The organism is Corynebacterium sp. (assembly GCF_022712275.1).
Classification (GTDB): domain Bacteria; phylum Actinomycetota; class Actinomycetes; order Mycobacteriales; family Mycobacteriaceae; genus Corynebacterium.
Window position 1 is genome coordinate 1 of record NZ_JALAGU010000037.1, and the last position, 57,671, is coordinate 57,671.

General features: G+C 68.8%; 46 protein-coding genes, 2 tRNA genes and 1 other RNA gene (1 of these 49 running past the window's edge). 35 read left to right on the top strand and 14 right to left on the bottom strand.

Annotated elements, in window-relative coordinates; genetic code table 11:
• Positions 1 to 76 precede the first annotated feature (76 nt).
• Positions 77 to 766 carry a response regulator transcription factor gene (locus Q0A27_RS08550; protein ID WP_291474636.1) on the bottom strand — a complete coding sequence of 230 codons (690 nt, stop codon included), beginning with the start codon at positions 764 to 766 and terminating at the stop codon, positions 77 to 79.
• 32 nt (positions 767 to 798) lie between these two features.
• Positions 799 to 2,010, bottom strand: coding sequence for a histidine kinase (locus tag Q0A27_RS08555; protein WP_291474637.1), 1,212 nt, complete (start codon positions 2,008 to 2,010; stop codon positions 799 to 801).
• Between the two features lie 123 nt (positions 2,011 to 2,133).
• On the opposite strand from Q0A27_RS08555, the gene Q0A27_RS08560 reads away from it, so the two are divergent.
• From Q0A27_RS08560 to Q0A27_RS08580, 5 genes are read left to right on the top strand one after another with little or no spacing between them, the layout of a single operon-like run.
• Entirely contained in the window at positions 2,134 to 2,805 is a 672-nt protein-coding gene (locus tag Q0A27_RS08560; protein ID WP_291474638.1) for a hypothetical protein, read from the top strand.
• A gap of 46 nt (positions 2,806 to 2,851) precedes the next feature.
• Positions 2,852 to 3,853, top strand: a complete 1,002-nt coding sequence (locus Q0A27_RS08565) for a hypothetical protein (RefSeq protein ID WP_291474639.1) — start codon at positions 2,852 to 2,854, stop codon at positions 3,851 to 3,853.
• Positions 3,854 to 3,908: 55 nt separating this feature from the next.
• Entirely contained in the window at positions 3,909 to 4,733 is an 825-nt protein-coding gene (locus Q0A27_RS08570) for a hypothetical protein (RefSeq protein ID WP_291474640.1), read from the top strand.
• A complete protein-coding gene (locus Q0A27_RS08575) occupies positions 4,717 to 5,658 on the top strand; it encodes a hypothetical protein (RefSeq protein ID WP_291474641.1) in 942 nt (313 codons plus the stop codon). Before Q0A27_RS08570 ends, Q0A27_RS08575 begins: the two co-directional genes overlap by 17 nt.
• 55 nt (positions 5,659 to 5,713) lie before the next feature.
• Positions 5,714 to 6,706, top strand: coding sequence for a hypothetical protein (locus Q0A27_RS08580; protein ID WP_291474642.1), 993 nt, complete (start codon positions 5,714 to 5,716; stop codon positions 6,704 to 6,706).
• Between the two features lie 19 nt (positions 6,707 to 6,725).
• Here Q0A27_RS08580 and Q0A27_RS08585 read toward each other — a convergent pair whose 3' ends face one another.
• Positions 6,726 to 7,709 (bottom strand): prephenate dehydrogenase, encoded by a 984-nt coding sequence (locus Q0A27_RS08585; protein ID WP_291474727.1) that lies wholly within the window; start codon positions 7,707 to 7,709, stop codon positions 6,726 to 6,728.
• A gap of 125 nt (positions 7,710 to 7,834) precedes the next feature.
• Between Q0A27_RS08585 and Q0A27_RS08590 the strand changes: the two genes are divergently transcribed.
• The 7 genes from Q0A27_RS08590 (at position 7,835) to Q0A27_RS08620 (ending at position 14,818) form a co-directional block, all read left to right on the top strand.
• Positions 7,835 to 8,371 carry a tRNA adenosine deaminase-associated protein gene (locus tag Q0A27_RS08590; RefSeq protein ID WP_291474643.1) on the top strand — a complete coding sequence of 179 codons (537 nt, stop codon included), beginning with the start codon at positions 7,835 to 7,837 and terminating at the stop codon, positions 8,369 to 8,371.
• 58 nt (positions 8,372 to 8,429) lie between these two features.
• A complete protein-coding gene (locus Q0A27_RS08595; protein ID WP_291474729.1) occupies positions 8,430 to 8,858 on the top strand; it encodes a nucleoside deaminase in 429 nt (142 codons plus the stop codon).
• 78 nt (positions 8,859 to 8,936) lie between these two features.
• Positions 8,937 to 9,113, top strand: a complete 177-nt coding sequence (locus Q0A27_RS08600) for a hypothetical protein (protein WP_291474644.1) — start codon at positions 8,937 to 8,939, stop codon at positions 9,111 to 9,113.
• 37 nt (positions 9,114 to 9,150) lie between these two features.
• Positions 9,151 to 9,237 (top strand) — tRNA-Ser (locus Q0A27_RS08605).
• Positions 9,238 to 9,445: 208 nt separating this feature from the next.
• Positions 9,446 to 11,458 (top strand): acyltransferase family protein, encoded by a 2,013-nt coding sequence (locus Q0A27_RS08610; RefSeq protein ID WP_291474645.1) that lies wholly within the window; start codon positions 9,446 to 9,448, stop codon positions 11,456 to 11,458.
• A 64-nt stretch (positions 11,459 to 11,522) separates the two neighbouring features.
• On the top strand, positions 11,523 to 14,039 hold the full coding sequence (locus Q0A27_RS08615) for an MMPL family transporter (RefSeq protein ID WP_291474646.1): 2,517 nt from the start codon (positions 11,523 to 11,525) through the stop codon (positions 14,037 to 14,039).
• An 83-nt stretch (positions 14,040 to 14,122) separates the two neighbouring features.
• Entirely contained in the window at positions 14,123 to 14,818 is a 696-nt protein-coding gene (locus Q0A27_RS08620; protein ID WP_291474647.1) for an SDR family oxidoreductase, read from the top strand.
• A gap of 12 nt (positions 14,819 to 14,830) precedes the next feature.
• Here the strand turns inward: Q0A27_RS08620 and tgt are convergent, their stop codons facing one another.
• A complete protein-coding gene (tgt, locus tag Q0A27_RS08625; protein WP_291474648.1) occupies positions 14,831 to 16,171 on the bottom strand; it encodes a tRNA guanosine(34) transglycosylase Tgt in 1,341 nt (446 codons plus the stop codon).
• Between the two features lie 259 nt (positions 16,172 to 16,430).
• Between tgt and Q0A27_RS08630 the strand changes: the two genes are divergently transcribed.
• Positions 16,431 to 17,456, top strand: a complete 1,026-nt coding sequence (locus tag Q0A27_RS08630) for an NADP-dependent oxidoreductase (RefSeq protein WP_291474649.1) — start codon at positions 16,431 to 16,433, stop codon at positions 17,454 to 17,456.
• A 5-nt stretch (positions 17,457 to 17,461) separates the two neighbouring features.
• Positions 17,462 to 18,424 (top strand): MOSC domain-containing protein, encoded by a 963-nt coding sequence (locus Q0A27_RS08635; RefSeq protein WP_291474650.1) that lies wholly within the window; start codon positions 17,462 to 17,464, stop codon positions 18,422 to 18,424.
• Here the strand turns inward: Q0A27_RS08635 and Q0A27_RS08640 are convergent.
• Both Q0A27_RS08640 and Q0A27_RS08645 read right to left on the bottom strand, forming a co-directional pair.
• Positions 18,417 to 20,153 (bottom strand): AarF/UbiB family protein, encoded by a 1,737-nt coding sequence (locus Q0A27_RS08640; RefSeq protein WP_291474651.1) that lies wholly within the window; start codon positions 20,151 to 20,153, stop codon positions 18,417 to 18,419. The two genes, Q0A27_RS08635 and Q0A27_RS08640, sit on opposite strands and share 8 nt — an antisense overlap.
• Positions 20,150 to 20,785, bottom strand: a complete 636-nt coding sequence (locus Q0A27_RS08645; protein ID WP_291474652.1) for a PadR family transcriptional regulator — start codon at positions 20,783 to 20,785, stop codon at positions 20,150 to 20,152. The genes Q0A27_RS08640 and Q0A27_RS08645 overlap by 4 nt, the downstream gene beginning before the upstream one ends.
• A gap of 90 nt (positions 20,786 to 20,875) precedes the next feature.
• On the opposite strand from Q0A27_RS08645, the gene gluQRS reads away from it, so the two are divergent.
• Positions 20,876 to 21,787, top strand: a complete 912-nt coding sequence (gene gluQRS / locus Q0A27_RS08650; RefSeq protein WP_291474653.1) for a tRNA glutamyl-Q(34) synthetase GluQRS — start codon at positions 20,876 to 20,878, stop codon at positions 21,785 to 21,787.
• Here gluQRS and Q0A27_RS08655 read toward each other — a convergent pair whose 3' ends face one another.
• The 3 genes from Q0A27_RS08655 to Q0A27_RS08665 form a co-directional block, all read right to left on the bottom strand.
• A complete protein-coding gene (locus Q0A27_RS08655) occupies positions 21,788 to 22,630 on the bottom strand; it encodes a crotonase/enoyl-CoA hydratase family protein (protein ID WP_291474654.1) in 843 nt (280 codons plus the stop codon). It abuts the gene before it with no gap.
• Between the two features lie 81 nt (positions 22,631 to 22,711).
• Positions 22,712 to 23,320: a TetR/AcrR family transcriptional regulator gene (locus Q0A27_RS08660; RefSeq protein WP_291474655.1), complete on the bottom strand. Its 609-nt coding sequence runs from the start codon at positions 23,318 to 23,320 to the stop codon at positions 22,712 to 22,714.
• A gap of 41 nt (positions 23,321 to 23,361) precedes the next feature.
• The gene (locus Q0A27_RS08665) at positions 23,362 to 24,387 is read right to left on the bottom strand and encodes an ABC transporter substrate-binding protein (RefSeq protein ID WP_291474656.1); all 1,026 of its coding nucleotides are present in this window, start codon (positions 24,385 to 24,387) and stop codon (positions 23,362 to 23,364) included.
• A 110-nt stretch (positions 24,388 to 24,497) separates the two neighbouring features.
• Between Q0A27_RS08665 and Q0A27_RS08670 the strand changes: the two genes are divergently transcribed.
• The 6 genes from Q0A27_RS08670 to Q0A27_RS08695 all read left to right on the top strand — a co-directional run bounded on the left by Q0A27_RS08670 (position 24,498) and on the right by Q0A27_RS08695 (position 30,061).
• A complete protein-coding gene (locus Q0A27_RS08670) occupies positions 24,498 to 25,277 on the top strand; it encodes an AraC family transcriptional regulator (RefSeq protein ID WP_291474657.1) in 780 nt (259 codons plus the stop codon).
• A gap of 106 nt (positions 25,278 to 25,383) precedes the next feature.
• Entirely contained in the window at positions 25,384 to 26,409 is a 1,026-nt protein-coding gene (locus tag Q0A27_RS08675) for an iron-siderophore ABC transporter substrate-binding protein (RefSeq protein WP_291474658.1), read from the top strand.
• Positions 26,410 to 26,439: 30 nt separating this feature from the next.
• Positions 26,440 to 27,513: an iron ABC transporter permease gene (locus Q0A27_RS08680; protein ID WP_291474659.1), complete on the top strand. Its 1,074-nt coding sequence runs from the start codon at positions 26,440 to 26,442 to the stop codon at positions 27,511 to 27,513.
• Positions 27,514 to 27,539: 26 nt separating this feature from the next.
• Positions 27,540 to 28,547, top strand: coding sequence for an iron chelate uptake ABC transporter family permease subunit (locus Q0A27_RS08685; protein WP_291474730.1), 1,008 nt, complete (start codon positions 27,540 to 27,542; stop codon positions 28,545 to 28,547).
• Complete coding sequence (locus tag Q0A27_RS08690; RefSeq protein ID WP_291474660.1) at positions 28,544 to 29,344, top strand: ABC transporter ATP-binding protein; 801 nt, start codon at positions 28,544 to 28,546, stop codon at positions 29,342 to 29,344. The genes Q0A27_RS08685 and Q0A27_RS08690 overlap by 4 nt, the downstream gene beginning before the upstream one ends.
• Before the next feature lie 174 nt (positions 29,345 to 29,518).
• Positions 29,519 to 30,061, top strand: coding sequence for a cyclase family protein (locus Q0A27_RS08695; protein WP_291474661.1), 543 nt, complete (start codon positions 29,519 to 29,521; stop codon positions 30,059 to 30,061).
• 31 nt (positions 30,062 to 30,092) lie between these two features.
• Here the strand turns inward: Q0A27_RS08695 and Q0A27_RS08700 are convergent, their stop codons facing one another.
• Together Q0A27_RS08700 and Q0A27_RS08705 are read right to left on the bottom strand one after the other, a co-directional pair.
• Complete coding sequence (locus Q0A27_RS08700) at positions 30,093 to 31,202, bottom strand: LLM class flavin-dependent oxidoreductase (protein ID WP_291474662.1); 1,110 nt, start codon at positions 31,200 to 31,202, stop codon at positions 30,093 to 30,095.
• A gap of 63 nt (positions 31,203 to 31,265) precedes the next feature.
• Positions 31,266 to 31,964, bottom strand: coding sequence for an NAD(P)-binding domain-containing protein (locus tag Q0A27_RS08705; RefSeq protein WP_291474663.1), 699 nt, complete (start codon positions 31,962 to 31,964; stop codon positions 31,266 to 31,268).
• Positions 31,965 to 32,166: 202 nt separating this feature from the next.
• On the opposite strand from Q0A27_RS08705, the gene Q0A27_RS08710 reads away from it, so the two are divergent.
• Entirely contained in the window at positions 32,167 to 34,233 is a 2,067-nt protein-coding gene (locus tag Q0A27_RS08710; RefSeq protein ID WP_291474664.1) for an NAD(+) synthase, read from the top strand.
• 39 nt (positions 34,234 to 34,272) lie between these two features.
• Here Q0A27_RS08710 and Q0A27_RS08715 read toward each other — a convergent pair whose 3' ends face one another.
• Together Q0A27_RS08715 and Q0A27_RS08720 are read right to left on the bottom strand one after the other, a co-directional pair.
• Positions 34,273 to 35,076: an SGNH/GDSL hydrolase family protein gene (locus tag Q0A27_RS08715; protein WP_291474665.1), complete on the bottom strand. Its 804-nt coding sequence runs from the start codon at positions 35,074 to 35,076 to the stop codon at positions 34,273 to 34,275.
• Positions 35,077 to 35,305: 229 nt separating this feature from the next.
• Positions 35,306 to 35,394: transfer RNA gene (locus Q0A27_RS08720), tRNA-Ser, on the bottom strand.
• Between the two features lie 135 nt (positions 35,395 to 35,529).
• Between Q0A27_RS08720 and ffs the strand changes: the two genes are divergently transcribed.
• The 13 genes from ffs to Q0A27_RS08785 all read left to right on the top strand — a co-directional run bounded on the left by ffs (position 35,530) and on the right by Q0A27_RS08785 (position 57,395).
• Positions 35,530 to 35,626: signal recognition particle sRNA small type (ffs, locus tag Q0A27_RS08725), an RNA gene on the top strand.
• 183 nt (positions 35,627 to 35,809) lie between these two features.
• Positions 35,810 to 37,108: an aminotransferase class I/II-fold pyridoxal phosphate-dependent enzyme gene (locus Q0A27_RS08730; protein ID WP_291474666.1), complete on the top strand. Its 1,299-nt coding sequence runs from the start codon at positions 35,810 to 35,812 to the stop codon at positions 37,106 to 37,108.
• A 6-nt stretch (positions 37,109 to 37,114) separates the two neighbouring features.
• Positions 37,115 to 37,753 (top strand): hypothetical protein, encoded by a 639-nt coding sequence (locus Q0A27_RS08735; RefSeq protein WP_291474667.1) that lies wholly within the window; start codon positions 37,115 to 37,117, stop codon positions 37,751 to 37,753.
• Between the two features lie 76 nt (positions 37,754 to 37,829).
• Positions 37,830 to 40,694: a DNA polymerase III subunit gamma and tau gene (locus Q0A27_RS08740; RefSeq protein WP_291474668.1), complete on the top strand. Its 2,865-nt coding sequence runs from the start codon at positions 37,830 to 37,832 to the stop codon at positions 40,692 to 40,694.
• Between the two features lie 61 nt (positions 40,695 to 40,755).
• Positions 40,756 to 41,070 (top strand): YbaB/EbfC family nucleoid-associated protein, encoded by a 315-nt coding sequence (locus Q0A27_RS08745; protein WP_291474669.1) that lies wholly within the window; start codon positions 40,756 to 40,758, stop codon positions 41,068 to 41,070.
• 18 nt (positions 41,071 to 41,088) lie between these two features.
• Entirely contained in the window at positions 41,089 to 41,733 is a 645-nt protein-coding gene (recR, locus tag Q0A27_RS08750) for a recombination mediator RecR (RefSeq protein ID WP_291474670.1), read from the top strand.
• Positions 41,734 to 41,796: 63 nt separating this feature from the next.
• The gene (locus Q0A27_RS08755) at positions 41,797 to 42,357 is read left to right on the top strand and encodes a HutD family protein (RefSeq protein ID WP_291474671.1); all 561 of its coding nucleotides are present in this window, start codon (positions 41,797 to 41,799) and stop codon (positions 42,355 to 42,357) included.
• Positions 42,354 to 42,758, top strand: a complete 405-nt coding sequence (locus Q0A27_RS08760) for a hypothetical protein (RefSeq protein ID WP_291474672.1) — start codon at positions 42,354 to 42,356, stop codon at positions 42,756 to 42,758. Before Q0A27_RS08755 ends, Q0A27_RS08760 begins: the two co-directional genes overlap by 4 nt.
• A 252-nt stretch (positions 42,759 to 43,010) precedes the next feature.
• On the top strand, positions 43,011 to 43,649 hold the full coding sequence (locus Q0A27_RS08765; protein WP_291474673.1) for a hypothetical protein: 639 nt from the start codon (positions 43,011 to 43,013) through the stop codon (positions 43,647 to 43,649).
• Between the two features lie 281 nt (positions 43,650 to 43,930).
• Entirely contained in the window at positions 43,931 to 45,886 is a 1,956-nt protein-coding gene (locus tag Q0A27_RS08770; protein WP_291474674.1) for a biotin carboxylase N-terminal domain-containing protein, read from the top strand.
• Complete coding sequence (locus tag Q0A27_RS08775; RefSeq protein WP_291474675.1) at positions 45,887 to 47,434, top strand: acyl-CoA carboxylase subunit beta; 1,548 nt, start codon at positions 45,887 to 45,889, stop codon at positions 47,432 to 47,434. It abuts the gene before it with no gap.
• A gap of 65 nt (positions 47,435 to 47,499) precedes the next feature.
• Positions 47,500 to 56,877, top strand: coding sequence for a type I polyketide synthase (locus tag Q0A27_RS08780; protein ID WP_291474676.1), 9,378 nt, complete (start codon positions 47,500 to 47,502; stop codon positions 56,875 to 56,877).
• Positions 56,874 to 57,395, top strand: coding sequence for a holo-ACP synthase (locus Q0A27_RS08785; RefSeq protein WP_291474677.1), 522 nt, complete (start codon positions 56,874 to 56,876; stop codon positions 57,393 to 57,395). The genes Q0A27_RS08780 and Q0A27_RS08785 overlap by 4 nt, the downstream gene beginning before the upstream one ends.
• A gap of 69 nt (positions 57,396 to 57,464) precedes the next feature.
• On the opposite strand, the gene Q0A27_RS08790 is transcribed toward Q0A27_RS08785, so the two are convergent.
• Positions 57,465 to 57,671 carry the 3' portion of a hypothetical protein gene (locus Q0A27_RS08790; RefSeq protein WP_291474678.1) on the bottom strand. 159 nt of this gene lie beyond the right edge of the window, so the window shows 207 of its 366 coding nt (coding positions 160–366); its start codon lies beyond the right edge, outside the window; its stop codon occupies positions 57,465 to 57,467.

The following is a 57,671-nucleotide window of genomic DNA, read 5'->3' on the forward strand; positions in this document are numbered from 1 at the left end:
TCAGGTCACCGGCCGGATCCCCGTGACGGGGGATTCGTGGCTCACCCTTCAGAGGGAGGGGCCAGAGGGAGGGGCCTCAGGCCACGCCGTTCTCGTAGGCGAAGACCACGGCCTGCACCCGGTCACGCAGGGACAGCTTCTGCAGCACCTTGCGCACGTGCGTCTTCACCGTCTCCTCGGAGATGAACAGGGTCTCGGCGATCTCCTGGTTGGACCGGCCGGTGGCGATCTGTTCCAGGATCTCGTGCTCGCGGGGCGTCAACGTCTTCAGCGCCCGCAGCGCCGCCTGCCCGGCGGCGTTCCCGTCACCGGGTCGGGTGCGTCCGGCAGGACGCTTCGCCACGGCGTCCTCGATGAGGCGTTTCGTCACCGACGGGGCGAGCAGTGCCTCCCCGGTCACGGCGAGGCGGACAGCCCGGAGGAGTTCGTCGGCCGGGGCGTCTTTAAGCAGGAATCCGGAACAGCCCATCTGCAGTGCCTCGAAGACATAGTCGTCGAGGTCGAAGGTGGTGAGCATGACGATCTTCGGTGCCGGGTCCAGCCCGGTGGACAGGATGCGGCGGGCGGCCTCCAGGCCGTCCATCACCGGCATCCGGACATCCATGAACACCACGTCCGGGTGTAGCCGGGTGACCTGCTCGACAGCCTGGGCACCGTCGGCGGCGTCCCCCACGACGGTGATGTCCGGCTGGGCACCGAGCAGGGCGGCGAAACCCTGCCGGACCATGGCCTGGTCGTCGACGACGGTGACGGTGATATCTCCCATGGACACCGAACCTACCTGTCGTTCACCCGTGCTCACCGGGAGACCGGGACAACGGCACGGACGCTGAACCCGCCGTCGGCGGCGGGCAGGGCGGTGAACGATCCGCCGACTGCCTGCACCCGGGCGGCCATGCCCGGGATCCCCGCCCCGCCACTGTGTTCCGGGGGGACGATCTCCCCGGGAGCGGCCGGACCGTTGTCGACGGTCAGGTCCGCGTCGCGGCGTCCGTCCTTCTCTGTGACAGTCAGGTTGACCAGGACCTTCCCGCCCGGCGCGTGGCGGGAGGCGTTCGACAGGGATTCCTGCAGGACGCGTTGCAGCACCACCCCGACCGTGTCGTCGAGGGAGTCGACGGAATTGTCGAGGGTCCAGGTGAGGTCCATGCCGGCGCGCCGGGCGGTGGTGAGTACCGGTTCGATCTGGTCGGCGCCGACCGGGGTGGTGGCCCCGGATTCGGCGTCCGAGCGCAGCACCCCGAGCAGTTCGCGGACCTGGTTGAGAGCCTCACGGGCGGTACCGGCGATGGAGTCGAACTCGGCGTGGACTGCCGGGGTGACGTCCTGGAGCCGGTAGGGCGCGGACTGTGACTGCACCACGATCATCGACATCTGGTGGGCGACCACGTCATGCAGGTCACGGACCAGCCGGTTGCGCTCCTCGGCCATCACCCGCAGCTGGGACTGCTCGGTCGCGCGGGTGGTCTCCGTCTTCACCTGGCGTCGGGAGGCGAGCAGCCAGCGCAGCAGCAGGAAGAACACGGGCCACACCAGTGCGCCGACGAGCCAGCCGACGATGACCTCCGTCGGGTTGGTCAGCATCAGCAGGGCGGTGCCGGTGACGGCGAAGGCCACGTCACGGGCCGGTCCGCGCAGGACGACGACCGCCAGGGTGAACGCCAGGGCGAGGTGGAAGGCGACCGGCCAGCCCAGGGCGAAGTCGGGGTTGTCGTGCAGCGGACGGCTGATCAGGCAGGCGGCCGCGACGACCGACCAGGACACCACCGGCCAGCGCACGGCGGTGATCACCGGCCACGTGCCGGCGGCGGCGAGCAGCGGCACGATCGCCGCGTGCAGGGAGTGGGTGAGATGGAAGGTGGGCCAGGCGACGGCGAAGAGGATGCCCGCGAACAGGACCACCAGCGCCGGGGCGCCGTACTGCCGCACCTGCGGGTTCGTCCGCAAGGTGGACAACGGTCGGGTGGACCGCTGACGGGTGAACCGGGGACGATGCAGGGTGGGGCTCATGGTTTCTGACACTAGAGCGCGACGTGGGACAGGACATCCCTCTCCAGGGTGATTCGGGTGGCGGGGAAGATCACTGCCGTGAGGGATCCGGGCGGTGGACGGCGCTCCATAGCGTTCACGGTCATGACACGCCTCTCTACCCGCACCCTGCTGACCCGTCCCCGCTACCTCCTCACCTCCCGCATCGCCGCGACGCTGGTGCTCGCCCTCGGCGGGTCGACGGCGGCGGCCGTACCGGTGGACGCGGCACGGGTCGAGAACAGCGCAGACACTGCAGTCGTCAGGGATGCTGCTGACGCCGCGGACACTGCGCCGGCGCTGCCCGGGTCCGCCGTCGCGGCCGCGCAGGACCTCGCCGCGGTGGGTGTCGACGGTGATCAGGACGACGTGTCCGCTGTGACTGACGCGGAGGCCTGGATCGCGGCCCTGCCTGAGGAGATCACCGGGGAACTGGGGTATCAGCCGGTGGTCGTCGACGGTGTCCCCTCGGATCCGGAGGGGGACTGCTCCTCCCCGGTTCCGCTGCCGGCGTCCTTCATCCCGGCCTGCCTCACCCACGACCTGGGCTATGACCTGCTGCGCGTCGCCGACGCCACCGGTGAGGACATCCCGCGTGGGGTACGTCCGGCGCTGGACCGGCAGTTGGCGTCCCGGATGACTGGGTCCTGTACGGACGCCGGGCTGCGAGGGGCAGGATGTCGGGCGATGGCCAATGTCGCCGATGCCGCGGTGACGGCCAACAGCTGGCGGCAGAACGACGGGGCGCCGGTGAAGGAATCCTGGCCGTGGTCCTGACTCTCCGACTCCTGGCCCGTCAGGTCCGTGATCTACAGTCACTCCCATGACCGATACCCGACCTGATCAGAGGACGCGACGCCCCGGCCGGTGGATCATCGGCCCGGTACTCCTCGTGATACTCGCCGTGGTCGTCACCGTCCTCATCGTCACCGGCAGGGACGACGGCGGCACGGAGGAGCAGGAGGCGCAGGAGGCGCAGGCTGACAGCCGGGACACCCTGGACACCCTGGACTCCGAGCGGATCCCCGACGAGATCGACCGGATCGTCGAGGAGGTCTCCCGGAGCTACGACGCGTCCCTCGGTGTGAGCCTGAAGTCCGACGGTGAGGTGCTGCATGCCGGTGAGCTGCAGGAGGTCCGCGCCTGGTCGACGACGAAGGTCCCGGTGGCGATCGCCGCACAGCAGCACGCCGAGGACAACGGCACCACCGGGTACATCGCCGACGACATCACCGCCGCGATGACCATGTCCGACAATGACGCCGCGATGCGCCTGTTCACCAGCCTCGGCAGTTGGCAGCAGGGGTCGGCCGCGCTGACGGAGGTCCTCAAGGAGACCGGGGACCCCACCGACGCGGTCGCCGCGGAGAGCGAGCCGGACTACACCGGTTTCGGTGACATCCACTGGACCCTCGACGACCAGGTGACCTTCGCCGACCGCATGGCCTGCCTGGACGGGTCGGAACCGGTCCTCGACGAAATGGGGCAGGTCATCGCGGTCCACCGGATGGGCCTCGGTGTGCTGCCCGGTGCCCGCTTCAAGGGCGGGTGGGGTCCGGAGAACGACGGAACCTATGTGCTGCGTGAGTTCGGACTGGTGGGGGAGAAGGCCCGTCAGGTCCCTGTCGCCATCGCCGTGGTCCCCGATGACGGTCTGGACTCCACCGCCCGGGAGGCCGCACAGGCCCTGGCTGAGGCGCTGGGGCCGGTGCTCGAGGCTGCGGCGGACAACGGTGGCACGGCCGAATGCCAGGTCCCGGCCAGCGTGCCGGACGCCTCCGATGAGGAGCCGGTGTCCGCCGAGGAGTACATGATGATGCAGTGACGCACGCTGGCATACACTGAAGCCTGACTCAGGAAAATGTACGGAAGGAAACACAATGACCCAGGGCTGGGGTTACACACCCCCGGAAGGATCCGGGAGTGGCGTACCGGGTGGTTCCGGTGGCGGCGAGGATGACGCCACCCGCATCTTCCCTCCGGTGACCCCGGGACAGGCCGGTGCGGCAGGTGCTGCGGGGGCAGCCGGCGCCGGCGGCTACCAGCACAATCCCTTCCAGTCCGGCCAGTGGGGCCCGCAGGGTCAGCAGGGCCAGAACCAGCCTCAGGGGTATCTGCCGGACCCGCAGCAACCCCAGGGGCCCCAGGGGCCGCAGTACCGACAGGACCAGCAGGGCAACGGTGGCGGCAACGGCACGAAGATCGCCCTGGTCATCGTGGTGATCCTGCTGGTCATCGCCCTCGGCGTCCTGCTGGCCACCCAGTGGAACAACCTCTTCGGCTCGGACGACTCCGACAACGGTGCGTCCTCCCCGGCGACCACCACGGTTGTCGTGCCGCCGGACGCCGGGGACACCGGGGGCACCGGGAACAGCGATGACTCCGCCCCGAGCACCACCGCCTCCCAGGCCCGGCCCACCAGCGCCGACCTGCCCGGTGGCGTCACCCCGGTGAATGCGGCGGCGTCGAACGGTGAGCCCACCGGAAACTTCAACTCCATCTGGCTGTCCGGCCCGACCACCCCGGGCTTCGCCGAGAACGTGCGCAACGCCTATGTCGAGGCCTACCGCGTCGACCGGAAGACCGACCAGACCGTCACCGCATCCAGCCCGACCACCGGCCGGACCTACACGATGAGCTGCTCGGACCAGGGGAGCTACATCCACTGCACCGGAGGCAACGACGCCCATGTCTACATCGCCTGACCGGCGTCCCGCACCGCTCATCCCCGCGGTCGTCCCCGCGGTCGTCACCGCACTCCTCACCACCGTCACACTCAGCGGCTGCGTCATCGGCACCGTCGACGATGAGGACGCCGACGCCGGGCAGACCGTCGTCACCGTCACCGACGACGGAGCGCCGGACCCCACCGGTCCTGCCACGTCCACTACTGCCGCACCGGCCACCGGTTCCGCCGACGGCGCGGAGGTGGACGTCGACGTCCCCTACTCGCTGGCCTACCTCGACAACGGTACGGTCGTCACCGCCGGTGACCTGGAGACCACCGCCGCCTGGTCGACGAGCAAGGTCCCGGTCGCCGTCGCCGCACTGCGCGCCGTCGACGACGGCAGCTCCCTGTCGGACGCCGCGACAGTCCAGAGCAACGTCACCTCCGCGATCACCGCGTCCGACAATGACGCCGCCCAGGCACTCTGGGATTCCCTCGGGGACCCCGCCACCGCCGGTACGAAGGTCGAGGAGGTGCTGCGTGACGGCGGTGACGAATCCACCACCGTGCAGACCCGGGTTGTCCGCGACGGGTTCACCTCCTTCGGTCAGACCCTGTGGTCCACCGCCGACCAGGTGCGGTTCGCCGACGGACTCTCCTGCCTCACCGGGGCGCAGCCGGTGCTCAACGCCATGGGGCAGATCTCCGCCGGGCAGGACTACGGTCTCGGCCGGATCCCCGATGCGCGCTACAAGGGTGGCTGGGGCCCCGACGCCTCCGGCAGCTACCAGGTCCGCCAGTTCGGGCTGGTGCCCGGTGCCGACGGCACCCTGGTCCCGGTGGCTGTTGCCGTGACCTCCCCGGACGGCAGTTACGAGTCCGGTTCCGCGGCCCTCAGTGAGATCGTCGACCAGCTCGGCGGCACCCTCGGCAGCGCCCACGGCGTGGAATCGATCTGCTGAACAGTACGTTCCGTCTCCTGCGCCCATCCACAGGTTGATGCTCTATGGTCGTGGGGTGGTTGATTGGAACGAAGACGGAAGAGACGGGCAGAGCCGGGGAGGCACCGCGGGTCTGTGGACCCTCGGCGCCATCCTGCTGCTGATTCTCAGCGTCACTGTCGTCGTCACGGCCCTGAATTCCGGGTCCTCCTCCGAGAGCTCGGCAGACCGGGAACAGTCTGCCCTGGAGAGCGCGGCGACCGAGGCGTCCCGCCCGACCGCGCAGGAGCAGGCCGAGGATGCGACCCGCCGCATCGAGGCTGTCGTCAACGACATCAGCGAACGTTTCGATGCCCAGGTGGGCATCAGTCTGCGGGCCGGGGGCGGCGTGGTCCACGCCGGTGAGTCCGGTGATCTGCACGCCTGGTCCACGGTCAAGGTCCCGATCGCCTTCGCCGCCGTCCAGAACGCGCTGGACGCAGGGCAGGACCCCACCGTCCTCGCCGACGACCTCACTCTCGCGCTGACCCGGTCGGACAATGACGCCGCCCTGCGGCTCTGGGAGTCCCTCGGCACCGAGGAGGAGTCCTCGGCCGCCGTCGACGGCGTCTTCCGGCAGGCCGGTGACCCCACCGACGCCGAGGGGGACCGTGACCGGGAGGACTACGAGGGCTTCGGAGACATCTACTGGACCCTCGACAACCAGGTCATCTTCGCCAACCGCATGGCCTGCCTCCCCGGCGCGGAGCAGATCCTCGACCAGATGGGGCATGTCGTCGACGAGCACCGGGACGGTCTCGGTCAGCTGCCGGGCGCCCGGTTCAAGGGCGGCTGGGGTGACGAGAACGACGGCACCTACCTGTTCCGCGAGTTCGGGCTCGTCGGCGAAGCCGACCACCAGGTCCCCGTCGCCTTCACGATCGTGCCCGGTGACGCCACCGACGCCACCGCCCGGGAGGCCTCCGCCGCTCTGGCCGAGGCGCTCGCCCCGGTGATCACCGACCTCGGCAGCGAGGGTGGTGTGGCGGAGTGCCAGGTCCCGGACTCCGTCCCTCCCGCCGAGACATAGCGGGACGCCGGGTCGCCGGTCAGACCTCCAGCAGCCCGATCTGCGCGCCGATGCTCTCGGCGTAGTGCAGCTGGTCCAGCCAGCCGGCGGCGCCGGGACGCAGCTGGATGTACGGCCGGTCCGTCGGCCCGCCCTTCACCCGCCCGGCCCGCGCCTCGTAGCGCAGCCGGGCGTCATGACCGGCGTCGACGAGGCCGGAGATGTCCCGTTCCGGGTCCGCCAGATTCTCCCGCGCCTCGGCCAGCAGCTCCATCGCCTCGTCGAGCGCGGTGACCAGGGCCTCCCGGTTGTTCTCGCACATCGCCCGGACCAGGTCCGGTTCGGTACCGGCGACCCGGGTGGCGTCACGGAAACTCGACGCCGCCAGGGACAGCGCCAGCGCCCCGCCCTGGTCCGCGGTCACCGCGAGCGCTTCGGCGAGGACATGGGTGAGGTGGGAGATGCGGGCGACGGCCCTGTCATGCTTCCGGGCGCGGGCCGGCACGACCACCGAACCGACCTGCACCGCCATGTCCACGACCCGGCACCAGACCTGCAGCCAGTCGGCGTCCTCGGGGGTGCCGTCCGCCGGTGCGCCGTCGGTCGTCACCACCCACACCGCCCCGTGGAACAGCCCCTCCTGGGTCGCGTCCCAGCCGGAGTCCGCGGTGCCGGCCATCGGGTGGCCACCGACGAACCGTCGGGACAGGCCGTGGTCCTCGACCAGCTGCAGCACCTCACCCTTCACCGAGGTCACATCGGTGAGCCCGCAGGACGGGGCATGGGTGGCCACCGCCTCGAGCATCGCCGGCAGTGCGGGGACCGGGACACCGAGCACGATGAGGGCGTCCTCCCGCTCGGCGCGGGTCAATGTGGCGACGAGATCGCCGGAGACGTCGAAACCGTCGGAGGATGCCGCCTCGACCGTCGCGGTCGACCGGTTCCACCCGAAGGCGGGGGTTCCCGCAGCCGCAAGATCACGCAGCAGACTGCCGCCGATCAGACCCGTTCCGAGCACGCACACCGGACCGGACCGTCCGGGGGAACGGGGGTGGGCAGCAGGCTGTCCGTCGACATGTGCGGTGGTCAGGTCGGGATTCGGAGAAGTCACCTACCAAGTGTGGCACAAAGCCGACTACCGTAGCGCCCATGAGTGGTTTCGTCGTCGCAGCACACCTCACCGACGGGGTCTGGAATCTGCGCGTGGTGCAACGGTCCGTTCCCGACGGTCTGGCCCCGCTGGTCCGTCGGCTGCGGGACATGCGTGCGGAGGGTGTCCTGCTGGGACTGGTCTCCGTCGACGATGACTGGGCTGCCCTGGTGCGCCCCGCCCCGGGCGGCGCCCGACTGCTGCTCGGTGACTCGACCGTCGCCCTTGAGGACGAGGACGATCCCGAGGTCGACGGGGTGCGGCTCGCCGCGGACATCCTCGACGAGCTCGGTCTCGACGCCCCCACCGACGAGGAGATCGAGGAGGCCGACGACCCCGACGCCCCCTGGCCCGAGGGTGACTTCGGCATCCTCACCGACCTCGGCGTCGGTGGGCAGTCCCTCTCCGTCCTCTTCGACGACGCCGAGATCTACGCCTCCGACCAGCTGCTCTCCATCGCCGGAGACCTGGGCTTCGGGGACGAGCTCGCCGACCTCTTCGACGAGGAGCTCGCTGACCTTGTCGGCGACGAATAGTCCCCTGATCGGCGACGGACTGCCGGACCCCGCGACCACGGTGCGTGACCGCGCACGGATGGCCAGGGCACTGGAGGTCGCGGCGTCCACCCCGGACGGTGATGTGCCGGTCGGTGCGGTGGTCTACGCTCCCGACGGCACCGAGCTCGCCGTGGCGACGAACCGTCGGGAGGCGGACACCGACCCCACCGCGCACGCCGAGGTCCTCGCCCTGCGGGCCGCCGCGGTCACCCACGGGGACGCCTGGCGGCTGACCGACTGCACTCTCGTGGTCACCCTGGAACCCTGCGCCATGTGTGCCGGGGCGATGGTCGGTGCCCGGGTGCGCACCGTGGTCTTCGGGGCGTGGGAGCCGCGGACCGGGGCCTGCGGCTCGGTGTTCGACGTGGCCCGCGAATCCCCGCTGCACGAACTGGAGGTCCGTGGTGGAGTGCTGCCCGACGAATGTGAGGATCTGGTCCGGGAGTTCTTCAGTTCCCGACGGTGACCGGGCCGGAGTGTGTATTGTCGGCCACACCGGCCGGGCCTCCACCCCCGGACCACCGACTCTCCGAAGGGAACCACCATGGGCATCGATGACCTGAAGAAGTACGCGGACAAGGCCAAGGGCGCCGTCTCCGACAACCGCGACAAGATCGAGGGCGCCGCCGACAGCGCGATCGACAAGGTCGCCAAGGGTGACAAGGGCGACAAGGCCAAGGGCGCCGTCCGTAGCGGCCTGGACAAGCTGGCCGGAGAGTAATTTCCGTTACCGACCCCGGTGCGTTATCCTGTTCCACGGTGGCGTGTCCGAGCGGCCGAAGGTGCTCGCCTCGAAAGCGAGTGTTGTGTAATAACAACCGGGGGTTCAAATCCCTCCGCCACCGCCGGAAAAAAGAACCCCGGTACCGGATCCCCGGTGCCGGGGTTCTGACATGTCACCTGCCACGGGGGTGGGGAGGGGTGGTCAGAAACGGGCATTCTGCGGAGTGTACGGCTCTCACCTCGCTGTGATGCGGAGTTGTCCGACCCCGTTGCTACGGTTGTCTCCGGCGGAACAAGGGTGGACCACAGCAGAAAGAAGGTCAGGGCACAGTGCCGAAGCCGGTGGACAAGGGGACGACGTATGTCCCGGGGTTGGACGGACTGCGCACACTCGCGGTCACCGTGGTGATTCTCTTCCACCTGGGTGTCGGCGGCGTCCCCGGCGGACTGCTCGGAGTGGGTGTCTTCTTCACCCTCTCCGGCTATCTCATCACCGCCAACCTCATGCGGTCCTGGGACCGGCGCGGCAACCTCGGCCTGAAGACCTTCTGGCTCCGCCGCTTCCGGCGCCTGGCCCCCGCGATGATCGTCACGGTCATCGCCGTCCTCCTGCTCACCGTCGCCCTCGACCGCGGCGCACTGACCGACCGGGCCGGTGAAGGGCTTTCGACGTTCTTCTACGTCAACAACTGGCACACGATCTTCTCCGAGGCGTCCTACTTCGACAACTTCGGCGGTCCGGGGCCGTTGGACCACATGTGGTCCCTGTCGGTGGAGGAGCAGTTCTACCTGGTCTGGCCGCTGATCCTGCTCGGGCTGCTGTTCCTGCTGCGCAGCCGCCGCACACTGGTGGCCTGGGCGACGGTCGTCCTCGCTGCGGCGTCCTTCGGGCTGATGTGGTGGCTCGCCACCGACGGTGCGGACAACACCCGTGCCTACGAGGGCACCGACACCCGTGCCGGCGGACTGCTGCTCGGCGCCGCCCTGGCCGTCTGGCTGGCGTCCCGTCGGTCCGCCGGGAAGTCGACGCAGCCCAACGGGCCCGCCGCCGCGGTCCTCGGACTGGTCGGTGTCGCCGGCATCCTCGCGATGGTCATCCTCGTCGACCAGGACGACATGTTCCTCTACCAGGGTGGCATCGCCCTGCTCAGCGTCGCCGCGGTGTGCGCGATCCTCGCGGTGCTGCGCCCCACCGGTGTGTGGTCGGCCGTCTTCGGTTGCCTGCCGATGCGGTGGCTCGGCGAGCGGTCCTACGGCATCTACCTCTGGCACATGCCCGTCATCGCCTTCCTCCCGGCCGGCTGGGTCCAGGACAGGCTGCTGCTCTCCCTCGTGCTCACCGCCGGTATCTCCGTGGTGCTCTCCGCCCTGAGCTGGAGGTACTTCGAGGACCCGGTCCGCCGCCACGGCGTGGTCGGTCCGGTGAAGGACTGGTGGGCCGAGTGGAAGCTCGACAAGGCCGTCCCGGTGAAGCGCCGTGGCCGGATCCAGCGCTACGCCGGGGCCGGCTCCGGTGTGGTGCTCTCCGCCGTCATCGTCATCGGTGCACCCGCCGTCCTCGCCGACCCGGACGGCGGTGCGTCCGGCGCGTCCACCGACGGCACCGGCGGCCAGGCCATGGAGGTCGAGAACGACGGCCCCGTCACCGCCGACGGGGCCGACGCCGCCGAGGCTGCGGCCGACGGCGTCAGCCAGATGGCCTGCACCAAGGTCATCCACGTCGGTGATTCGACCTCGCTCGGGATCTTCAACCCGGAGATGCTGCCCGACCCTGACGACGTCGGCGAGAACCAGTACATCGAGCACGGCGCGCCTGAGGTCGAGACCAGTGTCTTCGGTGGACGCAACACCACCGAGGGCTTCGAGGACTACCCGTCAGCGGTCGATTCCGTCGCGGAACTGCTGACCTACGACCAGCCCGAGGGCACCTGCTGGGTCATCGGCACCGGTGTGAACGACGCCGCGAACGTCGCCGCCGGCGCGAACTACGACGAAGAGACCCGCGTCCGCATGATGATGGACCAGCTCGACGGTCAGCGCGTCATGTGGTCCACCGCGAAGACCCGCATCGACGACGGCTACTACGCCGACGCCAACATGCAGAAATTCAATGAGATCCTCGAGAACACCATGAAGGACTACCCCAACGCCGTCGTGTGGGACTGGGCCTCCGAGGTCGCCGACCACATGGACTGGTTCCTCGACGGTGACGACGTGCACTACAACGCCGAGGGCAACGCCGCCCGCGGCCGGATGTTCGCCGCCGCCCTCGCCCGGGCCTTCCCGGCCGGCGGGCCGGACCCGGTGAAGGGCGGAACGGTCGTGACCTCCGGGGCCGAGTAGCCGGTCCGGGATCTTTCCGGGTCTTCCTCAGCCTTCCCAGCCATGTCGCCTAGGATGGTCGGCCATGGCTACCTTCCTCTTCCGCCTCGGCCGCTGGTCCTTCCTCCACCGGAAGTCCGTTCTCGTGGTCTGGCTCGGCGTCCTCGTGGTGGTCGGTGGTCTTTCCACGGCGTTCCAGAAGGGGTACAACGACCTTTTCTCGATCGACGACGTGCCTTCCCAGCACGCCACCGAGATGCTGATGGACAAGTTCCCCGGCACCAAGAATCCGATGGAGGACGCCGGGGTCACCCTCGTCTACCAGGCCCCCGAGGGGAAGACGCTCACCGACCCGGAGGTCGCGGCCGCAGTGGAGGAGTCCGTCGACGCGGTCCGCGACAACGTCTCCGCGTTGACCGATGAGGCCCGCGAGGAACTCACCGACCCGGTCACCGCGAACGACGCCCAGACCGACCTGCTCATCTCCTCGGAGACGGAGATGGGGCTGTCGCAGCAGGTCGCCGAGGCGGACGCCGCGAATGTCGCCCTGGTCAGTGCCGACGGAACGACCGGCACCACCAGTTTCTCCTTCGACGTCGACCTGCCCGCGGACGTCACCACCGCTGACAAGGACGCGGTGAACGACGCACTGCAGATCGCCCGCGACGCCGGGCTGCAGGCGGAGGCCGGTGGCGCCGGCTTCGGCGACCCCATCGAGATCGAGCCGATCAGTGAGGTCATCGGCGTCATCGTCGCCTTCATCGTCCTGGTCTTCACCTTCGGGTCGATGCTGGCCGCGGGCCTGCCGCTGATCACCGCGCTCATCGGTGTGGGCCTGGGAGCGCTGGGCATCACCGGTGCGACGGCCTTCGTGCAGCTGAACAACATCACCCCGGTGCTCGGCATCATGATCGGACTTGCCGTCGGTATCGACTACGCCCTGTTCATCATGAGCCGTTTCCGGGACGAACTGCGTCACGGCAGATCGAGGCCGGACGCCGTGGGTCTGGCGGTCGGTACGGCCGGTTCCGCGGTGGTCTTCGCCGGGCTGACGGTCGTCGTCGCTCTCGTCGGTCTGGCCCTGGCGAACATCGAGTTCCTCACCTACATGGGCTTCGCCGCCGCGGCCATCGTGCTCATCGCCGTGCTCGTCGCGTTGACGCTGCTTCCCGCACTGCTGGGCTTCGCCGGGGACCGCGTCTTCCGGAAGGACGCCGCCTTCGGTCGCGGTGACATCCCGGACAGCTCCCCGGCACGGGGACGCCACGGGAAGCGTCGGAAGCCGGATGTTCTCGCCCGACTGTCCGGACGGTTCGGTGGGACCTCGGGTGACGCGCGCAAGGCCCGCAATCCGTATGCGCCGACATTGGGCACCCGCTGGGTGATGCTGATCCACCGTGCCCCGGGCCTGTTCGTGGTCATCGTCATCGCGGTCCTGGTGCTGCTGACCCTGCCGGCGAAGAACCTGCAGCTCTCGCTGCCCTCGGACATGACCTCGCCGGAGTCGACGACACAGCGTAAGTCCGCCGAACTCATCGAGGACGGCTTCGGTGCGGGGCGGAACTCCCCGCTGCTCGTCATCGTGGACGCCGAGAACGTCGACCCGGCGGCAGAGTCGCTGAAACCGCTGGTGGACGGTGGAATTGACCCGGCCCAGGCGTCCTTCGTGGTGATCAAGGACCAGTTGGGCAACAATGTCGGTGTGGAGCACTCGCAGCTCATCAGCGCGTCGGAGGACGGTACAACCGCGCAGATCCTGGTGACGCCCACGACCGGGCCGATCGACGAACAGACGGTGCAGCTCATCGGCCAGTTGCGCAGTGAGCAGTCCCGGATCGAGGCGGAGACCGGGGTGGACATGGGTATCACCGGGTTCACTCCGATCCAGCAGGACGTCACCGACCGGCTGGAGGACGCGATGCCGGTCTACCTGGGGCTGGTCGTGGGTCTGGCACTGGTGCTGCTGCTGATGGTGTTCCGCTCGCTGATGGTGCCGCTGGTCGCGGCGGCCGGGTTCCTGCTCTCCATCGGCGCGGCCTTCGGCGTGACGGTGCTGTTCTGGCAGGAGGGCCTGTGGGGCCTCATCGACTCGCCGGGCCCGCTGATCAGCTTCATGCCGATCTTCCTCATCGGCGTGACCTTCGGGCTGGCCATGGATTATGAAGTGTTCATTCTGTCCCGGATGAGGGAGAGGTGGACCAAGCACTCTCACCAGGCAGTGGCTGACGGATCAGCCGGGAATTTCAACGCCGTCGAGGATTCCGTGGTCCGGGGATTCGGCATGGGTGCACGTGTGGTGACTGCGGCCGCGCTGATCATGATCGCCGTGTTCGCCTCCTTCATCGCCCAGCCGCTGCCGTTCATCAAGGTCTTCGGTTTCGCCCTCGGTGCCGGCGTACTCTTCGACGCCTTTTTCATCCGGATGACGCTGGTGCCTGCGCTGATGTTCATCACCGGGCGTGCCACCTGGTACATGCCGAAGTGGTTGGATCGGATTCTCCCCACGTTCGACGTGGAGGGCGAGAAGCTGGAGAAGGCCTACGCCTCCGGTGCGATCGAGAAGATGGATGATGAGCCGGTGAAGGACCGGGTGGACGCCTGACGCGGGCGTAGTGTGGGGTGTACCACACATTCCGGGCCGGGTGCCCACCATCCGGCCCCACCACACCCCAGGAGTGCAGCCTCATGTCTCTTCTCCTCATCGTCGGGTACGGACCCGGCAATTCCCGGTCCATCGCCCACCGTTTCGGCCGCGAAGGCTGGAAGGTGGCGCTGGTCGGACGCAACACCGAACGCCTCGGTACCGGCGTCGCCGAACTCGGGGACGCCGGTACCGAGGCCCATGCCTTCGTCGGGGACGCCTCCGACCCGGCGTCCATCAGTGACACGGTCCGTGAGGTACAGGCCCGGCACGGGCCGGTGTCCGCGGTCGTGTTCACCGCCTACCGCTCCGTCATCGTCGGGGACGTGCTCTCCGATGACCCGGACACCGTCGGCCGGGTCTTCGATATCGGCGTGTCCGGCCTGGTCAGCACGGTGCAGGCCACACTCGACGACCTGAAATCCCAGCGCGGGGCGGTGCTCGTCGTCAACGGTGCCCTCGGCCTCCGGGACGACCGGAAGGACGCCTACGCGGTCTCCTTCGGCGGCGACGGCGTGGCCCTGGAGTGCGCCGCCAAGACGAAGCTCGTCGGACTGCTCGCCGCGCGGTTGCGTGGTCAGGGCGTGTACGCCGGTGAGATCGTCGTCGACGGGACAGTCAAGGGCACCCCGGATGCAGGTCCGGACGCGATCGACCCCGGCGACGTTGCCGATCAGGTCTGGGCGATGTACTCGTCGCGGACGGAGGTGCACACCCGGATCGGTGGGGCGCAGGGATAGCTGCGCCCTGCGCTACCTCCCGCGCAGTTCCGGAGCCTTGTCCGCATAGTAGCGGCCGAGGAACTCGTCGCGGTACTCGGTGAAGCGTCCCTCCTCGATGGCGGTCCGGATGTTGCGCGTCAGCGTCATCATGAAGTTGATGTTGTGCAGGGTGCACAGTGTCCCCGCGAGGAACTCCTTCGCTTTGAGGAGGTGGTGGATGTACGCGCGGGTGTAGTGCTCGTTGACGTAGCCGCCGGTCTCCGCGTCGATCGGGATGAAATCCCGCTTGTGACGGGACGCCATGAGGTTCAGTCGACCGTCCAGGGTGTAGACACCACCACGGCGGGCCAACCGGGTCGGGGCGACACAGTCGAAGGTGTCCGCACCGGCGGCGATACAGGTGAACAGGTCATCCGGCTCGGAGATCCCCAGCATGTGGCGGGGCTTGTCATCGGGAAGCTCATCACACACCCAGCCGGTGATGGTGCCGAGGTTCTCCTTCTCCAGCGCGCCACCGATACCGAAGCCGCCGAAGCCGCGGCGTCCTTCCTTCTCCGCCTCTGCGGACAGCTCCACGAGACCGCGGGTGGCCTTGCGCCGCAGGTCCTCATACTGCGCGCCCTGCACCACACCCCACAGTGACTGCAGCGGGCGGTGCGTCCGCTCGGTGGTGAGCCGGTCGTGCTCGACGAGACAGCGACGGGCCCAACGGTGCGTCCGCTCGACGGACTCCTCCTGGTAGCGGCGGGTGTCGACCAGCGTGGTCAGCTCGTCGAAGGCGAACATGATGTCCGCGCCGAGACCGTGCTGGATCTGCATCGACTTCTCCGGGGTGAAGCGGTGCATGGAGCCGTCGATGACGGACTTGAAGTCCACACCGTCCTCGTCGACCTGCGCCATCCGCTCCTTCTTCGCGGCGCGGATATCGGCGTCGGTGAGGTTGGCGACGTCCATCGCCAGCACCTTCTTGAAGCCCACACCCAGGCTCATGACCTGGAATCCGCCGGAGTCGGTGTAGGTCGGGCCGTGCCAGTTCTCGAACTCGGCCAAGCCGCCGGCGGTGTCGACGATGTCCTCGCCGGGCTGCAGGTAGAGGTGGTATGCGTTCGACAGGATCGCCTCTGCGCCGGTGGAGCGGACCTGCTCCGGGGTCAGCGTCTTGACCGTGGCCTTCGTGGCGACCGGGATGAAGGCGGGAGTGTGGATGTCGCCGTGGGGGGTGTGGATCACGCCGGTGCGGCCGTGGACCGGGGCACCGTCCACCTCGCCGATCCTGGTGCCGAGATCGAAGGTGGTGTCGGTGGGGAAGGCCGCCGGGGAGGTCTGTTCGGGCGCCGGCTTCGAGGCAGGCTCGGACGCAGAGTCAGTCATGGTTGACCAGTCTATCCGGCGAGGGCCCCCGGACCTGACCGCGCCGGCTACGACCCGGGAGGTTGTTTCCGGGCCGTCGGACCACCCGGTCGAGTCGTTGCCGGCGCCTCTCTGGTGCCAGGTCGAGTGCCTCAGGGTGGACAGGTCCGCTGAACCCACCCTGCACCACCCGACCTACGGGCTCTCGGCCTGAGCGCGGGTACCGTAGCTACCCTCGGGGAGGACAATCACCCCCTCGTCAAGGAGCACCAGGTACAGCATGACCACCCGCACCGCACGCCAGATCGTCCTCGCATCCCGTCCGGAAGCGGCACCCGGCCCGGAGCATTTCCGCACAGAGAACGTCGAGCTTCCCGAACTCGCTGACGGTGACATCGAGGTCAAGGTCCACTACCTCTCTCTCGATCCGTACATGCGCGGCCGGATGAGTGACGCGAAATCCTACGCCGCACCTGTTCCCGTCGACGGCATCATGGAGGGCGAGACCGTCAGCGAGGTCGTCGCCTCGAAGAACCCGGACTTCACCGAAGGTGACCGGGTGCTCTGGCGCACCGGCTGGGTGGACGCCGCCGTCATCCCCGCGGCCAAGGTCCACACCGTCCGCAAGGTGCGGACCTCCGGTGCACCGGAGACCACCGCACTCGGCGTCCTCGGTATGCCCGGATTCACCGCCTGGGCCGGTATGAAGTTCATCGGCAAGCCGCAGGAGGGGGAGACCGTGGCGGTTGCCGCGGCGTCCGGACCGGTCGGGTCGATGGTCGGCCAGCTGGCCAAGCTCGCCGGGGCCCGCGCCGTGGGCATCGCCGGTGGTGAGAAGAAGTGCGCCTGGGTCAGTGAGGGTATCGGCTTCGACGCCGCCGTCGACCATCGTGACCCGGACTTCTACCGGAACCTCAGGACCGCCTGTCCGGACGGGGTGGACGTCTACTACGAGAACGTCAGCGGTCCGGTGTGGGACGCGGTGCGTCCGCTGCTCAACCTGTATTCGCGGGTGCCGGTGTGTGGGCTCGTCGCCGACTACAACACCGGTGGCCTGGGAGACCATGACCGGCTGCCCGCCACGATGAACACGATCCTCACGCAGAGTGTGCTGGTCCGTGGGTTCATCCAGACGGAGTTCGCCGAGCACTACGACGAGTTCCTCGACGAGATCGGCCCGAAGGTCGCCGACGGCACCATCGTCCACAAGGAGGACATCGTCGAGGGCCTGGATAACGCTCCGGAGGCCTTCATCGGTCTGCTCGAGGGGAAGAACTTCGGCAAGCTGCTGATCAAGGTAGATTAACCGTCATGTCCCAGGATGCCCAGGATGCCCAGGATGCCCAGGATGCCCAGGATGCCCAGGATGCCCAGGTCAGCAAGGTCAGCAAGGTCAGCAAGGTCGGCAACGTTGCAGCGCTCTACCGCTACCCCGTCAAGGGGTTCACTCCGCAGCCGTGTAAGTCTCTGACGGTCCAGCCGGATGGCCGGATCGCCGGGGACCGCGTCCTCGCCGTCCGGTTCGCGGACTCCGCCACACCGGAGGAGAAGGACGGTCTGGACTACTGGCCGAAGGCGAAGGGACTGTGCCTGCAGGATTTCCCGACTCTTGCCCGGCTGCGCGTCGACTTCGACGGGAGGACGCTGAGCTTCCGTGACCGCACGGACAATGATGCGGTCCTGGTCTCCGCAGGGCTTGACCAGGAAGGACGCCGCGAGATCTGTGATGCCTTGGCCGACTGGATCCTCGCAGGTCCGGACGCGAAAAGGCTCAGGCGTACGGGCAGACTTCCCCTGGAACTCGTCGGTGACGGGGAGAGCGCCCGGTTCCAGGACCGGCCGCGTGGCTTCGTCTCCCTGCACTCGGAGGAGTCGGTGAGGGAGCTGGAGCAGGCGAACGGTGCCGCGCACGGTGCCGCGAACGGAGAGGTGCCTCTCGACGACCGCCGGTTCCGGTCCAACGTCGTCATCGACGGGGTTCCTGCCTGGACCGAGCTGGACTGGGCGGCGGACAACACCGACCTCACCGTGGGCGAGGTCCGGTTCACCGCGCAGAAGACCATCGTGCGCTGCATGGCGGTCACCGCGAACCCGGACACCGGCGTCCGCGACGCGAACCTGCTCAAGGTGCTGACCAAGGAGGTCGGCCAGACCGAACCGACACTCGGCGTCCTCCTGCTGCCCACGGATGCCACGGGTTCCGGTGAGGTCGGCAGCAATTCCGGAACCGGTGGCGTCCTCCGTGTCGGGGATGCGGTCAGCGTGCTCAGCTGACCCGGCGACCACCGAAGACCGCGTAGAGCAGCGGCGGCACCGACAGACCCATCATCACGATGCCGACCACGTTCGCCGCGGTACTCCACGAGTCCCCGGCGCCCGCTGACCCGCGCAGCACGGCCCCGCCGACCACCAGACCGACGAAGATGATCGCCGCGACCACCCGCACCGCCGCCCGCTCCAGCCGCTTGAGCTGGTGCTCGACCTGCGGCGTCTTCACCGACAGGTCGCCGCTCTCGACCACCCCGATCACATGGTCGAGGCGTCCGGGAAGGGCGACCACGGTCTTCGCCGTCGCCGCCGCGGAGGAGACGGCACGCCGGGCGATCTCCGATGCCGACGCGCCGGCCTGTTCCCGGATCAGCTGCGTTGCGAAGGGCGTCACCGACTCCCAGATGTTGAACTCCGGGTCGAGCGTGGAACACAGCCCCGACAGCATCGACACCGCACGCATGATGAGCAGGAAGTTCTCCGGCAGCTGGAAGGGCATCGACCGGATCACGTCGCGGAACCGGTGCGCGAACTCCTCGAACTCCTTCGGGGCCACGTGCTGCAGATCGGTCACGGCCATCCCGCCGAAGCGGTCGAAGAGCTCGGTCATCGCCTCGGCGAGGGTGTCGGTGTCCGCCCCGTCGAGCAGCACGCCCAGTGACTGCATAGCGGTGACCATCCCGGGGCCGTCGCGCAGCCCCACGGCGATGACCAACGACCGCAGCCCGTCCCGCAGCGTGTCATCGATGTGCCCGGTCATCCCGAAGTCGATGAAGGTGAGCGTGAACTCGCCACGCTTCAGCCCCGGCGTGACGAAGATGTTCCCCGGGTGCGGGTCGGCGTGGAAATGTCCGGTCGTGAACAGCTGCGTGAACATCTCCTCGGCCAGCCGCACGGCCACGTCAGAGGGGTCGATCCCGAGACCGCGCAATGTGGCGACGTCACTGATCTTCACCGCGGTGACGTCCTGCAGTGTCAGGACGCGGCGGGTGCTGCGCTCCCACACGATCTGCGGCGCGCGGGTCCGCGGACCGTCGCCTGGGGCGTCTCCGAACTCCTTCCGGAAGGACGCCGCCTCCGCAGCTTCGTGAAGGTAGTCGATCTCTTCGTGGCTGGTGTCCGCGAATTCCTCGATGAGTGCGGGCACGTCGGCGCGTCCGGCGATGAACGGAACCTTCGCCAACCAGCCGGCGATCTTCCGCAGCGCGGCCAGATCCACCTCCACGACCTCGGCGATTCCGGGGCGCTGCACCTTCACCACGACATCGGTGTACCCCGCTTCAGTGGCGAGGGCGGGGGTGAGTCGCGCCCGGTAGGCCTGCCCCAGCGAGGCTGCGGCGATCGGCTCCCCGGTGAAGGTCGCGAAGGCGCGCGACAACGGCATCCCCAGGTCAGTCTCGGCCTGGGCGCGGACCTCGGCGAATCCGACAGCGGGGACATTGTCCTGCAGGGCGGCGAGTTCATCCGTGACCTGTGGTGGGAGCATGTCGATGCGGGTGGACATGAACTGCCCGACCTTGATCATCAGGCCACCGAGGTCGGTCGCCAGCCGACGGAACCGCATGGCGGTCCCGGTCAACCGTTTCGTCTGGCCTTTCCGGCTCCAGGCCCGCAGGCCGATCCGGGGCAGCACCAGGTCGAACCACCAGACCTGCAGCATCACGGACAGCCCGAAGGCCATGATGCGCCGGTAGCGGGCCCGGAGCCGGTGACCGCCGGGGCGGGGTGTGCTCACTCCCCGGTGTTTTCGGGTGTCTCTTCGGTGGACTCCTCAGCGAGGATGCCGTAGATCTTCCGGCGGGTCTCGTCGAGTAGTGCGGTGACCTTCTCGACCTGCTGTCCGTCACCTCCGACGACGGTCTGGTGCACCGCCTGGCTGAGCTTCACCCCGGCCTTCGGCAGGTCACCGCGGGCTCCGGCGAAGCTCCCGGCGAACGGTGTGTTCTCCGCGAAACTGCGGAACGGGGCGAAGAATCCGGCCCAGTCATCGGCGTCCGTGTCCTCGTCTCCGGTGGCGGAGGCTTCGTCCTGTCCCGCCTCGGTGAGGGTGAAGGTGCGGCGTCCTTCATCATCGGCGACGGTGGCCAGGCCCTCGTCGACGAGCAGCTGGAGGGTGGGGTAGACCTCGGCGGCGGCCGGCTCCCGGTCGTCGGTGGACCGCTCGGTGATCGCCCGGATCACCCCCGCTCCGGTCGACGGTGTGGCGGCGAGGACGCTGAGCACGGCGGCACGGATGTCACGGTCCTCGGCGTCCTTCGTGATCTCCAGGCGGGGACGCCTGGCAGCGAAGTCCTCGCGCAGTCCGCGGATCATGTCGAACAGCCCGTTGAAGTCCTGGGAACCGTCGGACGGCTTCCTGTCGGTCATGTCTGTACCTCCCGGTATGACGGTCGTGGTGTGGTGGTGTGGGAACACCACCCAGGCTACGCCGGAGACCCTGCGGTTACCCTGTGAGTTATGACCCACGGCAACGGCCGCTACGCGCCCAGTCCCAGCGGAGACCTGCACCTCGGAAACCTGCGGACGGCGGTACTCGCCGAAGCGTGGGCACGCTCCACCGGACGCGGATTCCGGCTGCGCATCGACGACATCGACGCCGCCCGTTCCTCGGAGCTCTCCGCCGACCGGCAGCTGGAGGACCTGGAGTCGGTGGGACTGACCTGGGACGGAGCGCTCGCCCGGCAGTCGGACACCCTGGAACGCTACGAGGTCGCCCTCGACCGGCTCGTCGAGGACGGCCTGGTCTACGAGTGCTACTGCTCGCGCAGGGACATCGCCGAGGCAGCCCGTGCGCCCCACGCCGTGCCGGGCCGTTACCCGGGAACCTGCCGGGATCTCACCGAGGTTCAGCGTGAACAGAAGCGGGAGGAACTGGCGGCGGTGGGGCGCGTTCCGGCGCTTCGGCTGCGCGCGCAGGTCACCGAATGGTCGGTGCCTGAGGTGTTCTCTGACGAGGCGGTCGACGGCCGGTACACCGGGGACGTCGACGACATGGTGCTGCGCCGCGGTGGTGCGCAGGACACCGGTTTCGCCTACAACCTCGCCGTCGTCGTCGATGACACGCTGGCCGGCATCGACCAGGTCGTCCGCGGTGACGACCTGCTCAGTTCCGCACCGCGGCAGGCCTATCTCGCCCATCTGCTGGAACTGCCGGAGGTGGAGTACGTGCACGTCCCGCTGGTGCTGGGGCCGACCGGTCAGCGCCTGGCGAAACGGGACGGTGCGGTGACGCTGCGTCAGCTGCCGGGGGAGACCTACGCGGAGAAGGCCTCCGCGGCACGGGCCTGGATCGACGCCTCCATCGGGGACGCCGCACTCGCCGATCCGGCACTGCTCTCCCACGACCCGGTGCAGTGGGCAGCGGAGTAGTTACCGCACGTTGCGGCGGGTGAAGACCGGGGTGATCTTCTTCGCCGCGGCCTTCTGGGCGACCTTCGTGTTGGACGCCACGAGCAACCGGAACTGACGGATCCGCTCGAGGGCGAAGGTGGCGCGTGCCCCGCGGGTCCACGTCTCGTCGACGAGCTTCTTGCCGTAGGCGGTGGCGTCGGGGGATCGGGTGGCGATCTGCGCGGCGAGTTCGACCGCTGCGTCCACCACGGCGTCCTGCGTTGAGCTCTCACCGTCGACCACCTCGCTGGCCAGGCCGAACTCCACGGCCTTGCCCCCGTCGACGATCTCGCCGGTCATGGTCAGCCGCTTGAGGATGTCCGCCCGCAGCTGCTGGGACAGGGACTGCAGCCCGGACATGTCCGGGATCAGGCCCCACTTGGACTCGAGGATCGACCACTGTGCGTCGGCGGTGGTGAACCGCCAGTCCGCGGCCATCGCCAGCTGCAGTCCGCCGCCGAAGCAGTGGCCGTGCACCGCGGCGATGACCGGCACCGGCAGACGGCGGAACGCCCAGCACGCCTCCTGGAACTGGTTGGTGCCCCGCCACGGCCGCGGCACGAAACTCGCCGCCAGGGCCTGCGGCTTCTTCATGGCGGACGCGAAGTCAAGGCCGGCGCAGAAGGAGCGTCCCTCACCGGCGATGACCACGGCGCGGACGCTGCGGTCGGCGCGGATCGTCCCGGCGATCGCGATGAGTTCATCGAGGACGCCCAGGGTCAGGGAGTTCAGTTTCTCCGGACGGTTCAGTCGGACGTGCGCGATGCGCACCGGCTCGTCGGTGAAGGTCAGGGTGGGCAGCTCAGGGGAAGTGGTGGCCATGGCGTTCACGCTAACGGATCGACCGGCGCGCCGGGCCCGGATCGCGGACTGTCACATCCATGGGGACCCCTGCCGTACCCTTTACGTGCCCGGCGTCCCGTCGTGGTCCAGGACATCGCTCCAGTCGCCGTCCATGTGCGGCAGGTTTCCGGCCTCGATCTGCTGCTCCATCCCCCGCATCAGTGAGTGACGCAGCCAGGTGCCGGCGTCGTGCAGATGGGGGAAGGGTGCCGTGGTCAGTGAACTCATGAAGGTCCGGGACGCCACGAAGTACGCGGCATTGGCATCCAGCTCCGGCCGTCGCCGCATGACCTCCGCCACCATGGTCGAGTAGATGCGCCGTGTCTCCGGACCGAAGGGGCCGTAGAACAGGTATTCGGCGAACCCCGGGTGGGCGGTGGCGAGCGGGACGACCCGGGCACTGACTGCGTCCATGTAGTCCATCCATGTGCCCGAGTCCGTGTCAGGTGCCGGCTCCAGATCGACACCGGCGAACAACCGGTCGCAGGTACCGCGGTACAGCTCGTCGCGACTGTCGACGTAGTTGTAGACCGTCGCTTCGGCGACACCGACTTCCTTTGCCACGGCGGCGAGGGTGAAACTGTCGAGGCCGAGGGCCAGGGCGGCGTCCTGCAGGGCATCCAGTGAAGTTCTGGAAGGGCGGCCCACCGACCGGCGTCTGGAGATCATGGAGTCGATTCTACCGGCGGTGGGAGGGTGGTTGTCCGGTGCTACTCGGCGGCCTCGTCGAGGGCGGTGAAGGTGTCCTCCAGCTGCTCGAGTTCCCAGACCACCGACAGGATGGTCGGGGTGCTGATGGCCATCGCGGCGTCCGTGTCGGCGAGGAAGGCAGTGCCGTTCTTCACCGGGGTGAGCTGGTCCCAGCCCTTCACCGTGGTGGGGACGTCCTTTGCCTCGACCCCGACCGGCCACATGTACAGCAGATCGGTGTTGAGCAGGTCGGTGTTCTCCTCGGAGATGAAGGCACGGCTCCCGTCCCGGCTGGCGGCCTTGATCTCCTCGGGGATCACGATGCCGAGGTCGGTGAGGAAGACATTGGCCGGGTCGGAATCTCCGGTGACCACGGCCAGGCCCTGTTCACTGATCTGGCCGAAGGTGCCGGTTGCACCGTCAAGTGTCGGGTGGTTCTCCTTCGCATCGGCGAAGGCCTGATCAGCGTCCGCGATGAGGCTCTCGGCTTCGTCACTCTTACCGAGGACGTCACCGGCGACGGTGGTGGCCTCACGCCAGTCATCGGACATCGGCGAGGAACCGACGGTGGCAATGGTCGGGGCGATCTGGTTGTAACGGTCGTACGTCGCCTGATCCGGCAGGTATCCGGCGAAGATGACGTCCGGATCGGCTTCGGCGACCTTCTCCACGTCCGGGGTTCCGGTCATCGGGTAGGTGACGGTCTCACCGGAATCACTGTTCTCCCACGGACCAGGCTCACCGTAGAAGTCAGTGCGGTACTCCACATCCACCGGCCGGCCCAGTGCGGAGAAGGCGTCGGTGAAGGCGGGGGAGAAGCTGATGATCTTCCCCGGGTCAGCGGGGACCTCGGTGGTGCCCATCGTGTGGGTCACCTCGACCGCGCCGGACTGGGCGGCGGTCGCGGAGGAGTCTGACGAGTCTGAATCATCGTCGGAGCAGGCAGCGAGGGATCCCGCCAGTGCTGCCGTGACGGTCAGGGCGAGGGCCGTGGTCCGGAGGCGGCGTCCGGCAGGACGTCCGGTGCTGAATGTGGGGATACGCATGAGGAAGCATATTAGTGAGTAACCACCGTAAAGAGCAATGGTAAACCTGGCCTCATTCCCGGATGCTGTCCGTCCGGAGCCGGGACGGTGATTCCGATAGGGTGGACGCCGTGACTTCCGTGGACACCAGGCACCTGCCCATGTACCCGGCCGGTGCGCTCCGCTTCCCCGTCCGGGCCTTCGGTAATCAGGAAGAGCACGTCCGGGAGACGTGGTGGAGGGACCACTCGCACCCCACCCATGAGCTGATCTGGAACGAGTGCGGGGTGGGGCACGCGGTCATCGGGCAACGTGTCTGGACCGTGACGCGCACCGTCGGGCTGTGGATTCCCGCGGGGACCCCGCACTCCGGCAGCACCCCCGCCGGTTCTCGGCAGCTCGCCGTGCACTTCGGTGCGGACACCATGCCGCTGGCATCCCACCCGGTGGCGGTGGACCTCACGGATCTGCTGCGGCTGCTGCTCGAGCGGCTCGTCACCGAGGAGCTCGACAATGAGGCGCACCGGACGACCGAGCAGATGATCTTCGATGTCCTCACGCCCAGCGACAACGGGCTGGTGCTCCGCGTGCCGACTGCGCCGCTTGTCGCACCAATCGTTGAATCGGTGCAGAAGAACCCTGCAGATACCCGCACCCTCAAAGCCTGGGCCAGGGAACTGGGGGTCAGTACCCGCACCGTGACACGCGCCTTCGAGTCGGAGACCGGTATGGGCTTCGCCCGGTGGATCACCGCGGCGCGGGTGCATTACGCAGCGACGATGCTCGGACAGGGCCTGGGGGTCGCCGAGGTTGCTGCGGCCGTGGGATACGGCTCCGCGAGTTCGTTCACCACGGCGTTCCGGCGGGTCACAGGGACGACGCCGGGGCAGTTTCACGGGGGAGACCAGTAGATTGTCCATTTTACGCAAGTGAATGTCATTCTTGCGTGATTGACCCACAGGCAAGGCTGCACTACGTTAGGGCAGGTTTCAAGAGCTCCTGCCTGAAAGGTCACCCATGTCCCCCACATCCCGGCTCAAGCGGTTCATCCGTCCGCTGGCCCTGGCCTCGGCCGCCGTCCTCGGCCTCTCCCTGGCCGCCTGTTCCTCCGATGACGGTTCCGACGGCGGTGAGATCACCATCGAGCACGCCTTCGGTACCACCGAGATCGACGGTACCCCGGAGCGTGTCGCCACCGTGAACTGGTCCAACCAGGAGGTCCCGCTGGCCCTCGGCGTCGTCCCCGTCGGTATGGCCGAGGCCAACTTCGGCGGCTCCGAAGTCCTCCCGTGGGTCCAGGACAAGCTCGACGAGCTCGGCGCCACCGGCGAGGACGCCCCGGTGCTCTTCGACGAGACCGACGGCGTGGACTTCGAGGCTGTCGCGGACACCCGGCCCGACGTCATCCTCGCCGGCTACTCCGGGCTGACCGAGGAGGACTACGACCGCCTCTCCGAGATCGCCCCGACCGTGCCCTTCCCGAAGGACCAGGTCGCCTGGGGTACCACCTGGCGCGAGAACATCGAGATCGAGTCCAAGGCCCTGGGTCTTGAGGACGAGGGCACGCAGCTCATCTCCGACCTCGAGACCGAGATCTCCGACAAGGCCGCCGAATACCCGGCGGTCGCGGGCAGGAAGACCATGTTCCTCACCCACGTCGACCCCACCGACCTCAGCCAGGTCAGCTTCTACTCCGCCCACGACGCCCGTCCGCAGTTCTTCGAGGACCTCGGCATGGCCACCCCGGACTCCATCCAGAAGTGGTCCGACGAGAACGACGAGTTCGCCGGTACCCTTTCCGCCGAGCAGTCCGATGTCTTCGACGACGTCGAGATCATCGTCACCTACGGTGACGAGGAAATGCTGAAGACCCTGCAGGATGACCCGGTGCTCGGCCAGATCCCGGCGATCAGGAACGGCGCCGTGGTTCTGCTCGGTGACGACGCCCTCGGCACCGCCGCCAACCCGACCCCGCTCGCCATCTCCTACATCCTCGACGACTACCTCAAGGTGCTCGACGAGGCCGCAGCCAAGGCCAGGTAGGACGTACAGGGTAAGGCACAGCACGACACCATGACGGACGCCGTCACCACTGCAGAGGCAACCGCTGCAGAGACAACCACAGCAGAAACAACAGCCGAACGGCTGCGTCGCTCCACGGTGATGCGGACCACCTGGCTCATCGTGGCGGTCGGCGTCCTCGTCGCCGTCATCGCCCTGTCCACTGCCATCGGCTCCAGACATGTCGGCCTGGGCGACATCTGGTCCGCCTACCTCGGCAACCGGGACACCTTCGCGGAAGGTGTGGTCGCCAAGCGCATTCCCCGGACGCTGCTCGCGGTCATCGCCGGTGCCGCCCTCGGTATCTCCGGCGCGGTGATGCAGGGCGTGACCCGCAACCCGCTGGCCGACCCAGGCATCCTCGGCATCAACACCGGTGCCGCGCTCGCCGTGGTCCTCGGTATCGCCTACCTCGGACTGTCCAGCGCCAGCCAGTACATCTGGCTGGCGATGGCCGGTTCGGCGGTCACCGCCGTCTTCGTCTACGTCATCGGCTCCCTCGGTCACGGCGGCACCACACCACTGAAACTGGCCCTGGCGGGTTCCGCGACCGCTGCCGCGCTGACCTCCTTCATCAGTGCGGTGACGCTGACCCGCACCGACATCGTCGACCTCACCAAGAGCTGGGAGATCGGTGGCGTCGGTGGCGGAACCTGGGACTCGATCCGCCTGGCCCTGCCCTTCCTCGTGGTCGGCTTCCTGCTGTGCCTCCTCTCCGCCCGCGGCCTGAATTCGCTGGCCCTCGGCGACGAACTCGCCGCCGGGCTCGGTGAGCGCGTGTGGGTCACCCGGGCGACCGCCGCCCTGGGAGCCGTGGTGCTCTGTGGTGCGGCGACCGCCGTGACCGGCCCCATCGGCTTCGTCGGACTCGTCGTCCCGCACGCCTGCCGCCTGCTCATCGGCGTCGACCATCGCTGGCTGATCCCGTTCTCCGCCGTCGCCGGCGCAGTGCTGCTCACCGGCGCAGACATCCTGGGCCGCATCCTGGCCCGCCCGGAGGAACTCCAGGTCGGCATTCTCACCGCCATCATCGGAGCACCCGTGTTCATCGCCATCGTCCGCCGGCAGAAGGTGCGTGCGCTGTGACGATCCCCACCACTCTCAACGCCGTCATCACGCAGCGCAAGGCCCGTGCCCGTCGTTGGTGGACCGTCGTCGGCATCCTCGGCGTTCTCGTGATCGGATTCTGGGTCGCCTCCCTGCTCTTCGGTCATACCTTCTACCCGTTCTCGGATGTGTGGCGCGTCATCATCGGCGAGAAAGTGTCCGGGGCGTCCTTCACCGTCGGACGCCTCCGCCTGCCGCGCGCCTGCCTGGCACTGATCTGCGGCCTGTGCTTCGGACTCGGCGGCGTGGTCTTCCAGACCATGCTGCGCAACCCGCTGGCCAGCCCGGACATCATCGGCATCAGTTCAGGTGCTTCGGCGGCGGCGGTGTTCTCCATCCTCACGCTGCACTGGTCCAGCACCGCCACCTCCGTCTTCGCCATCCTCGCCGCACTGGCCGTGGCCGTGACGATCTTCCTGCTGTCCTGGAAGGGCGGGGTGGCCGGCACCCGACTGATCCTCATAGGCATCGGTGTGTCCGCGATCCTGTCGTCGCTGACGAACTGGCAGCTCGCCCGGGCGCAGTCGTGGGACACGCAGGAGGCGATGCGGTGGCTCACCGGCAGCCTCAACGGGGCGGACTGGAACAACGTCATCCCCGTCGCAGTCGCCTTCGTGGTCCTCGCTCCACTGCTGCTCACCCGGTCGCGCGACCTGTCGGCCACCCAGCTCGGCGACGACACCGCCGCCGCCCTGGGCGTCAACGTCACCCGGACGCGCCTGATCGTGACCGTCCTGGCGGTCGGACTCATCGCCTTCGCGACCGCCGCGGCCGGCCCGATCGCCTTCGTCGCCTTCCTCGCCGGCCCGATCGCCGGACGCCTGGTGGGACCGGGGACCTCGCTGCTGATCCCCGCCGCGTTCGTCGGCGCCCTGCTCGTGCTCGTCGGTGACTTCGCCGGACAGTGGCTCTTCGACACCCGCTACCCGGTCGGCGTGGTGACCGGCGTGCTCGGCGCCCCGTACCTGATCTACCTCATCATCCGCACCAACCGTTCCGGAGGCTCGCTGTGACCGAATCCCATTCACTGTCCGTGGAAGGGCTGTCGCTGGGCTACGGCGACCATGCCGTCATCCACGGCATCGACCTGTCGGTCCTGCCCGGGAAGATCACCGGCATCCTCGGTGCGAACGCGTGCGGCAAGTCCACGCTGCTCAAGTCCATGTCCCGCCTGCTCAAGCCGACGACGGGAACGGTCCTGCTCGACGGGAAGGACGTGCACTCCATGCCGGCGAAGGAGCTGGCGAGGACGCTCGGCCTCCTGCCGCAGTCTCCGATCGCCCCGGAGGGCATCACCGTCGCCGACCTCGTCGGACGCGGACGCCACCCGCACCAGGGCATCATGTCCCGCTGGTCGTCGGCCGACGATGAGGCGGTGGCCTTCGCCCTGGACACCACCGGAACCGCGGAGCTGGCGGACCGGGCGGTGGACGAACTGTCCGGTGGACAGCGGCAGCGGGTGTGGATCGCGATGGCACTGGCGCAGCAGACCGACCTGCTGCTGCTCGACGAGCCGACGACCTACCTCGATGTGGCCCACCAGGTCGAGGTGCTGGACCTGCTCACCGACCTCAACGCGGACAGTGGCATCACCATCGTCATGGTGCTGCACGACCTCAACCTCGCGGCACGCTACTGCGACCGGATCGTCATGATCGCCGACGGGGGAGTGGAGGCACAGGGTGAGCCCGAAGAGGTATTCACCGAGGATCTGGTGGAGAAGGTCTTCGGTCTGAACTCCCGGATCATCCCTGATCCGGTCTCGGGTACGCCGCTGGTGCTGCCGATCGGGCGACACCGCGTGCTGTAGGCGCCTGTGGCGGTCTGCGCTCCTTGACGTCTGGCCTGACGTGCATCCCCCGAGTTTGCGCCGACAAACAGACCGGACGGTGGCACGGATGTTTGGATCTGTCGGTGCACACTCGGCGGTGTCCCGGCCTGACACCGGCGGTACGCTCGCGGCCATGGACCGCAGGGGACGCACGTGGACGCCCCGGCGCATATCGTCCCCGGAGGACGCACCGTCGATCAGGTGGCGCCGGAGGAACTCACGGGGGACGCCGCAGTCGTCCACCTTCCGGATCTCGCGCCGGGGGAGCGGATCGACGCGGAGATGCTGGTGGATGCGTGGTCCGGTCGGGCAGGACAGGCAGCGGCAGGGTCCACGTCAGGGCCGGGCACCTCGGACGGACTGCCCAGGATCGTGCTGCTCGCCACCGGATGGGACCGGTTCTGGGGGACCGACGACTACCCGCGCCATCCGGTGTTGACCGAGGACGCAGCGTCCGCGCTGGTGGAGGCCGGGGTGCAGGTGCTCGGGGTGGACACCGCGTCCCCGGACGGCAGTGGTGACGCGGACGATGCGGACGCACTGGCGGCGCACCGCGTCCTGCTCGGGGCGGACCGGCTGATCATCGAGAACCTGCGCGGACTCACCGGCCTGCCGCGGACCGTGGAGTTCACCGCACTGCCGCTGAGCATCGCCGGCGGCGACGGGGCACCGGTGCGGGCGGTGGCGCGGTACTGAAGTCTGCGGAACCGGTGGTGGGGGAGCGGACTCAGACGAACCCGAGGTTGGCGCGCAGGGTCGACGGTGCTGCTTCCGGGTTGCCTGACGGCTCCGGCCGCGCACCGAGTTCCACCAGGGCCGGGACGACCTCGTCGCAGAGGAAGGTGATGTCCTCGGGGATCTGCCGGGGCATGACGATGAAGCCGTCGATCCCCGTCTCCTCCACGATCCGCACCATCTCGGCGGCGACCTCGGCACCGGTGGCAGGTTCCGGCCCTGCCGGAGAATGGAAGTGCATTCCCGGAACCCATGACTGTGCATCCGTCCCGTACTCCGGAAAGCTGCTGGCGGAGACGAAGAATCCGGGCATCAGGCGGGGAGCCCCGTCGCCGCGTCCTTCCTCTTCGGAGAAGGACGCCAGGGTCAGCGCCATGGTGCGGGCGGCGTCGACGTCGTTGAGCGCGGTGAAGACGACGTCGGCATCCTTCGCCGCGGTGTGCAGGAAGTTCTCGGACGCCCCGGCCATGAACAGCACCGGCGAATCCTGCGGGGACCGGCAGAGCGTCAGAGGCCCCGTGACGTCGAAGAACCTACCGTGGTGGTCGACCGGATGCACCGATCCGGGCCGGAACCACTGCCCGGTGGCGGCGTCGTGGGTGACGGCGTCGGAGTCCCAACTGGTCCACAGGTCCTTGACCAGGGAAACGGCCTCGGCATGCCGGGCCTTCATCTGCTCGCGGGTCAGTACCGGACGGTGTCCGAAGTTGGCGTCCTCCAGGCCAGGGTGGGAGGAGACGGCGTTCCAGCCGGCGCGGCCGCCGGAGAGGTGGTCGAGGCTGAGGATCTGGCGGGCCAGGGGGTAGGGCTCGAACCAGGTGGTGGACAGGGTGGGGACCAGGCCGATGCGGTCAGTGACGGCGGCGAGGTAGGCGAACATCGTGAGCGGGTCGAACCAGGAGTCGGCGACGGTCGGGTCCGGCGGGGAGGCGTTCGCGACCTGCTTGTCCGGCAGGAAGAGGACGTCGATCCCCGCCCGGTCGCAGGTACGGGCGAGGCGGGTGTAGAGCGCCGGCTCCATGGAATGCGCGGTGAAGTCGGGGGAGGCGGGCCAGATGCGCTGGTGCTGCCACGGACTGGAGGGGAGGACGCCGAGATACATGGCGTAAGGCTACCCTTGTTCGCCCTCCCCGGGCGTCCGGTGCGGAACTCCGGTGATGCCTGGTCAGGCAGGCAGCTCGGCAGCGGCCAGTGCGTCCCGGAGCTCTTCGTCGGCGGCGGGACGGCCCGGTCCCATCGACAGGATGTCGGTGGGGTTCGCGTCCGGGGTGAGGTACGGGCGGCCGTAGGCGGGCTGGCCGTTGTCGAAGCGGCGACCCTCGGACAGGGGACCGGCGTCGAGGGTGTTGTAGCCCAGCGTGTCGAGGAAGGTCGTGACCTCGTTCTTGGCGTCCTCGTTGTCGCCGGCGATGATCAGGGAGGTGCGCTCCGGATCCCCGGAAGGGCGGGCGAGACGGCCGAGGTGGGCGAAGTTGATGTTGTTGAAGGCCTTGACGACGGGGGAGCTCGGCAGGCGGTCCTGGAGGTACTTCGAGGTGGTGACCTCGCGGTTGTCGAGTGCATCGATGTGGCCGTCGCGCTGCCAGTAGTAGTTGGAGGTGTCGATGACCGTCTTGCCTGCCAGCGGTTCAACGGGGATGTCGGCGAGGGCGCCGAGCGGGACGCTGACGACCACGATGTCGCCCGCTTCCGCTGCCTCGACCGGGGTGGCGGCGCGGGCGTTCGGTCCGAGTGCCGCGACCAACGGCAGCAGGGTGCGGGGTTCGCGGGAGTTGGACAGGACGACCTGGTGGCCACCCTGGACGGCGAGACGTGCGACTGTTGCTCCGATAAGGCCGGAGCCGATGATTCCGATTGTGCTCATTCCAGGCACAACTTGTGGTGGTGGCCGCGTATTCCCGATTCTTGATGATCTGCGATGTCAGCGATGTCGGCATCACGCACCGTGAGGTCGGTGGCGGAGGAGGCTGAACGACCTCAGGCTGCGTGATGCGGACATACTGTCCAGGACACCGGACCAGCCACCCGCCGCACCTCACCGCCACCCGCCTGGCACACTGGTGAGCATGTCCGATCAGCCTGATCAGCCCACCGCCGGGGCCTACGCCCACGGCTTCGCCCGCGTCGCCGCCGTCACCGTCCCGGTCTCCGTCGCCGACCCCGCGACCAACGCACGGACCATCCTCGACGCCGCCCGCGAACTCCACGGCGACCACGTCGCCGTCGCCGTGTTCCCCGAGCTCAGCCTCACCGGCTACGCCATCGACGACCTCGTCCTCCAGGACGTCCTGCTCGAGGCCGTCGCCGACGCCGTCGAAACCCTCGTCGCCGCGAGTTTCGACCTCATGCCCGTCCTTGTCGTCGGCGCACCCCTGCAGCACGGCAACCGCCTCTACAACTGCGCGGTCGTCATCCACCGCGGCGAGATCCTCGGCGTCGTCCCCAAGTCCAACCTGCCGACCTACCGCGAGTTCTACGAACGCCGCTGGTACGCCCCCGGTGATGATATCCAGGACGCCACCATCCGCATCGGCGACAACCGGGCACTCTTCGGCACCGATCTGCTGTTCGAGGCCGTCGATGTACCCGGATTGACCGTGCACACGGAGATCTGCGAGGACATGTGGGTACCCGTCCCGCCGGGTGCCCGGGCCGCACTCGCCGGCGCGAGCGTCCTTCTCAACCTCTCCGGCAGTCCCATCACCCAGCGCCGTGCAGATGACCGCCACCTGCTGGCGTCCTCGGCGTCCCTGCGGTGTCAGGCCGCCTACGTCTACGCCGCCGCCGGCCAGGGCGAATCCACCAACGACGTCGCCTGGGACGGGCTGACCATGATCCATGAGCGTGGCGTCCTTCTGAAGGAGACGGAGCGTTTCCCCGACGGGATGCGCTACTCAGTCGCCGACGTTGATCTCGACAGCATCCGGCAGGCCCGGCTGCGCCAGGGCACCTTCGACGACAACCGTCGCACCCTCGCTGATCTGGGGGAACGGGATTACCGCACCGTCGAGTTCACCCTCGACCCGCCGCAGTATGAGATCGGACTGCGTCGCGATCTCGCCCGCTTCCCGTTCGTCCCCGGTGATCCTGCCCGGTTGGCCCAGGACTGCTATGAGGCCTTCAACATCCAGGTCGCCGGCCTGGCCCAGCGGCTCTCCGCCATCGGGAACCCGAAGCCGGTCATCGGCGTCTCCGGTGGGCTGGATTCCACCCACGCGCTGCTGGTCGTCGCCCGTGCGATGGACCGCGCCGGGCGTCCGCGCTCCGACATCCTCGCCTACACCATGCCCGGTTTCGCGACGAGCGACCACACGAAGTCCAATGCCGTGAAGCTCGCCGAGGCGATCGGCGCGTCCATCGAGACCATCGACATCGTCCCCGCAGCCACCGAGATGCTGAAGAAGATGCACCACCCCTTCGGCGACGGTGAGCCGGTCTACGACGTCACCTTCGAGAATGTCCAGGCGGGCCTGCGTACGGACTACCTCTTCCGCCTGGCCAACCACCACGGTGGCATCGTCGTCGGCACCGGCGACCTCTCCGAGATCGCACTGGGCTGGTGCACCTACGGCGTCGGCGACCAGATGAGCCACTACGGCGTGAACAGTGGTGTGCCGAAGACGCTCATGCAGCACCTCATCCGTTGGGTCATCGCCGAGCGCGAAGGGGTGGACGCCGCGACGGTAGAGGTCCTGCAGTCCGTCCTCGACACCGAGATCAGCCCTGAACTCGTCCCACCAGGTGCCGACGGCAAGGTGCAGTCCACCGAGTCCGCCATCGGTCCCTACGCCCTGCACGACTTCACACTCTGGCACATTCTCGCGGGACTGCGTCCCTCCAAGATCGCCTTCCTCGCCTGGCACGCCTGGAAGGACGCCGAGGTCGGCGAATGGCCGGCCGGTTTCCCCGACGAGGACCGGTACACCTACGACCTGGCCACGATCGTGACCTGGGAGCGCTCATTCCTGCAGCGCTTCTTCGGGTTCGCGCAGTTCAAGCGCACCGCGATCCCCAACGGGCCGAAGGTCTCCCCGGCAGGCTCCCTGTCGCCGCGTGGTGACTGGCGCGCGCCCTCGGACGGTAATGCGCGGGCCTGGCTCGCCGAGCTGGACGCGGCGTTCCCGCAGGCCTGACGGCAGAAAGCGCCCGGGGCTGCCTGGAGCTACCTCGGGCTACCGCACGATCTCCGGGATGAACAGGTCCGCCATGAACCGGGAGCCGGCGGCGGTGGGGTGCCACGCCATGAGGACGTCTGTCGCACCCTCCTCACCCGAGAGGTAGCGTTCGCCGACCGGGCTGCACGTCGAATTTCCTGCGGCAGCGGTACGGACGTCCACGAATTCCGCGCCGTACTTCTCCGCGGCGATCGCCATCGTCTCGCTGATGTACTCCTCGACCTCGTCGAGCTGCTGGTCGTACACCGGCAGAGGGACGCCTTCGTCCGGGCCGTCGGTGCGGCACACGTAGGGCCCGACCGTCGCCGGGAGGTAGCTGGAGAAGACGATCTTCGCGTCCGGGGCGGCGTCCCGGATCTTCGTCACGGCGGTGTCCACGTTCGTCAGGACGGTCTCGCGGCGTCCGTCCAGGTTGTCGATCTTCATGCCGCGGACCACGCCCTGGTGGGCGAAGTCATTGCCGCCGATCGAGAGGAAGACCGTCCCGGTCTCCGCGCCGAGATCACCGGAGGCCAGTGCCTCGTCGACCCGCTCGAGCATCGTCTCCGAGGTCACCCCACCACAGCTGAAGTCGTGGACGGTGGCGCCGGTGTCCGCCGCGGCGAGTCGCGGCCAGTTCGCGTCCGACTGGGCGCACGACCGCGTCAGGGCGGCCTCATCAGGGGAGGAGTAGTAGGAGTCTCCGAAGACCACGACATTCCCCGAGGATCCGGAGGACGCCCCGGACAGGGACGCCAGCGTCACGCCGGACAGGGTGGCGACACCGACACCGGCGGCGACGAGAAGCGAGCTGGTCATCATGCGCGGCGCGACAGTCTGCCGACGGTGCCGGGAACCCCTGGCTACGCGGGGTGCGCCGTGTCGCCGGTGCTGCCCGGATGCGCGATGGTCCATGTACGGGTGGTGTCCTTCTCGGAGATGTCGGGGAGAAAGGGCCGGGGTTTATCCGGACTGATCGTACGTCACCGGGGTCGATCTGGGCACACTTGATGACGAAACCCCCGGGGTCCGAAGACACCGGGGGTTCCTGTGGCGGAGGATAGGGGATTTGAACCCCTGTGGGATGTAACTCCCTCACGCGTTCCAGGCGTGTGACATAGGCCGCTAGTCGAATCCTCCGCCGACAAATATACACACGGGGTTCGCATGTCACAAAATTGCTGGTCGTGCGGCGGAAAGGGGTCGGGAAGCCTCCGGCCGCGCACAAGGTCCACCCCGTGCTTTGGCACCAGTCGGATCCTGGGCTACCATGGTCGACGGATCTCACGTGGCGTGAATCCTGCGAACTCCCCCAGGGCAGGAATGCAGCAAGGGTAAGCGGGCTCTGGCGGGTGCGTGAGGTCCGTTCTATTTTCCGGGAAGGGGGACTTGGCGGGGAAGGGTTCAGGGGAGTGCTCAGTCGGGGACAGGGTGCCCTGACCATGTGACGGAGCCGGTACTGACACGGCGGGACGCAGCGCATTAGACTTGCGACGGAAATATGCCGACGGAACCACCCCCTGTTCCGTAACCGTCGAGGAGGTCCTGCGGGACTATGAAGCTGACCGAAGCCAACACCGACCGACTGCTCGCGCTCAAGGACGAGGTCACCGCGTCCTACGGGGAGCTGAAGGCCCGCAACCTGAGCCTGAACCTCACCCGCGGCAAGCCCTCCTCCGAGCAGCTGGACATCGGAGAGTCACTGCTCGCACTGCCCGGCGAGGGCGACCACACCCTCGCCGACGGCACCGATGCGCGCAACTACGGCGGTGGCGACGGTATCCGTGAGATCCGCGAACTGTGGGCCGAGGTTCTCGGCGTCCCCGCTGACCTCCTCGTCGCCGGCGACGCATCCAGCCTGAACATCATGTTCGACCTCATCTCCTGGTCGCACAGCTTCGGCAACAACGATTCCGAGCGCCCCTGGTCAGCCGAGGACAAGATCAAGTGGATCTGCCCGGTCCCCGGTTACGACCGTCACTTCTCCATCACCGAGACCTTCGGCTACGAGATGGTCACCGTCCCGATGAACGAGGACGGCCCCGACGTGGACGCCATCCGCGAGCTCGTCAAGGACCCCCAGGTCAAGGGCATGTGGGTTGTGCCGGTGTTCTCCAACCCGACCGGCGCCACCGTCTCCCGTGAGGTCGCCGAGGCACTGGCGTCGATGGAGACCGCAGCCCCCGATTTCCGCATCATCTGGGACAACGCCTACGCCGTGCACACCCTCACCGACGAGTTCCCGGAGATCCTGGACATCGTCGGTATCGCCGCCGAGCAGGGCAACCCGAACCGTTTCTGGGCCATGTCCTCGACCTCGAAGATCACCCTCGCCGGTGCCGGTGTCGCCTTCTTCAACTCCTCGAAGGAGAACCTGGACTGGTACCGGAAGTACGCGTCCATCCGCGGCATCGGCCCGAACAAGATCAACCAGCTCGCCCACGTCCGCTACTTCGGCAACGCCGAGGGCGTGCGCTCGGTCATGCGCAAGCACTCCGGCATCCTCGGCCCGAAGTTCCGCGCCGTCACCGAGATCCTCGAGAAGCGCCTCGGTGGCCTGGACATCGCCGAGTGGACCCACCCGGAGGGCGGCTACTTCATCTCGGTCGACCTGCTCGACGGCACCGCGAAGCGCACCGTGGAACTGGCCAAGGAGGCGGGTATCGCGCTGACCGGCGCCGGCTCGGCCTTCCCGCTGAAGGACGACCCGAACAACCGCAACATCCGCCTCGCCCCGTCCCTGCCGCCGCAGGAGGAGATCGAGGTGGCGATGGACGGTGTGGCGACCTGCATGCTCCTCGCCGCGATCGAAGCCGCAGAAGCTGCAGAAGCCGCCGGCGTCACCGCGGAGTAGGCGCGCGTGAATCTCAAGGAGACGACCTACTGGGCCTCTGACCTGCTCCCCGGCGATCCGACGACGACCACGCGCCGGGTGGTGCAGGGTTTCCCTGAGTTCACCGTCGCCGACGTGAGCATCGGCGGGCCCGGTGACCCGGAGGACCCGACCGCCCCGGCCGAGACCGTCGCCATGACGCTCGACGCCGCCCGCATCGAACCCGGTCTCGTCACCGAGGACGGTGCTGACCTGCGCGTCGAGTTCGTCACTGTCACGACCCGCCATTCCCGGGCCGCGGCCGATCTGGTGACCGCGGCGGCGACGATGATCGCCCAGGATCCGCACCAGCGTTCCCCGCAGCCGGGCCTGCTGCTACCCGACCTGGGTTGGCACGTCGACGAGACGATGACGGCGAAGCACGGTCTGCTCATCCCGCCGTTCCTCTGGGAGGACGGCGTCCCGCATGTCCACGAGGTCGATTTCGGGGGACGCCACGGTGGTGGCACCTCCCACGACTGGACCCATCCAGGGCGGATGACGGTGGTGGCCCAGCTGGTGATGCTCACGGACGAGGAGTTCTCCGTGGCCACCTCGCAGGGACTGGGGGCGGTACAGCAGCAGCTGACGGACAGCGGCACCGACCTCAACGACGTCTGGCGGTAGCCGGTCGGCGGGCGCCCGGCAGGGTGCCCGACGGTTGCCCGTTCAACGCGTCGGGCGTCCTTGTACTCTGGTCCCCGTGGCTCTCTACAGGAAGTACCGGCCGGCGACCTTTGCCGAGGTCGTCGGGCAGGAACATGTGACCGAACCGCTGTGCACCTCGCTGGACAGCGGCAGGATCAACCACGCGTACCTGTTCTCCGGGCCGCGCGGCTGCGGCAAGACCTCCTCGGCGCGTATTCTCGCCCGCTCCCTGAACTGCGTGGAGGGGCCGACGTCGACCCCCTGCGGCGTGTGCGACTCCTGCGTCGCCCTCGCACCCGGTGGTCCGGGCACCCTCGACGTCACCGAGCTCGACGCCGCGACGCACAACGGTGTCGACGACATGCGCGAACTGCGCGACCGTGCGTTCTACGCCCCGGCGGAGTCCCGCTACCGCGTCTTCATCATCGATGAGGCGCACATGATCTCCTCGGCGGGCTTCAACGCCCTGCTGAAGATCGTGGAGGAGCCGCCGGAGCACCTCATCTTCATCTTCGCGACGACCGAGCCGGAGAAGCTGCTCCAGACGATCCGGTCGCGGACGCACAACTATCCCTTCCGCCTGCTCACCCCGCCGGCCATGCGTGGCCTGCTGTCGAAGGTCTGCACCGACGAGGGCGTCGCCGTCGAGGACGCCGTGTACCCGCTGGTCATCCGGGCCGGTGGTGGTTCACCGCGTGACTCGCTGTCGATCCTCGACCAGCTGCTCGCCGGTGCCGGACCGGAGGGCGTGACCTACAGGCGGGCGGTCGCGCTGCTCGGCGTCACCGATTCGACCCTCATCGACCGCGCGGTGGACGCCCTGTCCGTCGCCGACCAGGCCGGACTCTTCTCGGTGATCAGTGACGTGATCGACGCGGGGCATGATCCGCGCCGGTTCGCCACCGACCTGCTCGACCGTTTCCGCGATCTGCTGGTCGTCCAGTCCGTGCCGGACGCCTTCGACACCGGCCTGGTGGACGCCCCGGTCGATGAACGTGATGTGCTCGCCCGCCAGGCCGGTGAACTGGGGACGGCGACGCTGACCCGGTGTGCCGCACTGGTCAACGAGGGTCTGATGCAGATGCGTGGCGCCACCTCACCGCGGCTGCTGCTGGAGATCCTCTGCGCCCGGATGGCTCTTCCTGCCGCCGGAATGACGGTGGAGGCACTCGCACAACGCGTCGAGGCTCTGGAATCCGGGCAGGTCACGCCGAGGGCAGGTGCCGGTCGGGCCTCAGGCGCTGCCAGTGCTGCACCGGGTGCCCCGGAGGACGCCCCGGGCGTCGCCGGGACGACCCGCTACGTGCGCAAGTCGCAGCGTCAGGCTGCTGCACCTGCGACTGAACAGGCGGCAACCGTTGAGGCGCTGGCCGAGACTCCGGCCGAGACTCCGGCCGAGACTCCGGCCGAGACTCCGGCCGAGACTCCGGCCCAGGCGCCGACACAGACTCCGACCCCGGTCGCCGGGTCCACCTCCGTGGCCGAACCTGAGCCTGAGACATCAGCACCGGCCCAGGTAGATGAACCTGCCGTGCCCGTTGAACCGGCCGCACCTGCTGAGGCTGCACAGCCCGCTGAACCCGCACAGTCTGCCCCGGCGCCTGCAGAGGAGTCGGGGCAGGAAGACACGATGTCCGAGGCCGAGCGTGCCCGCGAGATCATGCGCCGCAACCGACGTCGGTCCACCGAACCGGCTGCTGCAGCCCCCACTCCTGAGCTGCCCCCCGAACCTGCTCCGGAGCCCGGGCCCGCACCTGAGCCGACCCCGGAGCCCGAGCCTGTTCCGGAGCCTGCTCCCGAACCGGAGCCGGCTCCTGAGCCCCAGGCGGAATCCCGGCCCGAGGCGTCCGCAGTGGAGTCCTCGGCAACCCCCGATGTGGTGTCCCGCTGGCCGGAGGTCCTCGAAGCACTCCGCGCAGTCGACCTCAGTGCATGGATCGCCGCCCGTGACGCGGTCCCGACCGCCGGTGAACCATCCTCCGACGGCACCCCGGGTGTGGTGCTCCACCACCACACCGGCGCCCTGGCGTCCTTCATCAACAACCCGACCCACGCCGCCGCCTATGCCTCGGCCGCAGAGCAGGTGACCGGCACACCGGTGAGCGTGCATGCAGTGGTCGGAGCGCCGCCGGGAAAAGCTGAGGCGGACGGCACCGGGAATCCGGAGCCTGACCAGCCGCCAGCTTCCGAGCCGGAACCGGCCCCTGAGCACCCCGACGCGCCCGCATCAGCCTCCCGGCCCGGGCCTGTCTCTGCGCCTGACGCCGGGTCTGAGCCGGTTCCCGCATCAGCTCCTGAAAGGGTCACCGACGGTTCACCCTTGCATGAGGGGTACGCACCGCGTACCTCCGATGACAGGGTGAACCAGGAGGTCAATGATTCGGTGTCCGAACCTGCTCCGGCCACGGACCCGAAGGATCCTGTGTCGATCGCCCTGGCCCGGGCCAAGGCCCAGGACGAGGACCCGACGTCCGTTCCCGTGGTGCAGCAGGTTCCGGCCCAGGCGCCCGCTCCTGCTCCCGCCCAGGATCGTGCACCTGCGACCGGCGGCAACAGCAGCAACGTCGAGGAACTCACCGGCTGGCGTGCCCGCATGGCGCGCAACAGCAACCGGCTGTCCGCAGCGGCGACTGCGGCGGACAACGGCTTCAACGGCGTCCCGCTGCCGGAGGAGCCCGGCGAACCCTGGGACGACGGTTACGGTGGACATCAGAACGGGCCGAACGGCCCCCGCTCGGCGGCTCCCGGCGTCTCCGGTCAGGGTGCCGCGAATCAGGTGCCCTATGATCACCGGGCCGAAGCCGAGGAAGCTCTCGCCCAGCTTGACGACCCGAACTCGGGGAACCTCGACCACCGGTCCGCCCTCGAGATCGCCGGGGCGCTGCTGGAGCAGCACCTCGGGGCTGAGCGCACCCGGTAGACTCAGTCCCCGGTAAACCTGAACACTCACGACCTTCACCACCGTCCCGAAAGGACCCACCGTGCCCCAGCCCGACATGAACCAGATCATGGCCCAGGCCCAGCAGATGCAGCAGAAGCTCCAGGAGGCGCAGGCCGAGATCGTCGCCTCCACCGTCGAGGGCGCCGCCGGCAACGGCCTCGTCAAGGTCACCATCAGCGGTGCCGGCGAGGTCCAGTCCGTGAACATCGACCCGCAGGTCGTCGACCCCGACGACGTCGAGACCCTCCAGGACCTCGTCATCGGTGCCTTCCAGGCCGCCAACGACAACCTCCAGCAGCTGTCCCAGGAGAAGATGGGCCCGTTGTCGCAGGGCCTCGGCGGCTTCGGTCTCTAGAGTTCAGGAGCCACTGAGTTGTTCGAAGGTCCACTCCAGGACGTCATCGACGAGTTCTCCCGGCTGCCCGGGGTGGGCCCGAAAAGTGCGCAGCGCATCGCCTTCCACCTGCTGCAGGCGGAATCGACGGACGTTGAGCGTCTCGCAGGCGCCCTGACGCGCCTGCAGCAGGGCGTACACTTCTGCCGCATCTGCCACAACATCTCCTCCGAGGACGTCTGCCGCATCTGCGCGGACTCCTCGCGGGACGCCACGCTCGTCTGCGTCGTCGAGGAGTCCAAGGACATCCAGGTCATCGAGCGCACCGGTGAGTACAAGGGGCGCTACCACGTCCTCGGTGGGGCACTCGATCCGCTCAACGGTGTGGGGCCGAAGGAACTCAACGTCACCGCCCTGGTGCAGCGCATCGGTGGCCGTGTCGACGACGTCCCGGCCGCCGACGGTACCCTGCCGGACGCCCCGGACATCACCGAGGTCATCATCGCCACGGACCCGAACACGGAGGGTGAGGCCACGGCGTCCTACCTGGGACGCCTGCTCAAGGACTTCCCCGGGCTGACGGTCTCCCGGCTGGCCTCGGGCATCCCGATGGGCGGTGACCTCGAGTTCGTCGACGAGCTGACGCTCTCCCGCGCCTTCGAGGGCCGCACACCGCTGGGGTGACGCCTGGGCGTCCCCGCCTCGCCCGCGCTGCGAACCAGCCGCAACACGGGCAGACTGAACCACGTGACCACCACCGGAACCACCACATGGCGCACCCTGCGCCGCACCAGTGACCTGACCGCACAGCCCTGGGCCAACGGCCGCGGCACCACCGTGGAGCTGATCTCCCCGGACGAGTCCGCCGCGTACTACAGCCGCTTCTTCCCGGTCGACGGATGGTGGCGGCTGAGCGTGGCGTCCCTCAACGAGGAGGGCCCGTTCTCCCCGCTGCCCGGGATGGACCGGATCCACACCCCACTCGCGGACATCGAGCTCACCGTCGACGGCACGCCGTACCGCATCCCCGCCCACACCCCTTTCGCCTTCGACGGTGGGGCGGACGCCGTCCTCACCAGCCTTCCCCGTCCGACCTGGGCGGTGAACCTCATGGTCGACCGGGACAGTCCCGCCGCAGGACGCCTGCAGGTCACCGTCGTGGACGCGATGATGCCGGTCGACAACGCACTGGCTGCGGTACTGCTCGACGACACCGCCGATCTGCTGGTCCCGCACCGCGCGGGAATGGGTGAGATCCGCGACATTTCCCCGGGAACGCCGCTGGCCGTGGTCTCGTGGACGGTATGACTGAGGACATGGGCACAGACGAGAACGCGAACAGCAGAACCGACGTCGCACGCGCAGCCGTGTGGACCACCGTCTTCGGCGGTGCCGGCGTCCTCCATTTCGGGGCACGCCGGTTCTACGACATGCTCATCCCGGAACAGCTGCCCGGTGAGGCGAAGCTCTGGACGTGGGGGAGTGCACTGGTCGAGTTCGGTCTGGCCGCCGCGATCGCGAACCCGAAGACCCGGGCGAAGGCTGCGAAGCCTGCCGCCGTCTTCCTGGTCGGCGTCCTGCCCGGCAACGTGAAGATGGCGATCGACTGGCAGGCCGATGACCGCAAGTCCACCGCGATGAAGATCGGTGGGTGGGCCCGGGTCGCGGCACAGCTGCCGATGATCGCGTCGGTGCTGCGTCTGCGGTAGAAAATGACTGTTTGAATATGTAAAGATTCTGCAGTGACATGAACTTGAGGGTCACCTCCACCCCTGCACAGGAGAACCCTCAGCATCTCGGGCGGTATCGCTGCCCGGGTCGCGGACGGGCCGGCAGGGCCGCAGCCCAGGACAGTCCGCTCGGATCCTCCGGCCCCGCTCCACAGTTGTTCGGGAAGGCACCTCGCCGTCGATCCCTACGTCGGCATTCTCGAGGCTGTCGTCTCTGTGACGATGACGGCGATGCGTTCCACCGGTCTCGGCGGCGGATCGCTGGTCTACCAGGGCATGTCCCTGGAACCGACGAAGGAGATCTTCAACACCCACTTCCCCGTCGCCTCGACCGGGACTTCGCGCGACGGGAACTGCGCGGCGAGATGGCGCTTTCCTGCACCGACGGCAAGCACTTCGGTGGACGTCACCTACATCGCCCGCGCCGGGGCGACCGGACCGGCCGAGCTGCGTACCCGCACCGAGGTCGCCGACGTCGAGCGTGCGGACGACGTCAACCACGCGCACACGGTCATCCGGACGTCCATGCCCGGCATGGGCGCGGACATCGCCTCGACGATGATGGTCGGCTACGGCGTCAGCGACACCCGTGGCAGTTTCCGGTGGGACGCCGCGTCCGGTCGGGCTGAGCTGCACCGGCCGGCCGGCGGCGACGGCGAGCTGATCGAGAAGCGCATCTGCCCGACGGCGGAACGGATCATCTCCGCCGGTGGCGCGAAGGGCATGCTCACGGACACGAACACGATGGTCAACTTCACCTGGCACTCGCTCGGTGGTGCATGTATGGGCACGGTGTGTGAACACTCGTTCATCCGTATGTTTTTAAACATGTCACGATACAGTGACGCGTATCACATTCATGTGGTATGACCACTTGTAATCGGGGGTGGGGGGTCACGTCGTGGAGTGCGGATTCCGTTTCCCGAAGAAACCCGTTCCCTACTGGAAGAACAGGGGCCGATCGTCAAGGCCGGACGGGTATCCGGACGGCGGAAGGCGGGGGTGGAAATTGTTATAACGAAGGTATGACTCACCCGGGGTGCCAGACGGCAGGCATAGCGTGTGTCCTCGTTCGCGCGGGAACCGGTCCCGCGCAGATGATCCACACCGATTGATCCCTACCGATCAGACGCCTCCCCGAAAGGAGCCCGATGCCGTCCAGTATTCTCGTGGCGAACCGCGGCGAAATCGCCGCCCGTGTCGTCCGGACCGCCCGTGACCTCGGCCTGCACTCCGTGGCCGTGTACTCCGACCAGGACATCGAATCCCCGGCCGTCATCCTGGCCGACGAGGCCTACGCACTGGAGGGCACCACCCTCCAGGAGACCTACCTCGACGTCAACAAGATCATCGACATCGCCAAGCGCTCCGGTGCCGACGCGGTCCACCCCGGCTACGGCTTCCTCTCCGAGGTCCCTGAAGCGGCGCAGGCCATCACCGACGCCGGTCTGACCTGGCTCGGCCCGGCCGCCGACACGATCAGCCAGCTCGGTGACAAGATCAGTGCCCGCCGTGTCGCCATCGCCGCCGGTGTCGAGCCGGTGCCCGGCACCGTCGACCCGGTCTCCGACATGGCCGAGGTGGACGCCTTCATCGCCGAACACGGTTTCCCGATCGTCCTCAAGCGCTCCGACGGAGGTGGCGGACGCGGCATCGAGGTCATGCGTGACGAGCAGGACGTGAAGAACTTCGCCGCCGGACACGCCATGGTCGGCGGTGACCTCGGCAAATTCTTCATCGAGAAGTTCATCACCTCGGGTCGCCACATCGAGACCCAGTGCATGCGGGACGTCCACGGCAACTTCGCCGTCGTCACCACCCGCGACTGCTCCGTGCAGCGCCGCAACCAGAAGGTCATCGAGGAGGCCCCGGCCCCCTTCATGCCCGAGGGAGCCGTCGAGACCCTGACCACGTGGTCCAGGGCCCTGTTCGACCACACCGGATACGTCGGCCTCGGCACCTGTGAGTTCATGCTCACCGACGAGGGCAACCTCCACTTCCTCGAGGTCAACCCGCGCCTCCAGGTCGAGCACACCGTCTCCGAGGAGGTCACCGGGCTCGACCTCGTCGAGGCCCAGTTCATCATCGCCGACGGCGGCACCGTCCCCGAGGTCCCCGAGGTCCGTGGACACTCCATCGAGCTGCGCCTGACCTCCGAGGACCCGGCCAACGACCTCGCCCCGGCCGCCGGCAAGATCAAGGAACTGACCTGGCCCGCCGGCCACGGCATCCGCATCGAGACCGGCGTCCGCCTCGGCGACAAGGTTTCCCCGGAGTTCGACTCGATGATCGCCAAGCTCATCGTCACCGGCCCGACCCGCACCCGTGCCATCGAGCGTGCCCGCCGCGCCCTCGACGAGCTGGAGATCAAGGGCATCGCCACCGTCACCCCGCTGCTGGACCTCATCATGGCCCACCCGGACTTCGACGGTACCAACGAGCACGGTGACCTGCAGGTCCGTACCCGCTGGCTGGAGACGAAATTCCTCCCGGAGCTCACCGACGGGGAGTGGGTCAAGCTCGGCAGGAAGGGGGGCAGGGACGGCGAGGCGAAGTCCGGTGACGACGAGGACGGTGTCGGCCACGCCATCGCCGACGCACTGCGCACCTTCACCGCCCAGATCGACGGCCGCCGCCACAAGATCACCCTGCCGGAGGGCCTCGCGTCCCTCGCCGGTCTCGGCTCGATGATGCAGTCCGGACTCGGCAACATCGGCGACTCCCTCGGCGAGATCGGCAGCAACGCCCGCCGCCGCGTTCAGCCGCTGCGTGGCTCCCGACGGCGCAAGAAGAATGAGGACGCCGCACCGGACGCCGGTGAAGGCCTCAACGCCGAAGGTGCCCTGCTGGCCCCGATGCAGGCCATCGTCGTCCGCCTCGGTGCCGAAGTCGGCTCCCAGGTCAACGAGGGTGACGTCATCATCGTCCTGGAGGCCATGAAGATGGAGAAGTACATCCACGCCCCGGCGTCCGGTGTGCTCACCTCCTTCGACGTCGAGATCGGGCAGAACGTCCCGGCCGGCACCCCGCTGCTGCACATCGACGTCGCTGAGGGTGACGCCGCTGCCGCCGCAGATGCCACCACCGAGAACACCGAGGAGGCGTAGATGACCACCGCATCCAGCACCGAGAAAGCCGTCGTCGACTACGCGGCCCTGGCCGCCGCCGCCGACGAGAAGGCGAAGAACTTCCAGCACGCCAAGGGCAAGCTGACCGCCCGCGAGCGCATCGAGATGCTCTGCGACGAGGGATCCTTTGTCGAGCACGGTCGCTTCTTCGGCGGCGACCCGGCCCAGGGTTTCCTCGGCGCCGCCGTCGCCACCGGTTTCGGCACCGTCGGCGGTCGCCCCGTAGCCGTCTACTCCCAGGACTTCTCCATCCGCGGCGGCACGCTCGGCAAGGTCGAGGGTCAGAAGATCACCGACCTCATCGAGCGCGCCGTCCAGCAGGGCGTTCCCTGCTTCGCGCTGCTCGACTCCGGCGGAGCCCGCATCCAGGAGGGTGTGGGTGGTCTGGCCATGTACGGCCGGATCTTCCGGGCGTCCTGCCAGGCCTCGGGATTCATCCCGCAGATCTCCGTCATCCTCGGCCCGTGCGCCGGCGGTGCGGTGTACTCCCCGGCCATGACCGACTTCGTCATCATGACGAAGGAGAACGCCCACATGTTCGTCACCGGCCCCGACGTGGTCAAGGCCGTCACCGGTGAGGTCATCAGCCTCGACGACCTCGGTGGCGCCCAGATGCACAACTCGGTCTCCGGCGTGGCCCACTACCTCGCCGACGACGAGGAGGACGCCATCGACTACGCCCGCAGCCTGATGGACTACCTCCCGCAGAACTGCAACGACGAGCAGGCGAACTACTCCTACCAGCCGTCCCCCGAAGACATCGAGGCCGCGATGGGCGTCGGCGACATCATCCCCGACGACCCCCGCATGCCCTACGACGTCGTCGAGGTCATCGAGGCCATTGTCGACCACGGCGAGTTCGTCGAGGTCCAGGAGCACTGGGCGAAGTCCATGGTCATCGGCTTCGCCTGCATCGAGGGACGCCCCGTCGGCATCGTCGCCGACCAGCCGATGCACAACGCCGGCACCCTGGACGTCGAGTCCTCCGAGAAGACCGCCCGCTTCGTGCGCTGCTGCGACGCCTTCGGCCTGCCCGTGATCACCCTCGTCGACGTGCCCGGCTACCTGCCCGGCGCCGAGCAGGAGCGCGCCGGCATCATCCGCCGTGGCGCCAAGGTCATCTACGCCTACGGCAACGCCACCGTCCCGATGATCACCATCATCACGCGAAAGGCGTACGGCGGAGCGTACATCGTCATGGGTTCCAAGGGCATCGGCGCGGACTACGCCTACGCCTGGCCCAAGGCCGAGATCGCCGTGATGGGTGCCGACGGTGCGGTCCAGATCCTCAACCGCCGTGACATCAGGGCCGCCCCGGAGGGGGAGCAGGCCGCCGTGGCCAAGCAGCTCTCCGACGAGTACGCCGCGAAGAACATCAACCCGAACTTCTCCGTGGAGATGGGTGAACTCGACGGCATCGTCCAGCCGATCGACACCCGCGACACCATCGCCGTCGCCCTGCGTGCCCTGCGCACCAAGCACCGCGACCTCAACCGGTTCAAGTACCACTCCAACGGGCCTCTGTGACGGGTCCGGTACCAGCCCCACAGCCAGCGACACTTCCCGTCACCGACTCCTACGCAAAGGACATCATGACCCACACCAGCTTCTTCTCCCGACTGAGCTCCGCCGATGCGGGCGCCGACCGGGCCACCCTCCTGTTCGGCGGACAGGCCACCGCCTGGCGCGCCGGGCTCACCGACCTCGCCGAGGACCCGTCCCTGGGTGACGCCGTCCGCGGCGTACTCGACGACTCCGCAGCTCTCATCGCACCGGTCGCCGCGCAGGTCACCGCAGCCACCGCCGGTGCCCTGACCCTCGAGCGCCTGACCGGTGCCAAGGGTTCGGTCTCCGCCGCCCTGTCCGTCCCGGGCATCACCGTCGCCCAGTTCGGCCAGCTCGCCGCGCTGAAGGCCGCCGGCTACGACGCCACCGCCGCCGTCGCCGCTGACCGGGCCTCCGTCCTTGGCCACTCCCAGGGCGTCCTCGGTGCCGCACTCGTCGACGGCCGCGCCGGCGACTCCGCCCACGTCGTCGCCGTCGCACGACTCATCGGTGCCGCCGCGTCCCGCCTGACCCGCTCCCTCGGTGTCTCCGCCGGTGAAGCCACCCCGATGCTCTCGGTCCGCGGCCTCGACCGCGCCACCCTCGACGCCGTCCTCGCCGAGGTCGCCGAGGCAGCCGGCGGTGCCGAGACCGGTGTCCGGGTCGCCATCCGCAACGGCCACCGCCGCTTCATCCTCTCCGGTGCCCCGGAGGACCTCGGCGTGGTCGAGAAGACCATCGCCGTCGTCGCCGACCGTGACGCCGCCGAGCTTGCCGCGAAGACCCGCGGCGGTGCCCCGCTCTCCCCGGTCTGCGAGTACCTCGACGTCACCGTGCCCTTCCACCACGACATGATGGAGCCTGCCGTGGCCCAGACCGTCGCCTGGGCCGACGCCTGCGGTCTCAACACCGACGGCGCCGCCGAGAAGCTGGCCCGCGCCGTGCTCACCGACCACGTCGACTGGGTCGACGGCATCGTCGACGCCCTGGCCTCCGGCACCACCTGGTTCCTGGACCTCGGCCCCGGTGAGACCGTCTCCAAGCTCTCCGCCGACCTCGTCGAGGGCTCCGGCGCCGGCCTCGTGCCCGCCGGCACCCTGGCCGCCGTCGACGAGCTCGCCGCCCCCGGCGAGGACCCCGCCCGCACCGTGGACTGGTCGGGCTTCGCCCCGCGCCTGCTCGACCTGCCGACCGGCCGCACCGTTGAGACGAAGTTCTCCCGCCTGACCGGCCGTTCCCCGATCCTGCTGGCCGGCATGACGCCGACCACCGTCGACCCGGAGATCGTCGCCGCCGCCGCGAACGCCGGCTACTGGGCCGAGATGGCCGGTGGCGGACAGGTCACCGCCGAGGTCTTCGACGGTAACCTCACCAAGCTCAAGGGTCTGCTCGACCCGGGCCGCGCCGTCCAGTTCAACGCCATGTTCATGGACCGCTACCTGTGGAACCTCCACTTCGGCACCCAGCGCGTGGTCTCCAAGGCCCGTGAGTCCGGCGCACCGTTCGACGGCGTCGTCATCTCCGCCGGCATCCCCGAGCCCGACGAGGCCCCCGAGGTCATCGGTGCACTGCGTAACTCCGGCTTCTCCCACATCGCCCTGAAGCCGGGCACCGTCGCCCAGATCCGCGCCGGCCTGGGCATCGCCCGCCAGCTCGAGGAGACCGGCACCAGCATCATCCTCCAGGTCGAGGACGGCCACGCCGGTGGTCACCACTCCTGGGAGAACCTGGACGACCTGCTCACCGCCACCTACGCTGAGATCCGTCGTCAGCCGAACGTCGTCCTCTGTGTCGGCGGCGGCATCGGCACCCCGGAGCGGGCAGCCGATTACCTCACCGGTTCCTGGGCCACCGCCCTCGGCCTGCCCGCCATGCCGGTCGACGGCATCATGGTCGGCACCGCGGCGATGACCGCCAAGGAGGCCAAGACCACCCCGGAGATCAAGCAGCTCCTCGTCGACACCCCCGGTGTCGCCGACGAGACCGGCTCCGCCCTGACCGCCCCCAACGGCGGCTGGATCGCCCCGGGCCACTCCGCCGGTGGCGCGACCTCCGGCCTGTCCCACCTGCGTGCGGACATCCACGAGGTCGACAACTCCGCCGCGAAGTGCATGCGCCTGATCCAGGAGATCGGCTCCAACCTCGAGGCCGTCAACGACCGCCGCGACGAGATCATCGCCGCGCTGAACAAGACCGCCAAGCCCTACTTCGGTGAGCTGGAGGAGATGACCTACGCCGAGGTCGTCCGTCGTTTCGCCGAGCTGTCCTTCCCGTGGGTCGACCCGTCCTGGCTGTCCCGCTTCCACCTCCTGCTGCAGCGTGTCGAGGCCCGCCTGTCCGACGCCGACCACGGCGAGGTCGTCACCCTCTTCCCGACCGAGCAGGACGCCGCGGAGCCGGCGAAGGCCATCGAGACCCTCGTCGCCGCCTACCCGGCGGCCGAGAAGGACACCCTGACCCCGCTGGACACCGCCTGGTTCCTCGTGCTGTGCCGTAAGTTCCCGAAGCCCGTCGGCTTCGTCCCCGCCATCGACGAGGACCTCCTCGCCTGGTGGGGCAAGGACTGCCTCTGGCAGGCCCAGGACGAGCGCTACACCGCCGACCAGGTCCGCATCATCCCGGGCCCGGTGTCCGTCTCCGGTATCACCACCGTCGACGAGCCCGTCGCGTCCATCCTCGGCCGCTTCGAGGACGCCTGCCGTGAGCGCGTCGCCGGTGGCGACTCCGCCCCCGCCGGCCGTCACTCCCTGGACAACGCCGATGAAGCCGAGGTCGCCACCGCGTGGTCCCGGACCTCCGACGCCGCCGACGTGGCGTCCTTCCTCAAGGCCACCCCGTACATCTCCTGGACCGGCCACCTCATGGACAACCCGGCCCATGTCATCGACGAGGAGAAGTACGAGCTGATCGTCACCGACGACGGCAGTAACGGCGGCCCGGTGAAGGTCACCGTCGACCTGCACCTCGACACCTTCTGGGACGGCACACCCGCCGGCGAGGGCGAGGGCAGGGTCCACGCCGTGCGCCGCCTGCCGGTCCCGCTGATCCTCTCCGACGCGGTCGCCTCCGGCGCCCTGCCCGTCGTCGACGAGGAGAAGCTCCCGGAGACCATGTACGGCCTGCTCGCCGGCACCGCCGGTGTGGGCAACACCTCCGTCACCGGCGACGTCATCGACCGGATGCCCGCCAAGATCGAGGGTTCCGATTCCGCCGAGACCCCCTTCGGCAAGTTCAACTACACCTTCCACCTCACCGACAGCCTCGGCTCCCAGCACGCCGGTGTGACCGGCGCAGGCCTTCCCGACCTGTCCGAGACCGGTTCCGGCTCCCGCTCCGACGAGCGCGCCACCATCGTGCCGGACGCCCTGCTCGGCACCTGCTGGCCGGCCATCTACGCCGCCCTGGGCTCTGCTCTGGTCGACGATTACCCGGTCATCGAGGGTCTGCTCAACGCCGTCCACCTGGACCACTCCGTGGCCCTGGAGGTCCCGGCCGACGAGATCCCCACCGGCGAGATCACCGTCACCAGCTGGGCCGCCGGCATCGAGGAGTCCTCCTCCGGCCGCGTCGTCACCGTGCACCACCACATGTTCGACGCCGCCGGTGAGCTGCTCGGCAGGCAGACCGAGCGCTTCGCCATCCGTGGTCGCGCCTTCGGCACCACCCCGCCCGCCGATCCGGCCCCCGCCGGCGGCATCGACCGTGAGATCACCGACACCCCGCGCTCCACCCTGCTGCGCACCCGGGTCAACGCCCCGGCCGAGATGACTCCGTTCGCCTGGGTTTCCGGTGACTTCAACCCGATCCACACCAGCCACGTCGCCGCCCGCGTCGCCGGCCTGCAGGCACCGCTGGTCCACGGTATGTGGCTCTCGGCCACCGCCCAGCACGCCGCCTCCGCGGCCGGTTCCGGCCACACCATCCTCGGCTGGACCTACCGCATGTTCGGCCTGGTCCAGCTGGGCGACCCGGTGGACATCCAGGTCGAGCGCGTCGGACGTGTCGCCGGTGGCGGACTGCTGCTCGACGTCACCTGCCGCATCAACGACGAGCTCGTCTCCCAGGGCACCGCGGTCACCGCCGCCCCGACCATCGCCTACGTGTACCCCGGCCAGGGTATCCAGGCCAAGGGCATGGGACTCGACGAGCGTGCCGCCTCCAAGGCCACCGCCGCTGTCTGGGAGCGCGCGGACAAGCACACCCGTGAGGCACTGGGCTTCTCCATCCTCACCGTCGTACGCGACAACCCGACCGAGCTCACCGCCAAGGGCGTGACCTACCACCACCCGGACGGCGTCCTGTACCTCACCCAGTTCACCCAGGTCGCCCTGGCGACCCTGGCCCTGGCACAGACCGCCCGCCTGCGCGAGGCGGACGCCCTGGTCGCCGACGCCTTCTACGCCGGACATTCCCTCGGTGAGTACACCGCGCTGTCCGCCTACGCCGGCACCATCGACCTGGAGACCGTCCTCGAGGTGGTCTTCCACCGCGGTTCGACCATGCACCACCTCATCCCGCGCGACGAGCACGGTCGCTCGAACTACCGGATGGGTGCCCTGCGCCCCAACCAGTTCGGTGTCGACGACGAGCATGTCGTCGAGTACGTCAACGGTGTGGCAGAGGCCTCGGGAGAGTTCCTCGAGATCGTGAACTTCAACCTCGCCGGTGAGCAGTACTCCATCGCCGGGACGGTCGCCGGTCTCGCCGCCCTCGAGAAGGACGCCGCGAAGCGCACCGCCGAGCACGGCGGCAAGGGCTCCTTCATGATGGTCCCGGGCATCGACGTGCCCTTCCACTCCCGCGTCCTGCACCCCGGTGTGCCGGACTTCCGGGAGAAGCTCGACGGCCTGCTTCCCGCCCGCATCAACCACGAGATCCTCGTCGGCCGCTATATCCCGAACCTCGTCGCCCGCCCGTTCGAGCTCACCGAGGACTTCGTCCGCTCCATCCTGGACGTCGTCCCCTCCGAGCCCGCCCAGGCACTGCTCGACGACTGGGCTGCCGCGACCGTCGACGACGCCGCCGAGGCGGAGACCGCCCGCACCCTGTTCATCGAGCTGCTGTGCTGGCAGTTCGCCTCCCCGGTCCGCTGGATCGAGACCCAGGACCTGCTCTTCGCCCCGGACCGTCTCGACATCGACGAGGTCGTCGAGGTCGGTCTCGGTGCCTCGCCGACCCTGGCGAACCTGGCCACCAAGACCCTCAAGCTTCCGCGTTTCTCCGCCGCCGACGTCGCCGTGCGCAACGTCCAGCGCGACGAGAAGCTCGTCTACCACACCGACCAGCAGACCATCGACAGTCCCGTGTACGAGGACGAGGACGCTGTGCCCACCTCCGTGCCGGTCGGCGACCCGGTGCTCTCCCACGCCGAGGCGTCCGCCAAGGCCCCGTCGGAATCCGTGCCCGAGTCCATGCCGGCCCCGGTCACCGAGTCCGCCGAGCTGCGCACCGCCCCGGCCGCCCCGGCCGGTGCCGTGGAGCGTCCCGCCGACCTGCCGTACAAGGCGTCCGACGCCATCAAGACGCTGCTGGCCTACGCCAACAAGCTGCGTCCGGAGCAGATCGGCGGCGCCGACACCACCGGTACGCTGACCAACGGTGTCTCCTCGCGTCTGAACCAGCTGCTCATGGACATCTCCGCTGAGCTGGGACTGTCCGCCGTCGAGGGCGCTGCCGAGGCCGACGTGGACACCCTGTCCGTCACCGTCGACGCCGCAGCCCACAACTACTCCGCGTTCGGGCCGGTGCTGGGTGAGGCCGTCAAGGACCGCCTGCGCAAGCTCTTCGGTGCCGCCGGTGCCAAGGCCTCGGCCATCGCCGACCGGGTCACCGGCACCTGGGAGCTCGGTCCGGGCTGGGTCGACCACACCACCGCGCAGATCCTGCTGGGGTCCCGCGAGGGTGCGTCCTCCCGTGGTGGTGACCTCGCCACCCTGGCGACCTCTGCCACCACCATGAACGACGTCAACGCGATCATCGACGAGGCCGTCGCCCAGGCAGGTGCCGCCCACGGTATCCCGGTGGCCATCCCGGCCGCCGGTGGTGCCGGCGGTGGCGGCACCGTGGACTCCGCCGCCCTCGACGCCTTCGCCGAAGGTGTCACCGGTGAGACGGGTGTGCTGGCCACCACGGCCCGCCACATCCTCGCCGCCCTGGACCTCGACGTCCCCGAGTCCGCCGCCCTGTCCGACGAGGAGGGTGCCGAGACCGCCGCCGTCCTCGAGGCCGTCTCCGCCGAGCTCGGCGCGAACTGGCCCGCGTCCGTGGCGCCGTCCTTCGATGCCCGCCGGACCCTGCTCATCGACGACCGCTGGGCGACCGCCCGTGAGGACGTCGCCCGCCTGGCCAACGGTGAGGAACTCGCCGAGTCCGTGTCCTTCGTGGGCACCGGCGAGACCGTCGCCGTGCACGCCGGTTTCCGTGCCGCCCACGCCGAGGCCGCCGGTGACACCGCGCTGGCCGCCCGCTTCCGGTCCATCGCCGAGGACGCCCGATCCACCGAGCCGGGTGCCTTCGAGGGGCAGGTCGCCGTGGTCACCGGTGTCACCCCGGCATCCATCGCCGGCGGTGTGGTCGGCGACCTGCTGGCCGAGGGTGCGACGGTCATCATGACCGCGTCCCGCATCAACTCCGCCCGCCTGGAGTTCGTCAAGAAGCTCTACCGCGAGCACGCCTCGGCGTCCGCCAAGATCTGGCTGGTGCCGGCCAACCTCTCCTCCTACCGCGACATCGACGCGCTGGTGGAGTGGATCGGCACCGAGCAGACCGAGACCGTCGGCTCCGACCAGAAGCTCATCAAGCCCGCCCTGGTCCCTGACCTCTTCCTGCCGTTCGCCGCCCCGTCCGTCTCCGGCACCGTGGAGGACGCCGGCGGAAACGCCGAGATCCAGACCCGACTGCTGCTGTGGAGTGTCGAGCGGTCCTTCACCGCCCTGTCCCGCATCGGCCACGAGGCCGACCTGGCCCACCGCCTGCACGTCGTCCTGCCGGGTTCGCCGAACCGCGGCACCTTCGGTGGCGACGGTGCCTACGGCGAGGTCAAGGCCGCCTTCGACGCCGTCTGCAACAAGTGGTCCAACGAGCCCTGGGGTGGCAGGGGCGGGCGTGTCACCATCGCCCACCCGCGGATCGGCTGGGTCGCCGGTACCGGCCTCATGGGCGGCAACGACCCGCTGGTCGACGCCGCCGTCGAGGCGGGCGTCCACGTGTGGAGCCCCGCCGAAATCTCCGGCGAGCTACTGAAGCTCTGCTCTGAGTCGGTCCGGGCCGAGGCCCTGGGCGGCCCGGTCGACGCCGACCTGACCGGTGGGCTCGACAAGATCAACCTCACCGAAATGCGTGACCAGGCTGTCGCCGACGGTGCCTTCGCCACCGCCGCCGCGGTCGAGGAGGACGCCGAGGCCCCGGTCACGGTCAACGCCCTGCCCTCTCCGGTGCGTGTCGCCCAGCCGGTCGGCTCTGACTTCGGTGCCGCACCGTGGGGTGACGTCACCACCGACCTCGAGGACATGGTCGTCGTCGTGGGCCTCGGTGAGGTCAGCGCCTGGGGCTCGGGACGTACCCGTGCCGAGGCCGAGCTGGGCATCCAGGCTGACGGGTCCGTGGACCTGTCCGCCGCCGGTGTGCTGGAACTCGCCTGGATGACCGGCCTGCTGACCTGGATGGATACCCCGGTCGCCGGCTGGTACGACGTCGACGGCAACATCGTGCCCGAGGAGGAGATCTACACGCGCTACCGCGACGAGGTCGCCGCCCGCGCCGGTGTCCGCACCTTCGTCGACGACGGTGAGAACGGGGCCCTCGAGGACCTGCACACCCCGCAGGAGGTCGAGATCTTCCTCGACCACGAGGTCACCTTCACCGTGGACTCCGCCGAGGACGCCGCGTCCTTCGTGGACTCCGACCCGACCTTCACGCGTGCCAACCACGACGAGGAGACCGGCGAGTGGTCCGTCACCCGTCTGCCGGGCGCCCGGACCCGCGTACCACGACGGGCCACCCTGGCCCGTAAGGTCGGCGGCCAGTTCCCGACCGACTTCGATCCGGCACGCTGGGGCATCCCGGCGTCCATGATCGAGGCCGTGGACCGCATCGCGATCTGGAACCTCGTCACCGCGGTGGACGCCTACCTCTCCGCCGGCTTCAGCCCGGCCGAGATCCTGCAGGCCGTGCACCCGTCCGACGTCGCCATGACGCAGGGCACCGGTTTCGGTGGCATGACCTCGATGCGCAAGCTCTTCGTCGACCGCTTCCTGGAGGAGGACATCCCGTCCGACATCCTGCAGGAGACGCTGCCGAACGTCGTCGCCGCGCACACCATGCAGTCCTACGTGGGCGGCTACGGTGCGATGATCCACCCGGTCGGTGCCTGTGCGACCGCCGCGGTCTCCGTCGAAGAGGGTGCCGACAAGATCCAGCTCGGCAAGGCCGACTTCGTGGTCGCCGGTGCGACCGACGACATGTCGGTGGAGTCCATCACCGGCTTCGCGAACATGAACGCGACCGCGGACTCCGACAAGATGGCCGCCAAGGGCCTCAACGAGCGCTTCTACTCCCGCGCCAACGACCGTCGCCGTGGTGGCTTCGTCGAGGCACAGGGTGGTGGCACGATCCTGCTGGCCCGTGGTTCCGTGGCCGCGAAGCTGGGCCTGCCGGTCCAGTCCGTGGTCGGGTTCGCGGCGTCCTACGCCGACGGTGCCCACACCTCCATCCCGGCCCCGGGACAGGGTGCGCTGGCCGCCGGCCGTGGCGGGAAGAATTCCCGCCTGGCCCGCGACCTGGCGAAGCTGGGTGTGTCCGCCGATGACATCACCGTCGTCTCCAAGCACGACACCTCCACCAACGCCAACGACCCGAACGAGTCGAAGCTGCACACCCGCCTGGCGTCCGTGCTGGGCCGTACCGCGGGTAACCCGCTGTACGTCGTGTCGCAGAAGACCCTGACCGGTCACGCCAAGGGCGGTGCCGCCGTCTTCCAGATGGCCGGCCTGGGCGACATGTTCCGGACCTCGCGGATCCCGGCGAACCGCTCGCTGGACTGCGTGGACCCGGAGATGGCGTCCTCCCCGGATCTGGTGTGGCTGCGTGAGCCGCTGCAGCTGCAGCGCACGGTGAAGGCGGGTCTGCTGACCTCCCTGGGCTTCGGTCACGTCTCCGCGCTGCTCGCACTGGTCCACCCCGAGGCGTTCCGCGTCGCCGTGGCGTCCCAGCTGGGTGAGGACGCCGCGGCGGCCTGGGAGGCGAAGGCTTCCGAGCGCCTGCGCGCCGGTGTCCGCCGCCGCGAGGCCGGCATGCTGGGCCACCGTGCCCTGTTCGAGGAGATCGGGCACCGTCGCTTCGCTGACGGTGTCGACATCGACGAGGCTGAGCCGGCCATGCTGCTCGACCCGGCGACCCGCGCCGGTGAGGACGGTCTGTTCCGGTGAGTGACCCGGTGAACGGCGCGGGGCCCGTGTCCGCGCGAGGTCGGGTGGAGCCGGCGGATCCGGTGCCACGTGGATTCGTGCTGGGTGTGGGCGTCGACGTGGTCGACATCCCCGCGTTCACCGAACAGCTGGACCTGCCGGGCTCGAAGTTCGCGCTGTCCTTCACCGGTGCGGAGCGACGTGAGTGCGCCCGGTTGGCGAAGACCAGTGGGAACATCGGACAGCACCTCGCTGCCCGGTGGGCGGCGAAGGAGGCCTTCTACAAGGCCTGGACGCTGGCCGACGCCGGGGACGAGATTCCCGGTGCCCAGATGGACTGGTCGCAGATCGAGGTGGTCAAGGACCGCTGGGGTCGGCCGTACATCCGGCTGGCTCCTGTACTGGAGGCCCGGGTGAACGGGGCGCTGACCGCGCGGTTCGGCGGGGCAGACGGGGCAGGTCATGCGGTGTGGCAGCTGAGCCTGTCGCACGACGGGCCTGTCGCCCAGGCCTTCGTGGTCGGGGAGTGGCGGGTGTAGCGCCTGCGAGTTACGGCCCACGCCCGGCGTCCTTTCCTTCGCCCCCCGGTCGGCCCGGCAATGTCCGCATCACGCAGCCTGAGGTTGCTGGAGATACCTCCGCAACGACCTCAGAGTGCGTGATGCGGGCATTCGGCGTTTCACACGGCTGTCGTCCTCCTGCTCCCCATCCTTGATGAGGGAGGGTTCGGCGACCGGCGTGACCGGGGAAGTGAGCCTGGACCGGGTGTCGGTGGATGCCGATTCCGTGAGGAACCCGAGGTGTGTCTCGTACCG

What these genes read in the sequence shown, in the direction of transcription:
- Q0A27_RS08560 (WP_291474638.1), top strand. Translation starts at nt 2,134, where the DNA reads ATGACACGCCTCTCTACCCGCACCCTGCTGACCCGTCCCCGCTACCTC.
- Q0A27_RS08660 (WP_291474655.1), bottom strand. Translation starts at nt 23,320, where the DNA reads ATGATCTCCAGACGCCGGTCGGTGGGCCGCCCTTCCAGAACTTCACTG.
- Q0A27_RS08730 (WP_291474666.1), top strand. Translation starts at nt 35,810, where the DNA reads ATGAAGCTGACCGAAGCCAACACCGACCGACTGCTCGCGCTCAAGGAC.
- Q0A27_RS08565 (WP_291474639.1), top strand. Translation starts at nt 2,852, where the DNA reads ATGACCGATACCCGACCTGATCAGAGGACGCGACGCCCCGGCCGGTGG.
- Q0A27_RS08780 (WP_291474676.1), top strand. Translation starts at nt 47,500, where the DNA reads ATGACCCACACCAGCTTCTTCTCCCGACTGAGCTCCGCCGATGCGGGC.
- Q0A27_RS08655 (WP_291474654.1), bottom strand. Translation starts at nt 22,630, where the DNA reads ATGGCCACCACTTCCCCTGAGCTGCCCACCCTGACCTTCACCGACGAG.
- Q0A27_RS08775 (WP_291474675.1), top strand. Translation starts at nt 45,887, where the DNA reads ATGACCACCGCATCCAGCACCGAGAAAGCCGTCGTCGACTACGCGGCC.
- tgt (WP_291474648.1), bottom strand. Translation starts at nt 16,171, where the DNA reads ATGACTGACTCTGCGTCCGAGCCTGCCTCGAAGCCGGCGCCCGAACAG.
- Q0A27_RS08770 (WP_291474674.1), top strand. Translation starts at nt 43,931, where the DNA reads ATGCCGTCCAGTATTCTCGTGGCGAACCGCGGCGAAATCGCCGCCCGT.
- Q0A27_RS08715 (WP_291474665.1), bottom strand. Translation starts at nt 35,076, where the DNA reads ATGATGACCAGCTCGCTTCTCGTCGCCGCCGGTGTCGGTGTCGCCACC.
- Q0A27_RS08600 (WP_291474644.1), top strand. Translation starts at nt 8,937, where the DNA reads ATGGGCATCGATGACCTGAAGAAGTACGCGGACAAGGCCAAGGGCGCC.
- Q0A27_RS08620 (WP_291474647.1), top strand. Translation starts at nt 14,123, where the DNA reads ATGTCTCTTCTCCTCATCGTCGGGTACGGACCCGGCAATTCCCGGTCC.
- Q0A27_RS08710 (WP_291474664.1), top strand. Translation starts at nt 32,167, where the DNA reads ATGTCCGATCAGCCTGATCAGCCCACCGCCGGGGCCTACGCCCACGGC.
- Q0A27_RS08675 (WP_291474658.1), top strand. Translation starts at nt 25,384, where the DNA reads ATGTCCCCCACATCCCGGCTCAAGCGGTTCATCCGTCCGCTGGCCCTG.
- gluQRS (WP_291474653.1), top strand. Translation starts at nt 20,876, where the DNA reads ATGACCCACGGCAACGGCCGCTACGCGCCCAGTCCCAGCGGAGACCTG.
- Q0A27_RS08570 (WP_291474640.1), top strand. Translation starts at nt 3,909, where the DNA reads ATGACCCAGGGCTGGGGTTACACACCCCCGGAAGGATCCGGGAGTGGC.
- Q0A27_RS08700 (WP_291474662.1), bottom strand. Translation starts at nt 31,202, where the DNA reads ATGTATCTCGGCGTCCTCCCCTCCAGTCCGTGGCAGCACCAGCGCATC.
- Q0A27_RS08680 (WP_291474659.1), top strand. Translation starts at nt 26,440, where the DNA reads ATGACGGACGCCGTCACCACTGCAGAGGCAACCGCTGCAGAGACAACC.
- Q0A27_RS08765 (WP_291474673.1), top strand. Translation starts at nt 43,011, where the DNA reads ATGCGTTCCACCGGTCTCGGCGGCGGATCGCTGGTCTACCAGGGCATG.
- Q0A27_RS08630 (WP_291474649.1), top strand. Translation starts at nt 16,431, where the DNA reads ATGACCACCCGCACCGCACGCCAGATCGTCCTCGCATCCCGTCCGGAA.
- Q0A27_RS08615 (WP_291474646.1), top strand. Translation starts at nt 11,523, where the DNA reads ATGGCTACCTTCCTCTTCCGCCTCGGCCGCTGGTCCTTCCTCCACCGG.
- Q0A27_RS08575 (WP_291474641.1), top strand. Translation starts at nt 4,717, where the DNA reads ATGTCTACATCGCCTGACCGGCGTCCCGCACCGCTCATCCCCGCGGTC.
- Q0A27_RS08645 (WP_291474652.1), bottom strand. Translation starts at nt 20,785, where the DNA reads ATGACCGACAGGAAGCCGTCCGACGGTTCCCAGGACTTCAACGGGCTG.
- Q0A27_RS08635 (WP_291474650.1), top strand. Translation starts at nt 17,462, where the DNA reads ATGTCCCAGGATGCCCAGGATGCCCAGGATGCCCAGGATGCCCAGGAT.
- Q0A27_RS08665 (WP_291474656.1), bottom strand. Translation starts at nt 24,387, where the DNA reads ATGCGTATCCCCACATTCAGCACCGGACGTCCTGCCGGACGCCGCCTC.
- Q0A27_RS08595 (WP_291474729.1), top strand. Translation starts at nt 8,430, where the DNA reads ATGGCCAGGGCACTGGAGGTCGCGGCGTCCACCCCGGACGGTGATGTG.
- Q0A27_RS08760 (WP_291474672.1), top strand. Translation starts at nt 42,354, where the DNA reads ATGACTGAGGACATGGGCACAGACGAGAACGCGAACAGCAGAACCGAC.
- Q0A27_RS08590 (WP_291474643.1), top strand. Translation starts at nt 7,835, where the DNA reads ATGAGTGGTTTCGTCGTCGCAGCACACCTCACCGACGGGGTCTGGAAT.
- Q0A27_RS08555 (WP_291474637.1), bottom strand. Translation starts at nt 2,010, where the DNA reads ATGAGCCCCACCCTGCATCGTCCCCGGTTCACCCGTCAGCGGTCCACC.
- Q0A27_RS08705 (WP_291474663.1), bottom strand. Translation starts at nt 31,964, where the DNA reads ATGAGCACAATCGGAATCATCGGCTCCGGCCTTATCGGAGCAACAGTC.
- Q0A27_RS08550 (WP_291474636.1), bottom strand. Translation starts at nt 766, where the DNA reads ATGGGAGATATCACCGTCACCGTCGTCGACGACCAGGCCATGGTCCGG.